This is a genomic window from Phascolarctobacterium succinatutens (assembly GCF_023497905.1).
GTDB classification, from domain to species: domain Bacteria; phylum Bacillota; class Negativicutes; order Acidaminococcales; family Acidaminococcaceae; genus Phascolarctobacterium_A; species Phascolarctobacterium_A succinatutens.
Window position 1 is genome coordinate 2,265,487 of sequence record NZ_CP097284.1, and the last position, 57,671, is coordinate 2,323,157.

A 57,671-nucleotide genomic window follows, 5' to 3' on the forward strand; every position below is an offset into this window, starting at 1 on the left:
CATTGTCGATAACGCTCAGCTCAGAGAACAGACGGATATTCTGGAATGTACGCGCCATGCCCATCTGCGTAACCTGGTAAGATTTTTTACCGCTGCTTTGCTGACCGTTAAAATATACCTTGCCTTCTGTCGGTGTATATACGCCGGTAATCATGTTGAAGGCTGTTGTCTTGCCGGCGCCGTTAGGACCGATAAGGCCAATCAGCTCTCCCTCGTCGATATGCATGGAAAGATTGGAAACGGCACGCAGGCCGCCGAAAACCATGGATACATTATCTACCTTCAGCAGTTCTGCCATTGTCCTTACCTCCTAATTTAAACATTTTCAAGCTCAATTCCTTGCTGCCGAACAGACCTTGCGGACGGTACAGCATCAGGATAATCATAGTAACAGAATAGATAATCATACGCCATTCCGGGTAATCCGACAAATAAGCGGAAATGAAGGTCAACAATGTCGCACCGGTAATAGCGCCGGTCATAGAACCAAGACCGCCCAAAACAACCATGGTCAGAATATCGAAGGAACGCATGAAGGTGAAGGACGCAGGATGCGCCAGGAAGAAGTAGTGACTGAAGAGTGCACCTGCAGTACCGGCAAAAGCAGCACCGAAGGTGAATGCCATTACTTTATATTTAGTAGTGTTGATACCCATGGTATCTGCAGCAATTTCGTTTTCACGGATTGCCAGGCAGCAACGGCCATAGGAAGAGTTTTTAAAGTTCTTGATGAAGAAGATGATTGCTATCATAATCCAGAAGGTATACGCGAAATTGGTCATACGGGGAATGCCCATCAAACCGGAAGCACCGCCGACATAATCAATGTTCAGGATGCAGATACGGATAATTTCGCCTAAGCCCAAGGTGGCGATTGCCAGATAGTCACCATCAAGACGCAGCGTCGGCAAACCAATCAAAAAGCCCAACAGGCCGGCAGCCAGGGTTGCTACAACCAGGCCTGCCTCAAAAGGCATACCCAGCTTAACCGTCATAATAGCACTGGTATAAGCACCGACTGCCATAAAGCCGGCATGACCGATAGAAAACTGACCGGTATAACCGTTAATCAAGTTCAGGCTGACTGCAAGAATAATGTTGATACAGATAAGGATAATGTTCAGCTCCCAGAAGGGACCGATGATTTCGCCAAAGAGCAGGCCTTGTACGATACCAAAAACGATAACGCAGGCAACTATGGCTTTTAAATCAAATTTTCTAATTGCATTCATACCATGTCACCTCAGACTTTCTCACGAACGTTCTTGCCTAATAAGCCGGAAGGTTTATAAAGTAAGATGATAATCAAAATACCGAATGCTGCCGCATCACGGAAGGTAGAGGAAATATAGCCGCTGACCATCGCTTCTACAACGCCCAGGATAATACCGCCGATCATAGCACCGGGGATAATACCGATACCGCCGAGAACTGCGGCAACGAAGGCTTTAAGACCGGGCATCATGCCCATCAGCGGGTCAATAGAGTTATAGTAAACACCTACCAGCACGCCGCCTGCTGCTGCCAAAGCACTGCCAAGCGCAAAGGTAGTGGAAATTACACGGTCAATGTTGATGCCCATCAGCCTTGCAGCGTCAGCATCATAGGATACAGCACGCATAGCCTTGCCGGCTTTTGTTTTATTTACAATGTAGGTAAGAACAGCCATCAGGATAATAGTGCTCAACAGGATAACCAGCTGCTGACTGTTAGCAACCAGTGGTCCAAGGTGATATACTGTAGCGCCGAATACAGCGGGGAAGGTTCTCGGCTGCGGAGAAACCAGCAGAATCATGCTGTATTCCAGGAAGAAGGATACGCCGATTGCAGTAATCAAAATTGCGATACGCGGTGCATTACGCATGGGGTGATACGCAACACGTTCGATAATAATACCTGCGATAGCAGCGCCTGCCATCGAGAAAATAATTGCCGGAATGAACGGCAAGCCTAATTGGGTAGTAGCGAAGAAGCCAAAATAGGCACCCAACATATAAATATCGCCATGAGCAAAGTTTATCAGCTTAATGATGCCGTAGATCATAGTATAACCCAAGGCGATCAATGCGTAGATACTGCCGAGAGATACACCATTTATCAGCTGCTGAAAAAACTGATGGATAAAAGTCTCCATAATTTACCTCCCTAGAGATTTCAAAGATTTGTGTAAGCGGGACACGCTTACTTAAAGGAAAAGGCTGTTGCTACGCAAAACAACAGCCTCGTTGATTAAATCAGATTAACTACTAATGTAAACTATCATGGATTAACTTTAGTTTTAAAGGTTTGTTTGCCATCTTTATGTTCGATAATTACAGCACTCTTGATCGGGTTATGATGTTCGTTAAAGGTTACTTCACCGGATACACCCTTGAAGCCTTTAATCTTAGCCATTGCTTCAGCAATTTTAGCCGGATCGGCACTGCCTGCATCTTCGATTGCTTTTGCAACCAGCAGAGCGGAATCATATGCCAATGCTGCAAATACATCCGGGTTGGTATTGTAAGCTTTTTTGTATTCGGCTACGAATTCTTTGTTCAGATCAGAGGTATCGTCCGGAGAATACAGGCTGGAGAAGAAGGTGTTTTCCAGAGCAGCTTTGCCGGCAATTTCAGGAAGCTTAGCGCTATCCCAACCGTCGCCGCCTGCCATAGGAACGTTGATCCCCATCTCACGAGCTTGTTTAACAATCAGACCAACCTCCTGATAATAACCGGGGATGTAGATGAAATCAGGTTGTGCAGCTTTGATTTTGGTCAAAGTGGATTTGAAGTCGGTATCCTTTTGCAGATATGCTTCTTCAATTACAATCTGACCGCCGTTTTTAACAAAGTTCTCTTTGAAGAACTGTGCCAGACCTTTAGCATAGTCACTTGTATTATCGATATAGATAGCAGCCTTCTTCACTTTCAGTTCATTGGAAGCAAAGCTTGCCATTACAGTACCCTGGAACGGATCAATAAAGCAGGTACGGAAGCTGTAGGGTTTAACCTGTTTAGTTTTCGGATCAATGGTAACATCCGGGTTAGTGCCCATAGGTGTAATATCTACAACCTTAGCACCGTTGTTGATTGCACCGGATGCGATTACAGCAGAGGATTGGTTAGGACCGATTACTGCTACAACCTTATCCTGAGAAATCAGCTTTTGCATACCGTTGGTTGCTTCGGAAGCTTCAGATTTGGTATCAGCAACAACTAAAGAAAGTTTTTTGCCGCCCAGCACACCTTTTTCATTTATTTTTTTCAGTGCCAGGTCGATACCGTTTTTACCGGAGATACCGAAGGATGCGCTACCGCCGGTCATTTCCAACAGGCCGCCTACCTTAATGGTATCGCCGTCAGCTCCTTTAGAGCCGCCTCCGCAACCGGTCAGCGCGCTCATAAACATAGCGCCGGCTGCTAGTACAGATAACAACTTAGTTACTCTTTTCATGGTTTATTCCCCCTCAGAAATAAATAAATAAAATATATTTTTTATAGAGGGCGCATCTAGTAGACGCGCCCGGTCTAACTTAATAAATAACCCATGGAATAGAAGTCTTGTTGTACTTTCTGATGTTTACTTGTAGAATTTTTTATGTTTATTTTTTTGTTAACAATTACAGGCTGATTTTTTCAACCAGAGTAGGAGTACCGGTTTCCAGACCGATAATCAGAGCGGGCATTACCGGGTTGTGGTTAGCATCAAAGGTGAGCTTGCCGCTTGCAACCGCCAGGTCTTTGGTTTCGGCAATTGCTTTAGCCAGCTTAGTGCCATCAGTGGTGCCTGCGCGTTTCAGAGCATCTGCCAAGATCAGGCCTGCATTGTAGCCCTGCATTGCGAAGATATCAGGATCTTTTTGATATTTCTCTTTGAATTTCTTGATGAAGTCCTGAACGGATTTGTCTTCGTCTTTAGCATTGAAGGCACTTACATAGTAGCAGCCCTTCAGAGCATCTTTACCGGCGATTTCAGCAAGTTTCGGGCTTTCCCAGCCATCGGAGCCCAGCATCGGGCAGGTAATGCCGATTTCGCGAGCTTGTTTGATAATCTTGGAAACTTCTTCATAGTAACCGGGAACGTAAATTGCTTCCGGATTGGATGCTTTGAGTTTAGTCAGAGCGGATTTGAAGTCAACGTCTTTAGCCAGAAAAGCTTCCTTAGCAACAATTTTACCGCCTTTGCCTTCCAAAGTTTTTTGGAATACCTCTGCTAAGCCTTTGGAATAGTCACTGGAGGAATCGTAGAAAATAGCTACGTTTTTAACCTTCAGAGTTTTATCGGCAAATACTGCCATTACCTGACCTTGGAACGGGTCGATAAAGCAGGCACGGAATACGAAATCCTTTACCTTGCCGTTTTCCACGGTAATGCTCGGTGCAGTAGCAGCCGGAGCAATATGAGGAACCTTATTTGCAGTAGTGATAGGAGTTGCAGCGTTTACGCAACCGCTAGTTGCAGGTCCGACAACGGCAACTACCTTATCCTGGGTAATCAGTTTTGTTACAGCGTTACCGGATTCAGCCGGCTCGGATTTGTTATCGCTTTCAACTACGCTGATTTTTTTACCGTTCACGCCGCCGTTTTTATTAAGTTCGTCTACAGCCAGCTTGAAGCCCTCGTTAATGGATTTACCATAGTTAGCAACATTACCGGTTAATTCGAATGCTGCGCCAACCTTAATAGTATCTCCTGAATCAGCTTGTTTCTTTTCTCCGCCACAGCCTGTGAGCAATGCGGCGCACATCATAGCAGCCATAGCCGCTGATGCTAATTTCTTCCATTTTTTCATTTTGCGTCCTTCTTTCCCTTTAAAAATAAAATATAAAACACAGTACCGGGAGTGTTCTCGGATTCAACCACTATCCCAGCAACTTTATGTAACCAATTATAGCCGTTGTATTACACTTTTGTCAACGATTTTTTTCATGTTCATTGTATACATGAGTATTTTACATATAAACTGATACATTTTTTATGTTTTCTATTTTCATGTTTGTTATTTCAGTATTTTTGTATTTTCCAAATAAACTTTGTAGCTTTTGTGTCTTCTTGCTGCCTTTATAGCGCTCCGCCTGCAGATAGTGTATAATATAATGCAGAAGAATTACTTGTCTTTACAAATGCAGGCAAGACAATTTATAGAATGAGAGGTATTTATGAACTTTATTGCTTTATTTTTCTTGTGTGTGCGCATGTTTCATTTTATCCATTCCCACAGAATCGCCTATCTGCTGCAGCGCTTTTCCCGAATTTTAGACGAGCGCCGTGCCAACCCCGGCCGCAAGCAGGTCATTATCATCGACGGCAGCGCCACCACCTTTATCATTTACTTCCTGCTGGATGTTTTCTTCCTGTTATATTGTATCTGGCTGATGCTGCACGACACTACCTGGACTCCCGGTTTTCTGCTGCTCGTGATTGCAGCTTTGGAATCGCTCGCTATTCACGCCCGCATCAGCGGTGCCTATGACGAGGATGATGAGGGCTTCGTATATCCCCGCACCTGGCTGCGCTACCTCTGCTTCGGTGAGAGCATGTTTATTCTGCTGAGGCTGTTCGAAGGCGCTTAACGCATAGCAATTTAACGCAAAAATCCCGGCAACATATAATATGCTGTCGGGATTTTTCTTACACTGTTTAAATTACAAGAGTCTTTGCTCTTCCTCTGCCAGCGGATAGCTGGACTTGCCGTTATCGATATCCTTAGCAAAGCAACGGCTTTCCTCTCTGCCGTAAATGCTGGTCATAATAACACCCTTATTATTCGCATCCGTAAGCAGCAGGGAATAGCTCATTTCACCGCCCATAGCGTCAAAGGCATCGTAACGCACAATCTTAATATTCTGCAGACAGTTCTGCACCTGTGCATGCAGCTTCTGATGCTCATCCTGCAAAGCTGCCAGCTCATTCTGCAGCGCATGCAGCTCCTGCAGCGTATCTGTCAGTACAACATCAATGTTGGCTTCCTTACCCTGAGTAAAGAAGTCATATTTTTTTTGCAGCTTATTCAGCTTGCCCTGCAGACTAAAGCACATGCCCAACGCAACCAACACAATAAGCAGCAGCACAATAATAATTGCTGCCGAATGTGTATTAACCAAAAGATTGGCCTGTTCCATCAATAAAAGCCCCCTCATACCAAAGCTTATCTAAATTACAACCGGCACATATACGACCGGTATTCATATCTTAGCGTAAAACTCCGAAATCACACATTCAGACGCTTAGGCTCGCCGTTAAGCGGTTTTTCCTCGTGGCGTCCCTGCTGCAGCACCTCATAAATGCGCTCCAGGTCCTCAGCGGAATAATATTCAATGTGAATAGTACCGCCCTGGCGTCCCTGCTCATCCAGTTTAGGCACAACCTTAACCTTAGTACCCAAAAACTCTACCAGACGCTGTTCAAAGTCATGGCAGAAAATATCATTCTCGGTAGGCTCACGCTTAGGTTTCTTTTCCTTATTGTCCTTATTTTTAGCTTCTTCCTCGATAAGCTCACGGACAATCTTCAGCTTCTTGCCTTCCTTCAGCTTACGCACAACCTCTTCCGTCATGCGTGAGCTCCAGCCGTTAGCAATAATCGCCTCCGTCACCTCGCACATCTGCTCCGGCTTCGGCAATCCCAAAAGCTGCTTGGCCTGGCCCATCGTCAGCACGCCGTTGATAATCTGCTTTTGCACCTGCTCCGGCAGGTTCAGAAGACGCAGGATATTAGTTACTGCGCTGCGGCTACGGCCTACCTTTTCGGCAGTCTGCTCCTGCGTCAGCTTAAATTCCTGCATCAGGCGGCGCAAGCCCTGCGCTTCTTCAATCGGATTCAGATCATGACGCTGAATATTTTCAATCAGCGCAATTTCCATCATCTTGGCATCGTCATAATCCTTAACAATAGCAGGTACCTTAGTAAGTCCGGCCAAGCCTGCGGCACGCAGACGGCGTTCGCCTGCCACCAGCTCGTAGCTTCTGCCCTTTTTGCGCACAACTACCGGCTGAACAACGCCAAATTCCTTGATGGAAGCAGCCAGCTCCTGCAGCTTTTCTTCATCAAAGTTGCAGCGCGGCTGATACGGATTCGCTGCGATATTTTTAATAAGCAGCTCCTGTGCAGCACTTGCAGGCTCCTGCACCTTTTCTACGGCAGGACTGGTATTTTCGCCGAAAATTGCGCCCAGGCCCTTGCCTAAGCCGCCCTTCTTACTCATCCTCAATCACCTCACGCGCAAAGTCCATGTACACCTGCGCACCCTTAGATTTGCTGTCATAGTCGATAACCGGCTGTCCGTGGCTTGGTGCTTCACTCAGGCGCACGTTACGCGGAATAATCGTCTGATACATTTTTGTTTTGAAGTACTTCTGTACCTCGTTCACAACATCCTGCGACAGGTTCGTTCTGCTGTCATACATAGTCATCAGCACACCCTCCAGCTTCAATGCCGGGTTCAGGTTACGCTGTACCAGCTGAATCGTGTTCATCAGCATAGTAACGCCCTCCAGCGCATAAAATTCGCACTGAATAGGAATCATTACCGAGCTGGCAGCAGTCAGGCCATTGATTGTCAGCAGGCCTAAAGACGGCGGGCAATCAATAATAACGTAATCATAATTATGCTTTACTCTTTCCAGAGAGTTCTTTAAACGTCCTTCACGGTTCATCAGCGAAACAAGCTCTATTTCCGCACCAGCAAGTTGTATAGTAGCAGGCACCAGGTCCAGTCCTTTATAGGCTGTGTGCTTAATTACATCCTGCATGGGTACGTCACTGATAATCGCATCATAAATACATTGCTTAATATCACGTTTATCAAAGCCAAAGCCGCTGGTAGCATTTCCCTGCGGATCACTGTCAATCAAAAGTACCTTGCGTTCTAGCGACGCCAGACACGCAGCCAGATTTACCGCCGTAGTAGTCTTGCCAACACCACCCTTCTGGTTGGCAATAGCAATTACCTTTACCAATTCGCTTCACCTCGTAGTCATAGTATATCTATTCTATTTTATCACACTTTACGTGCTCATGGGAAAAGAATTTTTGTTTATTTAATTTTGTACGCTGCTCCAGCGCCTCCCAACAGCAAAAAGCGCAGCACGCTTTCGCTTGCTGCGCTCAGGTTGCAATGAGCTACAACTTTTTAATCACTTCTGCAAATTCGTCTAGCGTATAAGCACCATCATGTTGGAATTCCTTTTTCTCGAAAACCATCATATAACGATAATCGCGACCGGCAGCTTCCTGCCATTTTCGGCCTAAAATCAGCTTATTTTCGCTATCATCATTCGCTAAGTGATCTCCTTTTGCTTCAATCAAAAGCACTTTGCCGTTTTTTGTCAACACAAGAAAATCCGGATAATGATTTATAAAACCATTAATACAGAACCCTTGGCGTTCTATAATCCTATGCCACCATACAATATTGCTTTGACCGATAATAACATCCAGTACCTTATGCTCGTACTCATTCATGTCATTTTTCTCTGCTTCATAAAGTGATTTAGGCAAAGCATCAGTAAAATCAAGCGGTGTTATAAAATCAGGCACTTCGTAACGCTCACAGCATTCAATTTCGCCTTCATCCAAAAGCTGCATGAATCGCTTCTGCTTATAAACAGCTGCCAGCTTATCAATTTTTTCCTGAATCTTTTTCGCATATGTTTCTTTGGCGGTAAGCATCGCCAACAAATCATCGCTATGCAAACCATCTATTACACGTTTCACATAATCTCTGATATCCGTGCTGCGATAAGCGTTTTTGCGATTGATTACGGCACAGATTGCATCTATACAGGTTGCTATCTGTCTTTCCTGCGGCAGGCTGTCCAGATATTCACGCAATTTTTTCTTATCTCTGTCTGTAACCATGCGATATTGCGGTACCGCTTCACCGCTTTGCGCAATATCAACAGAATACATTTCGCCGGAAGCTAATTTGAAATTAACATTTGCATCTTGTCCGGTTAAGCGGAAGCCTTCCAGTAAATTTTCCGGTTCAAGATAGTTAAACGCACCATCATCAAACAAACCAAAATCTGCCTTGATACAGAATTTAGGCAATCGTAAAGCTTGAGCTGATTCAATATTTTCTGTTCTGATTTTAAATCTGTGCTGCATCTGTGCTTCAGTTCCTCCCATAAAATTTTCCCCGGAAGTTTCTTCAGTATACTTCTGCGTCTGCTGCTCTGCCTGGTTTTCCATATCTGTCAAAGACTGACTTTGCTCATCAGTATTATCAATTTGTTCCTTAACTCAAACTTCGCAGGTAAAAATCCCCTGCACCCCTTGAAAGTCCAGGCTTTGTAAACAGAAAAATAGCATGAGTCTTGCCAGTTTGGTATAATTATGTTGGCTCAAAAACATACCAAGCACCGGAGGCTCATGCTATGAAAAGTATATCACAAACCACCCAGCAGATGGAATCCATCTCGAAGAAAACTTCGGCGTTCTTCCGTCGTTATCATGTCGGCCAGATTCTGCGCGCGGCCAACGCTTGCAAGCTCAAAGGATTTTCCTCCATTCTCGTTTTCCTCGTGCTCGTAAGCATCATCTTCGAGAACCGCTCGCTCTATATGCAGCGCCGACTTCACGAGGATTCGCTGCCGTTCGGCAAGGACACGGCTTACCGCTTCTTGAACTCCTGCCACACGAACTGGCGCAAGTTCACGCTGCTTCTTGCGGCGCGGATCATCAACGAAACCATCAAGCCGCTGACGGATGCCGGCCGGCGTTGTGCCATCGTCGTCGACGATTCGCTCTTCAGCCGCTCGCGTTCCAAGCGCGTGGAACTCTTGGCGAACGTCTACGACCATGTGAGCCGCCGCTATACGAAGGGCTTCCGCTTGCTCGTCCTCGGCTGGACGGACGGGAACACGTTCCTGCCACTCACGTTCTGCCTTCTTTCAACCTCGAAGGAAAAGAACCGGCTCAATGAGGCCAGCGCATCCGTCGATGCAAGAAGCAACGGCGGAAAGCAGCGCAAGCTCGCGCAGATGGAAGCGCCAGCCGTCGTCCTCAATTTGTTGCAGGAGGTCAAGGCGACAGGAATCCCCGCGCAGTACGTCCTCTTCGACACATGGTTCTGCTCGCCGTCGTCGCTGAAAGCCATCCATGACCTCGGCTATGACGTCACCGCTATGGCAAAGAAGAGCAAGAAGGTGCGCTACCCCTGCGAAGGGAAGATCTCGAACGTCAAGGCCATCTACAAGGAACACAAGAAACGCCGCGGACGCTCGCGTTACCTCCTGTCCGTCGATGCTGTCGCGACGAAACAGGGAGAATCCCTCGTGCCTGTGCGATTGGTCTTCGTGCGGAACCGCAACAAGCGGAAGGATTATCTCGTCCTCGTCACGACAGACCTCTCGCTTTCGGAGGAAGAAGTCATCCAGCTCTACGGGAAGCGCTGGGGCATCGAGGTGTTCTTCAAAGCGTGCAAGTCCTACCTGCGGCTCGGCAAGGATTGTCGTTCCGTCTCCTACGATGCGATGACGGCGCATGTCGCCGTCGTCTGCACACGATATATGCTCCTGGCTGTCGAGGAACGTGAGAACACGGATGGGCGAAGCCTCGGCGAGCTCTTCTATCTGGGGCTTGATGAGCTTCCGGACTTGAAGTACATGGAAGCGCTTCGCCTCGTGTTGCAGGAGTTTGCGGAGCAGCTTCGGGCAGAATATCCGTCAGAAGTCTTGCTGGTCGAATCGCTCTTGGAACGATTCCTGAACGATCTGCCCGCTCTTTGGATGAGTCGTCTGCGTGCACAGAAGTGTGCGTGAATGGCTTTCGACATTCAGTTCAAGCTGATTTATCAAGGCATACGGGATGTTTTCCGTGTGCGAAGTTTGAGTAATTAAGATGTGAAACAAAACATACTAAAGCGGAGGTTCATGCTATGCAAATTATACCACAAACCACCCATCAGATGGAATCCATTTCGAAGAAAACTTCGCTGTTCTTCCACCAATATCGCATCGGCCAGATTTTGCGGTCTGCCAACGCATGCAAACTCAAGGGCTTTTCCGCTATTCTGGTGTTCCTTGTGCTCGTCAGCATCATCTTCGAGAACCGCTCGCTTTACATGCAACGCCGGCTTCACGAGGAATCCCTGCCGTTTGGCAAGGACACGGCCTACCGCTTCTTGAACTCCTGTCACACGAACTGGCGCAGGTTCACGCTGCTCCTTGCGGCGCGGATCATCAACGAAACCATCAAACCGTTGACAGACGCCGGACGTCGTTGCGCTATCATCGTCGACGATTCGCTCTTCAGCCGCTCGCGCTCCAAGCGCGTGGAACTCTTGGCGAACGTCTACGACCATGTGAGCCACCGTTATACGAAGGGCTTCCGCCTGCTCGTCCTTGGCTGGACGGATGGGAACACCTTCCTGCCGCTCACGTTCTGCCTCCTTTCGACATCGAAGGGAAAGAATCGTCTCAACGAGGCCGACGCGTCCGTCGATGCCAGGAGCAACGGCGGAAAGCAGCGCAAGCTCGCGCAGATGGAAGCGCCAGCCGTCGTCCTCAATTTGTTGCAGGAGGTCAAGGCGACAGGAATCCCCGCGCAGTACGTCCTCTTCGACACATGGTTCTGCTCGCCGTCGTCGCTGAAAGCCATCCATGACCTCGGCTATGACGTCACCGCTATGGCAAAGAAGAGCAAGAAGGTGCGCTACCTCTGCGAAGGGAAGATCTCGAACGTCAAGGCCATCTACAAGGAACACAAGAAACGCCGCGGACGCTCGCGTTACCTCCTGTCCGTCGATGCTGTCGCGACGAAACAGGGAGAATCCCTCGTGCCTGTGCGATTGGTCTTCGTGCGGAACCGCAACAAGCGGAAGGATTATCTCGTCCTCGTCACGACAGACCTCTCGCTTTCGGAGGAAGAAGTCATCCAGCTCTACGGGAAGCGCTGGGGCATCGAGGTGTTCTTCAAAGCGTGCAAGTCCTACCTGCGGCTCGGCAAGGATTGTCGTTCCGTCTCCTACGATGCGATGACGGCGCATGTCGCCGTCGTCTGCACACGATATATGCTCCTGGCTGTCGAGGAACGTGAGAACACGGATGGGCGAAGCCTCGGCGAGCTCTTCTATCTGGGGCTTGATGAGCTTCCGGACTTGAAGTACATGGAAGCGCTTCGCCTCGTGTTGCAGGAGTTTGCGGAGCAGCTTCGGGCAGAATATCCGTCAGAAGTCTTGCTGGTCGAATCGCTCTTGGAACGATTCCTGAACGATCTGCCCGCTCTTTGGATGAGTCGTCTGCGTGCACAGAAGTGTGCGTGAATGGCTTTCGACATTCAGTTCAAGCTGATTTATCAAGGCATACGGGATGTTTTCCGTGTGCGAAGTTTGAGTTCCTTAATATTTTCCGGCGTAACATCCGTGAAATCATCATCATTGTTGTTCTCAACAGCATTCTCATTGTTGAACAGTTCCTCCTGCTGAGGTTGAGGCTGGGGCTGCTGCTCTTGTACAGGAACATCTTCATCCCCGCCTACACGGTAATCCTTTCGGCTGAAACCGGCACCGTTCAAACCCTTGACGATACTGTCCAAGGTATTACGGAAGTCATTGGAACAGCTCAAAACATAAGAAGAGTTCAGTAAAAAATGTTGATGCTGTCTTGTATAAGGCTGGCGCAACACACGGCCTAAAATCTGTTCTACATCAACAGCAGATGTTTTATTTGCCAGCGAAGCCAAAATATACGCAAACGGACAGTCCCAACCCTCTTTCAGAGCATTAACCGTAATAATATAGCGTACTGCACAAGCTTTGCTCAGCAAATCTACATTTTTCAAATCATTTTTCTCACCGGTTTTGATAGCTATCTCTTCTTCCGGAATGCCAATTTCCAAAAGCAGATTTTTTATTTTATCAAAGGTAGTGTTATCATCGTTGCTCCTTGACTGTGCCTGGAAAAGTACGATAGGACGTATGTAATTGCCGGTAACTGCTTCCTCTTCCAGCGCCTTTTGCTCCAGCTTGCCACGCAACTGAATAGCATCGGCAATAACACTTTCACGGCTGTTACGTTTATAAACTATAACAGGAAGCTTTACCATGTTTTCCTTTTTCAGTTCCCTTGCATCAACATACGACACAACATTACTGTTGCTTTTAGGTGTGGCAGTTAATTCTAAAATAAACGAGGGATAGATATTATTTAGCATTTCTACACTCAAGGCAGAGGTTGCATTATGGCTTTCGTCAACAATCGTCACTGGACGCAAATGACGCAACACCTGAATCAGTGCTGTTTCCGGAGTACCTTCCAGCAGAACTTCATCATTTTTATAGAAGGCAGCAAAATCAGCCAGATTGCTGTTTTCCTGATAAATTTTCCTGTCATATCTGCGTCCGGAATTTATGCGCAAGGAATCAAAGCTCAATACACAAATGGTTAAGATATGCTGCACCGAATCTGCCGAAAAGCCTTGGCCGTTAAGCAGCATAGCTTTGTTCAGCACCTGCACGCGTCCGCCAAAATCTCTGTCTAAAGCTTGCTTGTAGGGATGGTCCGGATTGGACAAATTTTTTAAAGTCTGCTCCAAAATAGGATCTGACGGCACAAGCCAAACTACAAGCTTAGGTTTTTCTGCCGGCATAAAATCAAAAATATGCTTGATAGCACTGCAGGCAAGAAAGGTTTTGCCGCCGCCGGTAGGAACCTTCATGCAGACAGCAGGCACACCCTGAATATTATCTTTATAAGCGGGGACACCGCCGTTGCCTACGGCAATATCCTTTGTCTGCCAATAATTCTTCCAGGCTTCCGCAAGATTGGCGCTCTGCTTTAATGAGTGCAGATAGTTTTGCAAATCCGCTATAACTTTTTTCTGGTAATTTTTTAATTCCATGTTTTTACCCTCACAGCCTTGCGATGTCACGCGGAATCTTTTTAAATGTAATATGGAACTGCTGCAATTTATTTTCTGAAAGAACGCAGGTATCAGCGTAAATAACATAGGCTTCCGCTTGCGTCTTGATGCTCTTCAAGAAAGCAGCATTCAGCGTAGTACTTGCGTCTTTTTCGTAGTTAAAGTAGTAGGCAGCTCCATGATACACGCCTAAAAGCATCGGTTCGTCGGCAGATGCCTCCGGCAGCGCCTGTTTTGTTTCCATATAGTAGATATATTCACGGATTTTTTCGGTGCTCACAGCATTATTAAGCTTATCATCTACAAGCAGAGGCTCGCCTAATTCGTAGTAGCTGAAGCTGCCGCCGGTGCCATCCACTGCTTTTTTCCCCTCACCATAACCATTAATCACACGCTTAACACGCTCTGCTGTAATAGTATCTGCATAATCCATCATCTCTATGCAGATAAATTTGCGGTTGCCACCATCAGCCTTGTTCATATTTAACACTGCATGCGCTGTTGTGCCGCTGCCTGCGAAACTATCGAGTACAATTTCTCCAGGACGAACTATCCAATCGATTATACGTTGTATAAGTAAAACGTTTTTTTCTGTATCAAATCCGGCAAAAGAACCTGAAAGTAAAATGTCCATCCAATTATCACTCAAAAGTTTTCCTGTCTGTGGTGGCACATAATATTGAATAACTCCATTTTCGTTTTTTCTTACAAAATCTAATTTTTCATTTGTTGCCATTAAATGCTCAATAAAAAAATCATCTAGTGATATTTTATCTGCATATTTTGATATATATATATCGTAATTTTTCATTGCCTTGCGCGTTCTATTTTCTTCCCATCTCCATTGTCCAGAAGTTGGTAATGCATCAAAAATTCTGTAACGCATAGTTGGTCTATCAGTTCCGCGCCAAAAAGTATCCCACTTACCAGCTTTTGCTAATTCTAATGGCTTTGATAATTTAGGAAGTTTAGCTTGCGTATTTTTAGAATAAAGATAAATATATTCATGTCCTAACGATAATGCTTGTACCTCTTCAAACTGCGCCTGTACATTCTTTATTCCTCTTCGCACAGCTATACAATTACGAAAATTAGCGATTCCAAAAATTTCATCCATTATGCATTTTAGATGGGCATACTCAAATACATCAATACTAATAAAAATAACGCCGTCATCCGCAAGCAAGCGCTGCAAAAGCTTGAGGCGCGGATACATCATGCACAGCCATTTATCGTGACGCGACAAATCCTCGCCCTCTTTGCCTACAACCTGATGTAGCCATCTTTGTATCTGCGGATCGTTAACATTATCATTGTACACCCAGTTTTCATTACCTGTATTGTACGGCGGATCAATATAAATACATTTAATCTTGCCTTCATACTTGGGCAGCAGCGATTTAAGCGCCAGTAAATTGTCACCATGAATAATCATGTTCTCGCTGCCGTTGTCTTCTTCATGCTTGCCTGCTTCATCAAAGCTGTACTGCCTTTCCAGCACATGAAAAGGCACTTCCAAATGGTGGTTCAGCACCTTGTCTTTTCCAATCCAGTTTAAAGTCGGCATACTTTTCCTCCCGCTCTCTATCTTAATTCGTCCACTCGACTACTGATTCGTCCACTTGCCAGTTGATGTATCCACTCATACATCAACTAAATTGATGTTTTCAGTTTATTTATCCACTTATGCATCAACTAAACTTACTCGCTCAGTTTATGCAATCATATACCTATCTTCTTCTCCTAAGCACCTGCTTCTCCCACGTTTTAACCGTCTGCGCCCGCAAAAAATCCTTCAACGGCTGCAGGTTCTGCTCTTCATCCCACGCCTCTAGCGCATCAAAATACGCCTTTCTATCCTCCTGATGGATAACAATCGGCGGATGATTATGTATAACCAGCAGATAATTCATCACCAAGCGTCCTGTACGCCCATTGCCATCGGCAAACGGATGGATATTTTCAAACTTAGCATGAAAAAAGGCTGCTGCCGTTAACGCATTCTTATCGTCAACATCGCCAATATCTTCTATAAGCTCCTGCATTTCGTCCGGCACATCCTCCAGCCAGGCACCGGTCTCATTCTTACCTGTAACATAATCGCCCTTTTTATATTCCCCGGGCCGTTCTCCTTTTTTCCAGCGCAAAGGATCATAAGTATTGAGCGTCAGGCGTTTTTGGATTTCTTTTATCAAATTTTCATCAATAGGCTTACGTTCATTAAACGCAGCAAAAAAATACTCATTAGCTAATTTCGCATTGCGAATCTCAAACAAGGTACGGATATCGCCTGTATAGCTTGTAACGCCATCATGCTCAAAAATTTCGCGTGTATCATGATAGGTTACATTAGGATTTTCAATATTACCGGAGTTATAAGCAAAAGAAATTACATGCCCGTTAAACGCTTCTTCTAAATCTGCATCCGTCTGAATATTTTTCGCCTGCCACCAAGCTACAATCTGTTCGTACATCGCCGCACCTCCAATAAACGTATTCGTATTTTTACATTATTATACCATATCCCTATACAAAAACTCCTATTCAGCCAACAGAAAATCTGTCGAAGTTTATAGAATCAATTCTACAAACTTTCTGTTTTTGCATTTTTGTAGTTTGAATTACACAAACTTTCAGCGCATGTTTTTAAGATGATATATAGCTACACAAAAAGCGCAGCACGCTTTCGCTTGCTGCGCTCAGGTTGCATATTACGCTGTAATAAATTATACGTTGAAGCGGAACTCGACAACATCGCCGTCCTGCATAACGTAATCCTTGCCCTCCAGACGAACCAGGCCTTTTTCACGTGCTGCAGCCTTGCTGCCGCAGGCTACCAGATCATCAAAGGAAACGATTTCCGCACGGATAAAGCCACGCTCAAAGTCGGTATGGATTTTGCCTGCTGCCTGCGGAGCCTTAGTGTTCAGCTTAATAGTCCAGGCACGGGATTCAATTTCGCCCGCAGTCAGGAAGGTCATCAGGCCAAGCAGCTTGAAGCCTGCTTTAATCAGGCGGTCCAGACCGGTTTCCTCCAGGCCTGCCATTTCCAGATATTCCTTAGCCTCTTCTTCCGGAAGCTCGGCAACTTCGCTTTCCATCTTTGCGGAAACAACGATAACCTCAGCATTTTCTTCTGCAGCATATTTCTTTACAGCCTGCACATGCTCGTTACCGGACGGATCAGCAACCTCGCCCTCGGCAACGTTGGTAATGTACAGTACCGGTTTCATGGTCAGCAGATGCAGCTCGCCCAGGAACTCCTGCTCTTCCTCGGTCAGGCCAAGGCGGCGTGCAGGCACACCATCAGACAGGCCGGCCATAACCTTTTCCATTACAGCCTGCTCCAGCTTAACCTTTTTATCGCCGGTTTTTGCCAGCTTCACCAGGCGCTCCTGACGCTTTTCAACAGTTTCCATATCAGCTAGGCACAGCTCGGTGTTGATGATATCAATATCACGCAGAGGATCAATGCTGCCCTCAACGTGAGTGATGTTGCCATCCTCAAAGCAGCGTACAACCTCGGCAACAGCGTCTACCTCACGGATGTGGGACAGGAACTTATTGCCCAAGCCTTCGCCCTTGCTTGCGCCCTTTACCAGACCGGCAATATCTACAAAACGCATAGCTGCTGGAACAATCTTTTTGGATTTAAACATATCGCTCAGAACATCTAAGCGTTTATCAGGCACATCAACAACGCCTACATTAGGTTCGATTGTGCAGAAGGGATAGTTTGCTGCTTCTGCGCCAGCTTTGGTAATAGCATTAAACAGGGTACTTTTGCCTACGTTAGGCAGGCCAACGATACCTACTTCTAAATTTGTACTCACGTAAATCGCTCCTCGTCATATATATTTAGTGCGTTAAAAACTCTATATCTAATATATTTTACAATAATATGCTTTGATATGCAATGTTTAGACGCAAAAAGCGCCTTTCCGCAGCATAAAAAAGAGACAGTCCGCAGACTGCCTCTGATTTTTGACTTAAGCTTAGAAATATTCCAGCTCTCTCTTGGCAAATGCACCGGTTACCGGGTTCATGTCAGCATCTACTTTATATCTTGCAGTAACGAACTCTACATCATAATGTACATTGTTGCCTTCTTTTTCGGTTTTGATAACAATATTTCTTGCATCGGGATATGCTTCCAGAACGATTTGTCTGATATCCTCAGGAGTTTTTACCATCATCGTGCTGCCGGCAATATTGCTGCCTTTAATTTCTACTTCCTTAACTTTGGTAGTTGCCAGAACAACCTCTACCTCGTATTCCAGATAATTATCATTATCGCGGAAGTTCAGAACAGCTTCGCCGTCTTCTTCCTTGTAGCCATAAAATACAGCAGCAGCAGGAACCTCGGCGCGTGCAGCATCAATAACCATCTGCTGATGGCTTTTAGCCGGTGCAGCAAAAGCTACTGCGCTCATTGCCAGCGCAGCCAGCATAGAAAGCAAAACTAATAATTTTTTAAACATTGGTATTCCCCCTTTGAAAAAATATAATCAGCTTACAGGACTTATTGTCTATCCAAAAGTCTGTTAGCGTAAGCACGCATAGAAGGATTTGCCACAGCCTTGAAATCTGCAGGCGGCAAAGCAAAGGCAGTTGCCTCATCCACGGTGTTGGAAACCTCCAGTACCTTAAAGATAGGCAGATAGCTTACTTCGTATCCCTTCCAGTCGGCGGTATCCTTTGCATAATAGAAGTGCAGGCTGTTGGTGCCTTTAGTCATCTTATCATAATCATAGCCGGTAACTGCATCATTACCACCCTGCGGACGTACATTGAACCAGCTGATCAGGGTTTCGGCAAAGGGCATGCTCATGCCCGGCAGCTCGGGAACTCTGTCATAGTTTTTATTGAGATAGTCAATAGTATACCAATAACCATTCTTCACAAAGGAAACGGTATCCTTGATTACCTTGCCGTCACCATCGGTAGTAGTGATACGCTCGGCGTTAATGCCATTGGCTTCATTGTATTCCGTACGGTTTGTGCGCTTTTGCTGTGCAGCCGGCAGCTTGGCATAGGCTTCGGCAGTCAGTACCTCACGCATATCAATGGTCTGAGTTACAACCAGATGTACAGGATGCTTATCACTGTTCAGGGTTTCACCCAACAGATGGATGGTACGCTGACCGGGATTATAGGCAAAAGCCATTGCTGTGCAAAGCATCGTAAAAACAAAGGTCAAAAATAAGGTTCTTAAAGATGTTTTCATGCAATTCACCTCGTATGTATAGTACTACTAACATTATATCATGTTAATGCCTGCGTAAATAAGTAAAATTTTTGTGATTTTTACATAAACGAAAACCCCGCAGCCTAACGGCTACGGGGTATAAGTTTCGTTTAAACCGCCGTGCGAATTATTCGCAGGTGAACGGCAGCAAAGCAACGCAGCGAGCGCGTTTGATTGCTACGGTCAATTGGCGTTGGTGCTTAGCGCAGGTACCGGAAATACGGCGCGGTAAAATCTTACCACGTTCGGTGATATAGCGTTTCAGCTTATTTGCATCCTTGTAATCGATTTCTTCAACTTTATCAACACAGAAGCTGCAAACTTTTCTTCTAGGTCTTCTGCCTCTTTCGCGTTTCATTGCATAACCTCCCTTAAATTAGAATGGAATTTCCTCATCAAAGGGAACCTGTTGTCCGAAACCACCCATACCGCCGTCTTGAGCCGGCGCAGCAGAGCGAGTCGGATTGCTATGAGCAGCAGCGGCATCGGCTTTGCGCTCAATGAACTCGAAGCGATCAGCGATTACTTCGGTTATCCAGCGTTTGTTGCCATCCTTGCCATCATAGCTACGGATTTGCAGGCGGCCTTCAACAAGCGCGCGCTGCCCTTTGGTGAGACTGTTACCGCATGTCTCAGCTTGTTTACCCCAGATTACTACCGGAATAAAATCAGCTTCTCTTTGGCCTTCCTGATTGGCAAAAGGTCTGTCTACTGCAAGAGTAAACTGACAAACAACTTTACCGGTCGGCGTATAACGCACTTCCGGATCTCTAGTAAGTCTGCCCAACAGAATAATCTTGTTCATTGATTATTCACCCTTTCTGATAATCATATGGCGCAGTACTTCATCGGTAATTTTCATAACACGATCAAGTTCCTTAACAGCAGCGGCGTCAGCCTGGAAGGTTACGAGAACATAGATACCTTCATTCAGGTCCTGGATCTCATAAGCAAGGCGTCTTTTGCCCCAACGATCGGTTTTTTCTACATTACCACCGTTTGCAGTGATGAGTTTCTCGAATTTAGCAACAACTGCTTCACAAGCCTCATCCTCAACAGGTTTAACGATGTACATGACTTCGTATGCGTTCACGAAATCACCTCCTCCTTTGGACTTTGGCCCCCGTCTCTCCGGGAGCAGAAGAAGTATATATAGTTATATACAAGCTTAATAATTATATCATTGCTTACGCTGCTTTGCAAGCTTTTTTGAAAAATTTTTCTGCTATTTCTGCTTGCGGCATTCAGGACAATAGCCATACCATTCCAGGTTATGTCCTACAATGGAAAATTCCGTTTTATCCGCCAGCTGTTCCTCGAAATCAGCAATCGGGCAATGGTCTACCTCCACAATCCGATGGCAGCGCAAGCAGATAAGGCGGTGACGGTGCCCCAATGCGTGCAGCACAAAGCCGTACTTGCGCGCATCTGCCAGAAAGCTCTTTTCCGTCAGTCCCTTTTGCGTAAAATTTTCCAGGATGCGGTAAACCGTAGAGAAATTTATCTCCGTGCCCTGCTCACACAGCTGCTGATAAATATCCTCAGCCGTCAGCACGCCCTCGCTCGCCAGCAGCAGCTGCAGAATAAGCTGTCTGTGACGGGTATTTTTTAATCCGTAGCGATGCAGATAATCGCGATAATCTGCCGCAGAACTTGTATCAGTCATCTTTCTACCCCTTCTTTATAAGACAGCACGTATTTCTTTATAAATGATAATCAGCAGCAGCAAAGCCACCGAAACCAAAGCGGTTACACCGCCCGGCGCCGCACCCAGCCAGTAGGAGGTCACAAGGCCTGTGATAATAGCGATAAAGCTCAGCACCATGGCTGCCAGCATCGTTACCTTAAAGCCCTTGCCCAACTGTAATGCCGCCGCTACCGGCAGCGCAATCAGCGAGCTGATAACCAGAATGCCTACCACGCGGATGGAAACAGCAACCATAGCTGCCACCAGCAGAGCAAAGATATAATTAATCAAGCGCGTTTTTACGCCGGCAATTTTGGTGCCGTCCTCATCAAAGGCCAGCATAACCAGCTGCGGATACAAAAAGTAAACAGCAGCCAGCGAAATTACGCACAGCACTGCTACCGCCAGCACATCGTCAGGCGTTACGGTCAGAATGCTGCCGAACAAAAAAGCTTCTACATTAGTATGTACCATACCGCTGCTGATAATTGTAATCGCAATACCGACAGACAGCGATAGAATAATCACCAGTATAAGCTCCGCATAGCGGCGGAAGCGCTGACGCAAAACCTCAATCAGCACGGCAAACACGGAGGTTACGGCAAAGGCGCTGATAATCGGGTTCACCTTCGCCAGCAGGCCAACCGCTACGCCGGCCAGCGATGCATGTGCCAGCGTATCGCCAATCATGGAATAGCGGCGCAGCACCAGGAACATACCAATCATCGGACACATTAAAGAAATCAGCACAGAAACCAGCAGTGCGTTCTGCATAAAAGCGTATTCCAGCATTATTCCGCACCTCCTACATTATCCTGCATATATTCCTGAACATATTCCTGCGGATTGCAGAAATGACCATGACCGTTCATGACATGATACATTTTATCGGCATTACGCGCCGCAAATTTCAGGTTATGCTCTACCGTGATAATGGTAATACCCTGCTCATGCAGCTCCTGCATAAATTTATACAGCTCCTGCTGGCTCTTGACATCAATGCCTGTAGAAGGCTCATCAAAAATCAGCAGCTGCGGACTGCCCAGCAGTGCTCTGGCAATGAGTACCTTCTGGCACTGGCCGCCGCTCAGCGTACCAATTAAACGGTCACGCAGGTCATAAACATGCATCTGCTCCAGACAGCGACGTACAGCCTGCTTATCCGCTACTTTTAATATCCTGCGGTAATATTCCATTACCTCATATACGGTTATCGGGAACTGGCTGTTGAGAGTTTCAAAGCGCTGCGGCACGTAGCCGATGCTGCTAAAAGTATTCTTCAATTCACCTTTTGACGGCTCCAAGAGTCCCAAGAGCAGCTTTACCAGCGTACTTTTGCCGCTGCCGTTTTCGCCGACAATAGCAATATACTCGCCGTCATTTACCTGCATATTGATATTGCGCAGCAGCTCGCTGCCGGATTCATAGGCAAATTCTATATGCTTCAGTTCTATCATAGTGGCTCCTTCATTTACTCACGGCAGCCTACGCTGCCTTTTTGTTGCAGTAAATATTATAGCCCTCGCTCGGCAAATATGCAAGTCATTTGCATTTAGCTTGACAAGAAAGTTCACGGGTGTTATGATAAAATTCGTTATAATATGCAAATCATTTGCGTTTATTTGTGCTTAAATGAGGAGGAGAGCCTATGAAAAAGCTCAGTATTATTTTTTGTATTTGCACTCTGCTGCTCTGCAATCTGCTGGCAGGCTGCGGCAGCAAGGAGCCTGCACCTGCTGCGGACCATAAGCTGCGGGTTGTTGTAACCTTTAATGCTATGAAAGAATTTACCCAGGCAGTCGGCCAAGATAAAATTCATATAACTTCCCTGATTCCCGACGGCACAGAGCCGCATGATTTTCAGCCTACTACTAAAACTATGCAGGCGCTTAGCAAGGCAGACATCCTGATTTACAACAGCACAGGCATGGAGCGCTGGGTGGAGCAGGCAACGCAGGCCGCCGCCAATCCCAAGCTCGTCATTGTAGAAGCATCCAAGGACACCGACCGCATCAGCCTTACAGAAGCCGATGAAATCAGAGCGCATGGGCAGTATGACCCCCACACATGGCTGAGCCTGAGCTGCGCGCAGACAGAGGTAAAGAATATTGCCGAAGCACTGGCAGCCGCAGACAAAACCAATGCCGATTTCTACCGTAAGAATGCCGCAGAATACAATCAAAAGCTGAAGGCACTGCTTGCTGCCTATCAGAAAAAATTCAGCAAGCTGGAACAAAAGGACTTTGTCACCGGCCATGCTGCCTTTGCTTACCTATGCCGTGACTTCGGCCTGCAGCAGCAAAGCATCGAGGATGTTTTTGCCAGCGGCGAGCCGAGCGCACAAAATCTGGCCAAGCTGACAGCCTACTGCAAGGAGCACAATGTAAAAACTATCTTTGTTGAAGAAGCGGTAAGCCCCAAAACATCGGAAACACTGGCGCGTGAGGTTGGTGCCACAACGCAGGAAATATATACCATCGAAAGCAGCAACGGCGAGAAAACCTACCTTACCTGCATGGAAGAAAACCTGGACGCTATTTACAAGAGCCTGAAAAAGTAAAAAGGCTGCCATCTTAGCAGCAAAAAAAATTATCTACGCACAGCAAAACGCCGCGGCTTACGCAGCAGGTTGATAGCCTGCCGCAGCCACGGCGTTTTTACGTACACATCGCTCCGTCGACCGAGCCGGCAAAGCTGATTCACTTTTTATTTTTGGGCAGTACATCCTCATTCTTGGCCGAATAGGGATTGATATTTTTCAGCTGCTGATTGGGACGGAAATTATCGCGCGCCGACGAGCCCCAGATAATCATCCAGGTCAGAGTAAAGCCCATCAGGAGCCACAAAACAGCCATAGCCGCCGCCGGATACCACGAAAGATTGAACCAGTAGCTAAAGCCCCAGAGCAGCACCGCAATAAACCCCCATTCCCAGTTCACTATCAGGTTGGCAATAAAGCAGATAAAAAAGCCTGAATTTATAGTCGTTCTGCGCATAATAACCTCCCTTTTACAAAAAGCGGCCGCGATAAACAATCGCAGCCGCAAAAGTTTCAGCTCATTATAATATCAGTAGCTGCCACCGCCGCCGCCATGATCATCATCAGAAGAGCTTTCGCTTACAGAACCATCATCACTGCTACCACCGCTGGATTTAGACTTCGGAACAGCAGAAATGTTGGTGTACAGATAAGTATCATTGCTGTGCGTCAGCGCAAAGGTTTGCTTATCCAGATAAGCATTTGCTTCAACAGCCTCTTGGACATTGCTCATACCACTAATAAGCAGAGCACGGCAGCCATAGGCAACAGCACCGCCGATACCGGCCGCAATTACTAAAGCAAACCAGTTGAAGCCTGCATTAGGATTCCACGGCTCGCCTTCCTTTTCGTAATACTCAAGGAGCTCGCCTGCTTTTTGAGCATAGGTAATGTAGCCTTGGGCATAATCATTTTTCTTGAACTCTGCAACCATCGGCTTGCTCATATACTCAATGCCTTCATTGCCAACGATAACCTGCTTCAGCTGTTTATCGGTAGCAATGTACCATTTACGGGTATTGGTAACCTGCAGCAATACCATATTGCCCTTTTGACCGTCATTATAAACGTCATCGAGCAGCTTATTGGCATATTCGCCGGGAACGGCATCGCCAATTGTCTTCATGGTTACAACAGCAATGCGCACATTATGCGCCTGCTCCTGCTTGTGCAGCTCTGCCAGAACCTCCTGACGCTGCTGCGGCGTAAGAACCTTGGCGTTATCCACCAGGCTGGGCGCAGCAAAGGCTGTTACACTGGCTAACATAAGGGCTGCCAGCATGGTTAAGATTGCAAATAACTTTCTCATTCCGGCACCTCCTTATAACATGAACTTCACAATGAAGTAGCTGATAATTGTTACAATAATAAAGGTCAGGGCAGTGTAATTACGCAGCTTGCCATAGTCAATCGGCAGACTGCCGACAACCTTACCCGTCTGACCGTTCATCATAAAGGTATAGGGCTTACCCTCAAAGCGTGTGGACAGAATCCATACCGGCACCATTGCATAATGCACGGCATTTTCATCCTTGATAACTGCGCAGTCACCGTTGCTGGTTACACGGGTATAGCCTGTAACGGTATCTGCCAGGCAACCCTCGGCACTTTTGACAACGCGTGCGTCCGCGCGTGTTACAGCAGCCTCGGCATCCACATCATACTTATCTGCCAAAAAGCCTGTCAGATAAGCGGTGCTGAAGGGAACCATCTCTTTGTAATCGAATGGCTCGATGCTTTCCATAAAGGTATCGTCCATCTTCTCGCTGCCATCTACAGGGATGCGCTCAAAGGACATGGTGCCTTCACGCTCGCAGTTATAGACAACGGTAGTAGTGATAACCTCATCATCGGTTTCATAAACACTGTCGCTGGCACCTTGATAGCTGCCGCTGGCGCTAACCTTGGAGTCAAACAGCCAGAACGGTACATACATCGCCTGGATATCCTCCACACGATTGTTGGCCGTAAAGGAGTTAGGCAGCAGGGTTCTTCCCTTATAGAATTCCTTGAGGGCAGCAACAGCCTGCTCTTTGGTTTTCTTGAAGGGGATGATGAAGTCCGGCTTCAGCATACCTTCGAAACGGCTCGGCAGCATGGTCGGGCTGCCGCAATAGCAGCATTCTGTTGCCATGGTGTTGCCATCGCTCACAATCTGCGCACCGCAGCTGGAGCAGGTAAACGCCTTCATCTGCTCTGCTTCGTCAGCTTCCCATTCACTGCCGGCAGCAGAGGTATCCCACTTTGCCTCCTTGGCAGCCTGCGCTTTGGCAGCAGCGACTTCCTTGGCGGCATACATTTCTTCTATAGTCTTAACTTCCAGTTCGGTACCGCAGTATTCGCAGGTCACCTTATCATGACCGGGCAAAAACGTCAGCGGCGCGCTGCAGTTAGGGCACTTATAGCCTACAGAGGTTTCAGCCATAATATCACCTCGTTAAAATATAGTTATGCAATTTTGATTGCTCCCGCTCCCCCTTTAGTCGCCTATTTCGACATCTTGCCTTCCACTCATGAAAGGTGGTTGTACATCGCAATTAAATATCGTTCCAGTCAGAAGCAATTTTCCCGTGCCTGAGGGCACAACGCAAATTTCGTGTGGAACCAGGACGAAGCTTCGGTAAAATTTGTCAGATAGTAACAATATGTTACGTCCCCTCGCTTAGCGGTTCGTGTCAAACCAATCAGCTGCGCTCTTTGAGCTTGCTTCTTGGGACACTATCGCATGGCGCACATGAGCCAATAAGCATCGTCCTGTGGACTCGCTTCTTGGATGCGCACGCATATGGTTCCGGACACTTATTTGCTAAAATTGCTATTCCTTGCACGATATGTTAATTGCTCTCTAAGGCTTTCGATTCACCCATTGTTTTTTTGCTAACCGTCTTGCCTTCCCCTCGGGGAAGGTGCCGAACGCAGTGAGGCGAAAGGGGGCAGCATAGGAGCATACATCATGCTTACATTCGCATCTGACGCAAGCTATTAATATATGAGGTTATTGTTTGTCGTTATCGTCGAAAATATCGCCGCACTCAGGGCAGAACTTAGGCGGATGGTGCGGATCTGGCGGCTCCCAGCCACACTTATCGCACTTGAACAGCGGTGCTCCCTCAGGCTTCTTGCTGCCGCATTCAGCGCAGAACTTGCCTTTGTTTACAGCGCCGCAGCTGCAGGTCCAGCCATCCTCTGCCGGTTTGTCTTCCGGCTTCTTGCTGCCGCAGTTAGCGCAGAACTTACCGGTATTGTTAGTGCCACAGCTGCAGGTCCAGCTTCCCTCTGCCGGTTTCGGCTCAGGCTTCTTGCCGCCGCAGTTAGCGCAGAACTTACCGGTGTTGGTAGTGCCACAGCTGCAGGTCCAGGAATCTGCTGCCGGTGCTGCTGCCGCAGGGGCGGCAGGGGCGGCCGGCGGCGGAGTAGGAGGTTGCGGCTGTTGCGGATAAGGCGGTTGTCCGTAAGGAGGCTGTTGGCCGTAAGGATTCTGCTGAGCATACATCTGCTGCTGTTGTCCTTGGGCAAACAAGCCAGCCACATTTGCGCCACCGGCCATTCCGGCCATATTCATGCCAACAAAGCCGCCCATTGCACCCATGCCGCCTTCATTGCCAGCTGCAATACGCATAGCGTCTGCAGTAGCACCAGCCATAGCTGCTGCTGCACGGTTCGGATTGCTGAGCATCTGGATATCTTTCAGACGTTGAGCATCTTCCTCAGACATGGTTACGCTTGCCAGTGCGAAGGAATAAACCTCTACACCGCGGCGGTCACGCCATTGGTCGCTCAAATCTTCGTTCAAAGCGTTAGCGATTTCTTTGCCATGACGCGGCAGTGCGCTGTAACGCATACCGTTTTCTGTGAGCGTACCGAGGGCAACGCCCAGGCTCATCATGAGCTCGCTCTTCATCTGGCTGTCAATCTGGTCACGACGATATTCGTCAGTGATATTGGAGCATACATTGGTGTAGAACAGCAATGGATTGGTAATCTTGTAGCTGTATTCACCGAAGCAACGGATGCCAACTTCCCAATCAATGCCTAAGTTGTTATCAATCAGGCGTACAGGAATCGGCTGAGCGGTGCCAAACTTGTTGCCGTAAATTTCCTTCATATTGAAGTAATATACGCGCTGATCCTTGCCGGGGTCACCGCCGAAGGTGAAACGTTTACCGATCTGACCGAAAATTGCCTTTACATTATCCTTCAAATCGCCGGTAAAGATAGACGGTTCAGTAGAAGTATCATATACATATTCGCCGGGCTCGTTGCACATATCTACAACCTTGCCTTGCTCAACGATAATCATGCACTGACCTTCGTTGACAGCAACAACGCTGCCATTACTGATGATGTTGTCTTCTGCAGAAGTGTTGGAGCTGCGTCCTTGGCTGGACGTACGCTTCATGCCCTTGGTTACCAGAACCTCGGGAGGCATGCTTTCGCAATAGAAAAACTCTTTCCATTGGTCGCCCAGTACGCCGCCTACAGCGCCCATTGCCGCTTTAATTAAACCCATAATACAACCTCCTTTTGTATCACTAAAAAATTAACAATTATATTTTATCAAAACCCGCTTAATATTAACAGGTCTTTGAATAAAACAGCTGTAAACTTATCAGCCAAGAAATTGTAAAATATTTATCTTATCCTTATCTGTAGTAAAAAACTATTCACTAATACTTTGATTTGTGATAAACTAACTCAAACTTCGCACACGGAAAACATCCCGTATGCCTTGATAAATCAGCTTGAACTGAATGTCGAAAGCCATTCACGCACACTTCTGTGCACGCAGACGACTCATCCAAAGAGCGGGCAGATCGTTCAGGAATCGTTCCAAGAGCGATTCGACCAGCAAGACTTCTGACGGATATTCTGCCCGAAGCTGCTCCGCAAACTCCTGCAACACGAGGCGAAGCGCTTCCATGTACTTCAAGTCCGGAAGCTCATCAAGCCCCAGATAGAAGAGCTCGCCGAGGCTTCGCCCATCCGTGTTCTCACGTTCCTCGACAGCCAGGAGCATATATCGTGTGCAGACGACGGCGACATGCGCCGTCATCGCATCGTAGGAGACGGAACGACAATCCTTGCCGAGCCGCAGGTAGGACTTGCACGCTTTGAAGAACACCTCGATGCCCCAGCGCTTCCCGTAGAGCTGGATGACTTCTTCCTCCGAAAGCGAGAGGTCTGTCGTGACGAGGACGAGATAATCCTTCCGCTTGTTGCGGTTCCGCACGAAGACCAATCGCACAGGCACGAGGGATTCTCCCTGTTTCGTCGCGACAGCATCGACGGACAGGAGGTAACGCGAGCGTCCGCGGCGTTTCTTGTGTTCCTTGTAGATGGCCTTGACGTTCGAGATCTTCCCTTCGCAGGGGTAGCGCACCTTCTTGCTCTTCTTTGCCATAGCGGTGACGTCATAGCCGAGGTCATGGATGGCTTTCAGCGACGACGGCGAGCAGAACCATGTGTCGAAGAGGACGTACTGCGCGGGGATTCCTGTCGCCTTGACCTCCTGCAACAAATTGAGGACGACGGCTGGCGCTTCCATCTGCGCGAGCTTGCGCTGCTTTCCGCCGTTGCTTCTTGCATCGACGGATGCGCTGGCCTCATTGAGCCGGTTCTTTTCCTTCGAGGTTGAAAGAAGGCAGAACGTGAGTGGCAGGAACGTGTTCCCGTCCGTCCAGCCGAGGACGAGCAGGCGGAAGCCCTTCGTATAGCGGCGGCTCACATGGTCGTAGACGTTCGCCAAGAGTTCCACGCGCTTGGAACGCGAGCGGCTGAAGAGCGAATCGTCGACGACGATGGCACAACGCCGGCCGGCATCCGTCAGCGGCTTGATGGTTTCGTTGATGATCCGCGCCGCAAGAAGCAGCGTGAACTTGCGCCAGTTCGTGTGGCAGGAGTTCAAGAAGCGGTAAGCCGTGTCCTTGCCGAACGGCAGCGAATCCTCGTGAAGTCGGCGCTGCATATAGAGCGAGCGGTTCTCGAAGATGATGCTTACGAGCACGAGGAAAACGAGAATGGAGGAAAATCCTTTGAGCTTGCAAGCGTTGGCCGCGCGCAGAATCTGGCCGACATGATAACGACGGAAGAACGCCGAAGTTTTCTTCGAGATGGATTCCATCTGCTGGGTGGTTTGTGATATACTTTTCATAGCATGAGCCTCCGGTGCTTGGTATGTTTTTGAGCCAACATAATTATACCAAACTGGCAAGACTCATGCTATTTTTCTGTTTACAAAGCCTGGACTTTCAAGGGGTGCAGGGGATTTTTACCTGCGAAGTTTGAGAAACTAATTGTTAGACAATCTTTGTAAATTATCTGTGCAGGTAAGCTGTTTTCCGCTTCCTTGCCTTAAGTTTAATATAAAAATTGCATTTCGTCACTACACTAAATGGCGATTTCGGGTAGGATAAGGGTAAATTTTCCTTATTTTTACCTTTTTTCTCTAAAAATACTCTTTCAGGAGGTTTTTTCATGTCCGTTGTATCAAAAAAATTTTCTGCTTCCTTATACAGTATGTTGGTGCTGTTACTGCTCTGTCTTGTTACCGCTTTCAGCAGTGGCTGCGGCAGTAAGGCATCACTCGACCCAGCCAAGCCGGTAACGCTCACCATCTGGCACGTTTACGGCAACCAGACCAATTCCCCATTTAATGATACAATCGAAAAATTTAATGCCTCTGAGGGTAAGGCCAAGGGCGTCATTGTCAAGGTTGCTTCCGTGAGCAGCTCCAATGTTATCGACAAAGCTTTATTCGCCTCTGCCAAACAGGATCCCGGCGCTGTGCCGCTGCCCGACCTTTTTACCGCCTATCCGCGTGTTATCCCCGCAATGCACGATAAGCTGCTGCATTGGGACAAATATCTTGATAAAGAAGATTTAGCTGTTTACCAGCCGGAATTTTTAGCCGAAGGCTATCAGGATAAGGAGCTTCTGATGCTGCCGGTAGCAAAATCCACCGAGCTGCTTTTTGTAAACCAGACATATTTTGACCGCTTTGCAGCGGCAACAGGTGCCAGCACCGAGGATTTTGCCGATTATGACAAGCTTTTTGAGCTCTGCCGCAAGTATTATACCTGGACCGGCGGCAAAAACATGTGCCAGCTGGACGATTTCTATAACTATTACCTGACGAGCATGGCTTCCTTAGGCGACCCGTTAATCAAGGACGGCAAGCCGGACCTTGCCAGCCCCAACTTCAAGCGCATCTTCCGTGCCGCAGCCGAGCCTGCTATCGCCGGTGGTCTGGGCATTGAAAAGGGTTATGCGGCCGATGCCTGGAAAACAGCCGATTTAATCAGCAACGTCGGCTCCACCGCCGCTATTCTTTATATGCGTGATTACGTCACCAATCCTGACAACACGCGTGAAACTATCGTTACCAACTATTATCCCTGCCCTGTTTTCAGCGGTGGTAAGGTAACACTGCTGCAGCGCGGTGTAGGATTATTAGCCATCAAAAGCACAGACGAACGCAAAAACCTTGGTGCCGTTGTTTTTGCAAAATGGCTGGCGCAGGAAAACAGCAATTTGAATTTTGCAATGCAAGCGGGCTACCTGCCAACCAATAAGGAAGCACTGCCCAAACTGCTTAATAATCCGCAAGATGTGCATAACTTCAACTATCGCAAGCTGTATACCTGCATGCAGCAGGTATACAAAAAAGGCACCTGGCTGCATCTGCCGCACAAGGCCGCCAAAATTCAGCAGAATCTGGAATACGGCAGCAAAAACATTCTGCGCGCTGCCCATCAGCAATATTTACAGGAAATTGCCGGTGGTGCCAACCCACAGCAAACGCTTGATAAATTAGTAGAAGAAAGCTATCAGAAGCTGCTGAATTACAAGCAATAAGCCAAAAAATCCTACCAAGGAGGCTCTTAATGCTCAATAAGCTCACCAAAATAAAAAGATTGCTGCTTATAGGCAAGGAAATATGGCATAACAAACGCTCTATGCGCGGCCGTTTCATTATTTACCTGCTGTCACTGGTGCTGCTGGCAGGTTCTGCTATGCTGATCCTGTTAAACGTTATCGGCATAGTACAGCCGCCTAGCCATGATATCGACCGCTTTCTTGAATATGAGCTTAACACCCGTACCAACGATATCAAACGCCAGATGAACGCGCTGGCTGCGCACAATATCGATTTGTCGCAACAGCTGCAGAATGATATCGACCGCGTTATGCTGGAGCAGGGCATTTACAATAATTATGATGCCTTGAACAACAATCCCGAGGCTTTGACAGCGATTCAGCAAGCAACCTACCAGACTCTTGCTGCCAAGATGCAGCAGGCTCCGGCCAGCGGTGCCTTGTATCTGATTAACGCTAGCGTCAACACGAATCTGTTGGAACCAACCTATAACGGTCTTTTTCTCAAATTTACCAATATCTATTCCGAAAACACTCTTTTCAATGAAACATGTATGTTCCGCGGCAACCCTCAGGTTGCCCGCAATAACAACATCAGCCTTTACAGCACCTGGCAGCTGGAGCTTAATGTCCACGCTTATCCGCAGGCCGATAAGCTTTTGCATGCCAAGGAAAATAATATTTCCCAACAATATATCCTGACAGACGTTGCCCACCTCAAAGAAAGCTGGGAGCAGTCTCGCCTTTTCCTAATGCCTATTAACAGTAATAACGGCAGGATTATCGGTATCTGCGGCTTTGAAATCAGCAGCGTTTACTTCCAACAGCGCACCAAGCAGGCCAATTACAAGGGGTATCCGCTGATTACCGCTATTCTCGATAAAAAGGCGGACAACGAATACCAGGGACAGCTTTCCAATCCGGCCTCCTTCGTCAATGCTAATATAAAAATGAGCTCCGACGGAGAGCACGAATTCTTTACCGCAGGTCAGGAAAGCTTCATCGGCTACACCGCACCCCTGAAAGTCGGTGCCTCTGAGCACAAGGTAGCAGTCATGCTGCCTGCCGACAGCTATTATCATCTGCAGCAGCAGGCTAAAATGCGTCTGCTGATAATGCTGGGTATTATTCTGCTGCTTTCATTGCTGTCTGCCGGTTATTTCAGCAAAAGATATGTAGACCCGCTGGTAGCGGATTTGCAGCAGCTGCAGCAAAACCCCGACGCTCCTCCGCAAGCCAATGTGCTGGAGCTTAACCAGTTCTTTGAATTTCTGCAGAGTCATTCCGAGCAGCAGGCCGAAAAGCTGCGCCAGCTGCAAAGCGAAAATAATCAGGTACAAAAGCAGTACGGACTGGCTGCCATGCGTCTGCAGGAGGCACAGGAAAAGCAAAAGCAGACCGCCAACCAATATATTCATCTGGAGGAACAGCTTGCCGCCCTGCAGAATGAAATTCAACAGGTACGCCTGCAAATGGAGCAGACGCAGCAAGAAAAGCTGCAGGCTCAGCAGGAACGCGAACAAGCGCAGCAGCAGTTTAACTTTGCCCAAGCTGCTTTGGAAAAAGCCATTGAAAAGAAGCTGGAATCCGTCGATCCCGACAGTTATCAGATGTTTATCGATAATCTTACTACGCTGACACCTAAGGAGGAGGACATCTTTAACCTTTATGTACAAGGCTGCTCTACCAAAGATATTATCAGCCAGCTTGGTATTACCGAAAACACCTTAAAATATCATAATAAAAATATCTACAGCAAGCTGGGTGTAAAAACCCGTAAGGAGCTGCTGCAGTATATCGAACTGATGCGCAACGCAGAGCATTGACGCACCAAAGCAAGCAAAAAGCCTCCGGCGAGTTTACTCGTCGAAGGCTTTTGTTATGGTTTAGTGGTTAGCTTCTGTCATAGAAGTATTCTTTAGATAATATTTCTTGCTTCTATTTTTACCATCTGACACAATGATATCCATTTTAGAAAATTTAGCTAAATATCGCCTTGTTGTTGCCTCAGGCATTCCAGCTGCTTCGGCAACAACTTTAGTAGTAACAAAATCATGCTGTTTTGCAAGCGTCATCAAGACATTAAAAAAGCATTTCTCTTTTTCATTTAATTTATCGCTCACTTTAGTGGTTCCATAATTTACATTCTTCAAAATAACTCTAAAACTACTTCCATCTGAATAAAATATAGGCTTTAAAGACTCATTGTAACCTGGAAGTTTTTCTATTTCACTGATAATCTTTTTCAGACCACTACCTCTACGTTCCATAAATTTCATTCTATGAAACAAATCTGCTATAACCGGATTACGTCTCATAGAGCCAATATCAGCTATAGTATGTTCCTGTACTGCTTTACCGTCGAACATCCCGCCAGGTGAGCTAATTTCTAATCTATCATCATACATATCAATATGTACTTCACTACCTAATACAATATAATCTCTATGAATCAGAGCATTTACCAAAGCCTCCGTCACAGCACGTTCAGTATAATCAGGCTTATCAACCCTATATTCTACATCTTTATAAAAACGTACTTTAGAATTATTTTTTATAAAATCAGAGGCACTTCTAAATAAGTATATCAGATTTCCTTCAAACTCTTTATCATCCAAAGCATCATCAAAAACAGATCCCTTTTCCAAACCATTCCATCTTGTACAAAAAACACGTGAATTATAAACTATATACTAGTCTGCAAACAACCTTCCCGCATTAGTAAGATAACCCTTTTTATTTACAAGGCAAAAAGAAAAATAATCCTTAGGCTCCATTTTCAATAAAGTCCGTTCATAATACGTTGCTTCAAGCAGAGTAAAACTATAATCTTCCTTTTTTACATCACTTGTTAAAGCATCAAATGACTGATTTTTACCTTTCAAAATCAGTTCATTAAGAATGTAATCTGGAGCAACAATGCTTTCGTTACCTATTCTAACATAAGCCTCCCTAATCCCATCAGCTTTGTAATAATACGGAGCTGCTCTCCCTGCTTCAATAGTAAGAATCAGAACGCTCTTTTCCTGTTCTTTTTCTAATGTAAGAATAAATTGCGGAGTAGGTGTAATACGCGTCTTAATCAAATCACTTATAGCTTCCGCACTTTTTTGCGCATCAATTATACCAACAATTTCACCGCTATCATCAATACCAAAAATCAGCTTTCTACCAATACCATTAGCAAAAGCACTGACACTTTTCAACCAACTTTTTGGCTTTTTAGTCTCCAATTCTCTCTTGAAATCACATTCCGTAGTTTCAGCAAGCGGATACAGCATTCTTCCAACATCCTCCGAAATTAATTTGATTTCATTATATCATATTACCATCTAACAAACACCTGTTAAATCCAAGCTAGAGTCATTTCTATAATCCCCCTAAATCTACCTTTATGGGGTTCCAATATAAACCTAAAACAGGACGCTGATATATAAGCTCAATTAAGCAATACATATTAGCTAAACATAACAATCAATATATATGCTTTTTTGAGGCTGGGTTTTGTCCCAGCCTCTTTTGACGTATGAGAGAATTTTTTAACGCTTGCTTGTTTTACGCTTACTTTTATCCTGATATTTCTCCTTTAAAACTTTCAAATACTTATCATAAGCAGTAGGCATATCCTCAATAGACATAAGATAAATATCTTTAAACATATCCGGTTCTTTATCTATTAATAAAGCTCCACTATAACCACCATCTTTAGGAAACTGCGCAATATCACGATCATTGGTCAAGTTGTTATATGCAAACGCTTTGCCTTCAGCTTTTCTTTTTTTAGCATAGCATAATGCAAAATATTCAGCTATAGACTCTTGAGTCCATCCTTGTTTCAAAAATGCTTTTCTACTATAAAACCAGCGTCCACTCTTTGTCATAGTATCAGCATAATGCCACGCATGTTGCATTTCATGTGCTATAACGTTTATTAGCAACTCCATTCTAGCTTCAGCATTAGTGCATTCGTTGCTTATTTTATCATAACTCAAACTTCGCAGGTAAAAATCCCCTGCACCCCTTGAAAGTCCAGGCTTTGTAAACAGAAAAATAGCATGAGTCTTGCCAGTTTGGTATAATTATGTTGGCTCAAAAACATACCAAGCACCGGAGGCTCATGCTATGAAAAGTATATCACAAACCACCCAGCAGATGGAATCCATCTCGAAGAAAACTTCGGCGTTCTTCCGTCGTTATCATGTCGGCCAGATTCTGCGCGCGGCCAACGCTTGCAAGCTCAAAGGATTTTCCTCCATTCTCGTTTTCCTCGTGCTCGTAAGCATCATCTTCGAGAACCGCTCGCTCTATATGCAGCGCCGACTTCACGAGGATTCGCTGCCGTTCGGCAAGGACACGGCTTACCGCTTCTTGAACTCCTGCCACACGAACTGGCGCAAGTTCACGCTGCTTCTTGCGGCGCGGATCATCAACGAAACCATCAAGCCGCTGACGGATGCCGGCCGGCGTTGTGCCATCGTCGTCGACGATTCGCTCTTCAGCCGCTCGCGTTCCAAGCGCGTGGAACTCTTGGCGAACGTCTACGACCATGTGAGCCGCCGCTATACGAAGGGCTTCCGCTTGCTCGTCCTCGGCTGGACGGACGGGAACACGTTCCTGCCACTCACGTTCTGCCTTCTTTCAACCTCGAAGGAAAAGAACCGGCTCAATGAGGCCAGCGCATCCGTCGATGCAAGAAGCAACGGCGGAAAGCAGCGCAAGCTCGCGCAGATGGAAGCGCCAGCCGTCGTCCTCAATTTGTTGCAGGAGGTCAAGGCGACAGGAATCCCCGCGCAGTACGTCCTCTTCGACACATGGTTCTGCTCGCCGTCGTCGCTGAAAGCCATCCATGACCTCGGCTATGACGTCACCGCTATGGCAAAGAAGAGCAAGAAGGTGCGCTACCCCTGCGAAGGGAAGATCTCGAACGTCAAGGCCATCTACAAGGAACACAAGAAACGCCGCGGACGCTCGCGTTACCTCCTGTCCGTCGATGCTGTCGCGACGAAACAGGGAGAATCCCTCGTGCCTGTGCGATTGGTCTTCGTGCGGAACCGCAACAAGCGGAAGGATTATCTCGTCCTCGTCACGACAGACCTCTCGCTTTCGGAGGAAGAAGTCATCCAGCTCTACGGGAAGCGCTGGGGCATCGAGGTGTTCTTCAAAGCGTGCAAGTCCTACCTGCGGCTCGGCAAGGATTGTCGTTCCGTCTCCTACGATGCGATGACGGCGCATGTCGCCGTCGTCTGCACACGATATATGCTCCTGGCTGTCGAGGAACGTGAGAACACGGATGGGCGAAGCCTCGGCGAGCTCTTCTATCTGGGGCTTGATGAGCTTCCGGACTTGAAGTACATGGAAGCGCTTCGCCTCGTGTTGCAGGAGTTTGCGGAGCAGCTTCGGGCAGAATATCCGTCAGAAGTCTTGCTGGTCGAATCGCTCTTGGAACGATTCCTGAACGATCTGCCCGCTCTTTGGATGAGTCGTCTGCGTGCACAGAAGTGTGCGTGAATGGCTTTCGACATTCAGTTCAAGCTGATTTATCAAGGCATACGGGATGTTTTCCGTGTGCGAAGTTTGAGTCATAATATATGCGTATTTCACAAACACCACTGCCTTTAGGTTCAAAATACCCAAGCGTTATAAACGAGTTGCGAAGCACATCCAATGCTTCATCAACATATTTACATATTTCAGCAACAGCTCTGTTTTTGTAACCCTTTAATTCCTCTAATATTTTATCATGAAGATAATCCACTTCTTCTGAAAAATCATTATTTAACAGTAAAGAATAGAATCGGTCAATATTTTTGATTTTATCAGTACTGATAGAAGTTTGCCTTATTGCTTCCATTGTCTTTTCTTTTAACTGTTTAATCTGCTTCAGTAAACTATCTTCACCAGGTTTTTCAGATCCATTATCTATATAAACTTTACATTCCAACCCTTCTCTTTGGGGAACAATATTCCCTAACTCACGAAACTTAAATTTTTCGTCCCTAAATTTCATGATTTTATTAATTGCAGCTTCTATTTTCTTTATTTCATTAACTTTAGCTCTACTATTATTAATTACCGGGAAGCCAGTAAATTTAATAGCTTTCTTGCTGGCACTAAAAACATTTTCCCTAACTACTGAATTCGCATTAGTCTCTGCGTAAATTCCTATATTCATATCAGACGGAGTATAATACACAGGCCACCAAAATGCATTTTTCCATACAGGATTGCACTGTTCAGTCAACACCAATACAGGATATCTGTCTCTAAGATTTTTAGCCAAAAGACCTTCATTATTACCATCATCAGGTGCATCTTGGTATGTATCTGTATTACCTCTTTTCTTTTTCATGCCAATTTGACGATTTCTTCTAACAATCAAAGCCACTTTATCGCATTGACTAGTAGAAAATAAAAATGGGCTTTCAATATCAGCAAAAACACTGCATTTTGTTTCTAGTTGATCTGGCTCTATCATATCGTAGCAATAACGCAATAATTCTAAAGCTTTATCTTTATCAATAAGCAAATACATACTATCGTCTATATCTAGTCCTTTTTTATAATCTGTTTGCTTACTGCAGTGCAGTTCTTCTACAATCTCATCTATTTTGTTCTTTAATCTTGTAGTTCTTTTTACAGTAAAGCCAACCGGCAAATAACGTTTTTCCGGTAAAATAGTCTTAATATCCGAAGCTGCAATTTTAACTTTTGAACAAGCAATTATCTTATTTCCAGATTCCAGGTAAACCACACTGCCACCTTTTTGTCTTTGCATGCGTTCACGCAAAATACAGTCTCGTTCCATAATATCAGTCATATTATTTAACAGTCTTGCTGTAGTATAAAATCTGGTAACAGAAAGAAGGTTTTCACTACGATAGCCAAACATTCGACAATGTTGCATAACTGTATCCTGTTGCATCTGTTTAGGATCGCGACCATAGAAAAAGCTAATTAATGAAGGTATAGTTATTCCTCTATCTAATACTTGTCCTCCTACAAAAATCGTCAAGGAATTTTCCAATTTCAGCTCACCCGTATTTGCATCAAGAAGTTTTTCTATATCTTTATCACTATTAACTTCTTTAATGTCAACCTCTGTGATAATTCCTTCCAAATCTCCGTCTTCATCTTTATAGGCTATTACTCTTGCAACTTCATTCATCGATGGTAAGTTTATAACATTATATGCTTTAACAGACTGTGCCAAATCAGCATAAGATATTTGGAGATATTCTTTTATTAAGGAGCTATCTATATCGCGTTCAAGTTCTCTACGAATAATATCAAAGCCATTTTCTATAAAATCCTTTTCATGTTTATGTAATTTTTTATTGATGGAAGCATGCATAACCGCTGAAACATAATAATCTCTGCAACCCTCTTGTAACTGTATAATTGCAGTACCTACCAAAACGTCAAAAATCCATTTTCTTAGCGTTGGCAACGCATATTTAGCTCCGTTCAGTTCCAAAAAATTTTCTGGTTTTACTACACGCTTATCTGTTAACGCAATATTTTTGCCACTATTTTTCTTGGTGCCATTAAGTAAATCCATTTCTTCCTGTGGAACTATGTACGGCAAATACATAGCCTTATGATAATTATCTGAGTACTCATCTTGCGAATCCATGAAGTAATACTTTCCACCAATATATCCCTGGCCAGTAGGTAATACAACTGTGCGCTCCGGTTTTATAGGCATTATATCTTCATTGCTAAAAGCATCAGGCTGCAAATATAAAGCATAAGGAGTTGCTGTAACCTGCATCAACACATGACGAACTTCACTGTTCACACAATTCTTACGAGCAGTGTTTACAGCGCCAGATACTCTTCTTAATGTCAAATCATCTGCTTTTCCTTCATATCCTATAGAGGTAATATCAGCTTCATCATCAACAATCAGTATTCTTTTATATTTATTAGAAGCAACAATTTCATTTATCAAGCGAATCATTCTATCTACATTATCAGCTTGTTTTTTTACAACTATTATTCTTTTCTTCTCCGGATAGCGCTTCAAAAACTGTCTTACAATCTTTTGCTTACCGGCTTCTGTAGTCTCACTGCCAAAGTCTATATCAAGAATATTTTGAGCTACAACATCACCAATATTACTTTTACCTGACTTTACTTCAGCAAATTCAGCCATCATCCTGCTAACAGTCTGTTGAACCAATGCTTTACTGCATTTAGTTAAAATAATGGTCATATCAAAGTCGTTATCAAAGCACAAAGCCATTAATCCAATAAAAGCCCTCGTCTTACCAGATTGAATACTACCAAGCATCATAATAGGATGATAGTCATCCTGATTAAGGTTATTCAAACACAAAGAACCTAATTCCTCAATTCTCTCTTTCAGCTCATCTGTATACTTATCAGGTTTAGATACAACTATTGTTTTATAAATTCTGCCATCTGTGTTCATAAACATTCTCCTTGTATTTACGATGAATTATCTTTGCTCATTTTGCCAAGTATTTTGCAATAAATATTTCTATAGCAAATTACCATATACATTTATTTTATAACTTTACTTACTAAAAATCAACCTTGTCATAAATAAGCGTTCTATGACCAGCATACTACAATTTTACCTGAAAATAAAAAATTGTAATCTGTTCATTTAACTACTAACTGCATAAAAAATACGCAACAGCCCTTAGTATCTGTTGCGTATAAAAATTTTATTTTTTATTTCTTAAATTTTACAGCTTCTGTAATGCCTTCTACCCTACATTACAGCTGCAGGATGAAGAATTCATCTTTAATATTTTTTCTGTCATTGCTGAGGGCAACCAGGACTCTGTTATCAGGCATATTTGCCAGGTTTACACATGCACCGATGCTGGTTTCCTTATTATCGGTCAAATCCTTATAACTTACGGTACCAACCAGAGTGCCGGTGTTCTTTCTGTAAATCTGCAGCTGCTGCTTGTCTACAGAGGAATCGCTGACTACCAGATATTCATCAGTCAAAGCTATATCGGTTAAGGAATTGATGGCATTGCTATCTTCACGTTTTTCCTTGCCGATGACGCGTTTTTGCTTGCCATTAAAGTCATAAACGCTTACCAAGCCTACATCCTGGGTGCCGATACGCGCATTGCCGCCAACATAGAAATCACCGTTTCTGTCTGCAACAACGCTCTGCGGAATATTGATTTTATCCTTGTCGGCAGCATCACGGCTTCTGGATTCCTTACGTACTGTGCCCAAATCCTTGCCTACTCTGTAGCCATTGCGAAGATCAACCTTTCTCATTTCGCCCTGGTTCATCCAGATCAAAGCCTTGTCAGCATTGCCCTTAGGAATTACAACAAGGTTATTGAAGCGTCCTTGTGCCTCTTCAATACGTTTGGTTTCACTATCGAAATAGTTGAGTCTCATCCTCTTATTGGTATAGAAAATGCCTCTGGTTCCGTCGGAAGAAATCTTAGCATTACCGGACATAGAATCAACATTATTGTCCAACATGCGCAGACCATCTTTATCCCACCGCATCTGAACGAGTCTGTCCTTAATATTGGCATAAATCATATCTCTGCCGACAACAGCCACCCTCATACCCTTGCTATAAGTATTTTGCAAATGCAGATTAGAATTATTCTTCAGAGTAAAGAGCTTAAAGGTTTTAATACCGACCTTAACATCCTTATTCGGCAGATCTTTCAAATCAGCAGCAATCGGTTTCGGTTTAGGGGGCTCGCTGGTGCCTTTGTCGCCCCCGCCGCAGCCGGCAATAAAGCTGCAGGCCAGCAGTCCGGCCAAAATTCCCATCGCAATACGTTTCTTCAACATAACAATCATCTCCTCATTTTACTATGGAAAAGCTTTTTATTTGATTACAATACGGCCATCGCCGTAAGGATTAGCATATTGCTCGCCAACCTTGCCATTCAGATGATTCTGCAGATATTCCATAATCGTATCTGCGTCGCTCATCATTTCGTCCTGCACCAGATGCGCTCCCTTGAACATCGTCATGCCGTCACCGCCGGATTTCAGCATATAGGAGGTGCCGCCAACGGTGTATTTTTTCTTAACGTCTAACGGTTTGCCGTCAATTTTAACATCGCTTACGCGACGGGCACCGGCAACACGCACGAAGTTGCCCTTGGCATCAAGCTCGATAGAGGAAGGAACAGCGCTGTCAATCGTGTAGCTCAGTCCGGATACCTGCATAAAGCCGCCGCTTTCTTCAGGATAGCTGATAGCGCCCATCTCCAGAGCATCCAGAATCTGTTGGCCGTTTACCTCTAAAACTACGCACATGTTACCGAAGGGGAAGGCCTCCAGCAAATCGTTGTAGCTGATTACGCCGGTTTTGATTTCGTTGCGGATGCTGCCGCCGTTTACCAGAACTACGTCGCAATCAAGCACTGCTCGATAGGCATCGGCAACAAAGTCACCCAAGCTGCATTCACGGTTGCGCACGATGCGCCCACCGGTTGCAGGATCATTGCTGCGCAGCTGTACCAAGGCTTCGCCCACAGGCTGCTTCAGCAAAGGCTCATAGGTCTTTATTTCCTGGGCAATAACTCTTGCAATATTGGCGTCCTTGTCGTTGGATTCGGTAATCAGCTGACTCTTCAGCTTGCCGTTGGGAGTAATTACCAGCTCGCCTACAGTTTTCAACTTAGTACCGGTCTGTGCCAGCAGCACGTCCTTACCTACCTTATTTTTAACCATACGGGTGAAACGCTCGTGAGAGTGTCCGTCGATAACAGCGTCTACGCCCTGAGTGTTTTTAGCAACGCTTTCGCTGCTCCACTGCGGAGTAGTGCCGTCCATGCCCAAATGACCTACGATAAATACATAGTCCGCGCCGTCCTTGCGTGCCTTGTCGACATTCTTCTGCAGCTGCTTGTACAGTTTATTACCGGTTTTATCCTCGCAGAAGCTGTAAATATACTTGCCCTTCTCATTTTGGAAGAAGGTAGGCGTGGAGGTTGTCAGGCTTTCCGGTGTGCTCGCACCCACAAAGGCTACCTTGGTATCCTCATACTGCATAATTTTGTAGCCCGGCAGAACCTGCTTGTTGTTGCCTGCATAAACAAAATTTGCGCAATAATAGCCTGCACGCTGCAGCGGCACCAGCTCCAGGAAGCGGTCCATGCCGTAGTCAAATTCATGATTACCGGGAATACAGAAGTCATAGCCCAGATAATTCATAATATCGACAACTGCCAGACCACGGGACAGCTTGCCGATAGGTGCGCCCTGAATAGCATCGCCTGCATCCACCAGCGCTACGTTCGGCGTTCTTGCCAGGGCATCCTTTTTAATCTGCGCCAGACCGGCAAAGCCGATATTATCATTAATACCGCAATGGATATCATTAGTATGCAGAATAACAATGTCGTGCTCCAGCGCCCACGCCATCAGCGGAGCGGAAACAGTCATTGCTGCAGTCACCAAAAACAGCGATGTTTTTTTCCAGAACTTTTTCATATACACCACTTCCTTCCATCTTTTGTAATTATATTATAAGCAAGAAGCAGCAAAAGCGCCCCACCCCAAAGGCTGATTTCGGGTAGGGTGAGGCAAAAAAACAGGCTTTTCAGCGTATTTTCCGATTATTTCGGCCTTAGCATACAAAAACGCAGCCTACCGGAAGCACCGGAAGGCTGCTGGTTTTATTATGCTATTGTTTTTTCAGCTGAATTATTCTCAGGCCCACGGATCATCTGCTGCCGGAGTCTGGATACCGCTAAGCAGTCCCTTGTAATCCCACAGGAACCATTCGCCGGTAGAAGCCTTTTGGCGCACAGTCATCGGGCGCGAGCTGTCGGCACCGCCGCAGGAAATCAGGAAGCGTGCATAGCCTTCCTCCTGATAGGTATAGGCATTGGTTTTAATCTCTACGGTATACGGCATATCCGGCTGATAGTTATTCGCCGGAGTTGCACCCATAAAGTAGGAGCGCATCAGATACTGTCTGCCGCGGAAGCGGTCTGCGAGGAACTGTTCATCTCTTTTAGGTACCGGTCTTGGTCCCAGCAGCTTGTTGAGCATAGCAATAGCCTCTGCCGGATTGGTTTCGTAGCGAGCCAATGCTGCCACGGTATAAGCCGCTACCTGCTGAGCATCTGTTTCCGGTCCGATTTCAGCTGCCGATTGCGGCAGATTCTGGAAAATGACACGTCTGGTTTTTTCCTGTTTCTCCACTTTATTCACCGCCCTGTTAATAGTATTATCAATGGTTCTGTCGATCATTCTGTCTACGCCGATTCTTCTGTTCCAGTCAAGAGCTTCTGCAGATTGCAATTGTCCCGCCAAAAGCATTACGCAGCAAGCTAATACAATACCTTTCTTCATTTGTTGCACCTCCTCAGAATCATCCTACGCTGTTAGATACGCAGGCATGTTTCCTTACAAGCTCATTGTACAACGGAATGTGCTAAAGCACCCCACCCAAACTGCCGATTTCGGGTAGGATGAGTAAAATTTTTCTGTTTTTCAAGGAAATTTCTGCCTAAAGCAGCAGTTCAGCATTGTCATACACAGCAATCTCAGTAACCGCATAAGCGCCACCATCATTGCCAAAATCGTGCGCAAGCATCTGCGGCTTACTCATCAGCCAAATCGTAAATTTTCCTTACCGTGCCGTCATCGGCAACATTATAAATCAGCCTGCCGCTTTTCTCTACCAGATAGCGCGCATCCTTAAATTGCACCGGATTAGGAGCATCTGGATCTCCCGCCTTAGTCATAGTATGATAGCTGTAACGCTTGTCAACATCCGGATACAAAGCCTTTTCTTGTTCCCACTGATAATCCCAGAAGCTGAAATGGCAATTGTTTCTGTCCAGCAAATTAACATTCGGCTCCAACACCAGCTGCAAGAACAGCATCGCTACGTTCCAGGGCATTTCCGTTTCACCCTGCACAAAGCGAGTACCTCTTTTGTTGCTTCTTTCATAGGTACCGGCCAGGGACGGCAGCACCCGATTATTACCCTCAGGCTCACCCAAAATCCAGGCACCGTACAGCTTGCTCTGCGCCTGATATCCCTGCGGATTACTCAAAGCATACTTTTCATAAAGCGGCATACTATATCTGTACCGAGAAGGATAACCCATACCATTTTCATAGCTTGCAAGATTCGGCACATGCAGATAACCGATAAAACGCTCACCGTCATGCGCAAAACGCACCACACCGCTCGCCTCGGTCTCAAAGCGGTAATGGTCATCCTGCCATTCAACGCTGTGCACCTTCAAATCCATTAAAACGCCGCGCGTAGTTTCATACTCCATAGCACCACCCTCAACATGAGTAGCAGGATTATACATCTCATAATAATCAGCCCGCGCAACCGACATCCACCCGCACAACAGCAGCGCACCGCACGCCAAAGCACATAAAAGCTTCTTCATAAGCTCACCTCCAAACAACAAGCAAGCACCCGCAAGAAAGGTAATACACTACACTAACGCACACAACCCCCTTCCGCCTCACTACGTTCGGCACCTTCCCCGAGGGGGCAGGCAAGAAGGTTAGCAGAACACCAGCACGAGCAATTAACATATCGTGTAAGGAATAGCAATTTTAGCAAATGAGTGCTTGGAACCATAGAAGCAAGGGTACGTAACATTCTTTTACCGTCTGACAAATTGTACCGATGCTTCGTCCTGGTTCCGCACGAAATTTGCGTTATGCCCTAAGGCATAGGAAAATTGCTACTGACTGAAACGATATTTAATTGCGACGCACAAGCAACCCATTTTTCAACATCAAAAAGACCCCTGCTCCGCAATATTAACTTACGTTGCAAGGACCTCAAACTCAACTCACAGCCTCAACCCATAGCATCATTGCTGCACAACATCTTAATCTCACCATCAACCGTCACACGATACGCATCCCACAAATTCGGATGCACATAATAAGTCATAACCAGCTCATCATTCTTATTATAAACATAAACCCCAAAATAATCGCCGGCATCCTGCGGCAGATACGAATTAAAAACGCTGTTCGGATCCTCGGCAAAACGACTGCCATAGCCAAACCAATAATCCTTACTGCTCAAATCCAAACCGGTATTCTTCACATTCAGCTTACGCAGAAAATACATCGCCATAGTATAATCCTCTTCCGCCTGCATTCCCTCAAACCTATAAGTACCGCCGATATCAGGCTCACTCACCTTAGTAATACCCATCTCGCGTGCATCAATCGTCGGCAGCAGCACAACCTGCTTACCATCTTGCACTCTGGCCTCGCAAACAAGCGGCTGAGAGCCATAACCAAAATAACGTGTATCCTCACCATGACGGCCCACATCAAAAGAATAATCCTCTAATACCAGCGAACCGTTCTCCAGCATACCCACGCCCTTAAACATCGGCGCATTACCGTCCTGCAAATCATAAGTAACAACAGAAGCAAAAATGCCGGACTGCGTATAAATCAGATGCAAAGAAGCATTATCCCTGCCATTCGCACCATAACGCATATACGGATATGCACCATAAGATGCTGCCATCGCTGTTGCGCTGACAAGCAGCAGCAGGCAGAACATCAGCAAGCTAAATAATCTCTTCATCGCCGCACCTCTATCTCTCAACCTCACTTAGCAGCAGGCTTCCGTCCTCACCACTGATAGCAATACCGAAAACACGCTCCCTGCCCAAAGAATCGCGCACCGCAATACCGTTGCGCGGGAAGGACTCGGAATCACGCATCACAATAATAATCGGCTCCGTCGCACGCAGGAAATCCTTATAATAAATAGACTGCACGTTAAAAACAGGATAGCCCTCAGCGCTCACCTCACGCAAATCCAGCGCCACAACCTGAAAATCAGGGAAATCCACCGAACTCGTCACTACAGCCTTCGCCGGCTCAAAAGCATCCGGCATTCTCACAACCTCGCAGGCCGCAGGATTAACATGAGCATCCTTCAGCCAGCACACATGCAGCATGCTTTGAGTAGACTCCGGCGCACTGTTGGCCTGAGCACTGCCCCAACCGCCAAACAAACCAATCCCAAGCGCCAATAACATTGCACCTAAAAATCTTTTACACATAAAAAACACCTCCAAAGTTTTTTACATCAAATATTAAATTCCTTCAGGAAATACACCTTACTCAATCTCCTGCAGATAAATACTGCCGTCCTTACCGCTTTGCAGAATCGCAAACCTGCGCTCCCTGCCTGCATCATCCTTAAAGCTGATACCGTTCTTGGGAATAGTTTCCAGGCTCTCCAGATGCAGCACCAGCTTTTCATCAGCCATCAGCAAATCCTTGCTGTAAACGCTCTTGCCGGAAGCAAGCTCCAGCAGGCGGAACTCTTCCAGATTTCTCGTACTGCGGAAAATTACATCCGCACCCTTAAATGGATTAGGCACGGAAACCTGCTCGTACTTGGAAAGATCAAACTTTGCATCCTGCAGCTCGTGTACGCCCATGCATTCCAGATACTGCATCGCCAGGCCCTTAAAGCCTCTCTGCTTGCATTCCTTCAACGGCAACAGCTCAAGCTTCACGCTGTCACCGGCCATCTCTGCGCCCATATCAAAGAAATCATCCGCAGTCATATTCGTCTTTTGCGAAGCAGCCACATCATCTCTGCCCACATCGTTACGGTAGACATCAAGGCCGTTGACAGCCGCATTACCGTTCTTTGAACGGGTAAAATACATATCAACGCATCTTTTATTACCGTTCGGCAGCAAATCCTCCAGCACCAGCACATAGTCTGTATTACTGCTGTTGCCACGCATCAGCAGCATATTGTTCGGCAACAGCTGCAGATTGCTGCGTGCCCAGCCCTCATCAACAAATTTTATCTTACCGTCAACAAAGGTATAGACAGCATAGATATCCTTGCCATAATAGCCCTTGCCCTGCTTTTCGTTATCCAAGATAGCAAAAATCAGCTCCGGCACCTTGTCATTATTGATATCCTGCAGCGTATAGCCAAGCATGTTCAACGCATCAACGTAACCCATACGATCCCGCAGCTCATAAATTCCGGTCATGCCCTGCTGCGGCACTTTACCCATATCGCCATCATTCACAAAATTATAGATCCCCTCCACCAGCTTGCCGTATTCGCGCTCATAGGCAGGCACCTTCGCCACAGCTGTTGCAGCTTCCTCCACCTTCGTGGCCTTGGGCTGCGTTGCTGCAGCCTGCTTATCCGAACCGCAGCCATTCAGCAGCATTGCCAATGAAGCCAGCAGCATTGCTCCAACTAAAACATTTTTACAGCTTTTCTTCAACATCTCCATCCCTCCGCTTCCCACTTTGCAGCTAATCTTTTATACCTATATTGTACTCTAAAAAAAACTAAAGCGCCCTACCCGAAAGTACAAATTCGGGTAGGGCGCGAGCTTTAAATCACAAAATTATTGCTTACAGCTTGTTGAATACATCCTCAACCATCTTCCAAATTTTAGCGCGGTCTACAGCGTAAACAATCTTCGCATTCTGAGCACCCTCAGGAGCAGCGCCACGGAAGCCCATAGTCTGACCGTAGCCATAGCCGTATTGGTCATCAACATCAATCGGCAGAGTTTCGGATTCCAGAATTACGGACGGATCAATAGCAACTGCTGCTGCCAGAACGTCCCAAATGTAGTTTTTGAAGGACGGATCCTTGCGGAACATCGGGGTAGCATAATGGCTTTCCCACATAGCCTTGAAGCGGTCGCTCTTAATGCGGCTTTCCAGATCCTTAAAATCATTGTGGCTCATCAGTTCCTTGCTGCAAACATCCAGCGGCAGGAAGATTTGCTCCTTCCAAGGAGCGCGGTAAGCCTTTTTAGCGGTTTCCGGATCAATCCAAACGTTGAATTCGGAGGTCGGCATTACGTTGCCTTCGCAGAAGAAAGCGCCTGCCATATAAACAACGCGTTTAGCCAGCGGAGCGATTTCCGGAGCCTTGTCCAGAGCAGCTGCCAGATTAGCACCGCTGCCGATAGCAACGATGGTTACTTCGCCCGGATGCTTTTTGATAGTATCAATGATGAAATCAGCAGCATGTTCCTTTTGCGGGTTCATAACAGGCTCATCATTATAATTCTTGCGGTATTCAGCCTGCCAGGATACCGGCTGAGGATAGCCTGCAGCGCCCAGATGGGAGTCATGGCCACGGCCGTAAATGCGTTTTTCTTCCTTCATGTTAGCGAAACGGTCCTTGCGGACGGTTTCATTAACGCCCATATATACAGGGATATCGGTGCGGCCGATGCCCTCCAGCTGACGGATAGCGGAAGCGGTACCGGTTTCAACCCAGGTATTGCCTATAACGATGGTAACACCCTTCAGGTCCATTTTGGGAGATTCGGCAAGCATCATCATAGCGATGCCGTCATCAAACAAATCTACCATATCTGCGTCCAGAATAACCTTTTCGCGTGCTGCAGCCTCAGCAGACAGCGGAGCAGTCATAGCGCCAACGCCCATGCACATGGAAAGCAGCAGGCAACCACATAAGCTGGTTAATTTTTTCATTTTCATTTTCATTACCTCCTAAAATCTCTAATTCTATAAATTTCCGCACAGAATGCAGATTTTACCTTAATCAATCTCCTCCAGATAAACACTGCCGTCCATAACCTTCGCCCGAATCGCAAACTTGCGCAGGCTGCCGGTGTCGTCCCTGAAGCAGATACCGTTCTTGATAACAGTTTCATAGTCAAGCTCAGGATCAGTTTCAAAGCTTTCCAGATGCAGCACCAGCTTTTCTTCCGGTTTCAGCAGTCCTTTGCTGTAGATAACTCTGCTGCTGTCACCCTGCAAATCCAGCACTTCAAAGCTCGCCAGAGAAGTATTACTGCTAAACAACACTTCTGCTCCCTGGGAGGGATTATCCACATAAACATGCTCATATGCGGAAAGATCTACCCTATTATCCTGCAGCTCATGCAAGCCCATACAGTTAAGATGCTGCATTACCAGTCCCTTAAAGCCACGGCTGCTGTATTCCGCAAGCGGTAAAAGCTCGAGCTTTTGGGCACCAAGGTCAATATTCATCATATCGTCAAAGTGCATGGAGGTTTTTTGGGTAACAAAGGTATCATTTAAATCTAAATATTTTCGGTAAACATTACATCTGCCATCCTCAACTTTTGTATAGAAGGTTTGTCCCTGACGCAAACTGCCGTCCCGCAGCAAATCCTTCATTTCCAGCATCCATTCCATATCGTTATCGTCGATACAGGTGCGCTTGCTCAGCATATCTTGAGGAAGCAGACGCAGTCGGCTGCGCGACCAGCCCTCGTCAACAAATTTTATCTTACCATCAACAAAGGTATAGACAGCATATATATCCCGGCCATAATAGCCCTTGCCCTCAGGATAATCAATCAGACCCAAAATCAGCTCCGGCACCTTATCATTATTGATATCCTGCAGCGTATAGCCGACACTGCTTACGCCCTGACCAGGATCATTATGACCCTCCAGCTCCTCAAAGCCTATCAATCCCTGCGCCGGCAGTCCGGCAGTATTACCCGTGGTCAAATAATCGCAGACACCCTCCACAATTTTCATATATTCCTGCTCGTAGGCAGGCATAGCAGCGGCTTCTGCCTTAGGCATAGCGAGCAGCGAGTCTGCTTTTTTGTCAGAGCTGTCACTGCCCAGGAGCATGGTCAACCCGGTAAGCAGTAATGCACCCAGCAAAATCTTTTTCCAGCTTTCTTTCAGCATATCAATCCCTCCGCTTCCTGTTGCCTGCTTTGCAGCTGATTGTTTACACCTATAGTCTAGCCTAAAAAAAGCAAAAGCGCCCCACCCGAAAGGGTGATTTCGGGTAGGAGAAGGGGGGGATTTTGAGGATTTTGAGGGAGTTTTTTGAGATTTTAGGTTATATTTCCGCTAAACTGAAGTGGTAAACTTATTTTAGACACAGAGGGGGTATTTTTTGTACAGATAATATATAATGGAATACACCAATATATATATCACTGAACAAGGAATACTTCAGTCTAAACAGGAGGTTTACCATGAAATACACTAAACAAGAAAAATTAGACATTGGTCGACGAATATATGACAGTGAGATTACTCGCTATCAAGCTGCAGAGTTATATAAAATTTGCGAAGGTACAGCACGCACTTATATGCGTATGTACAGAGATGCAAATAACCTGCCTGCAAAAAATTGTAAACAACAAAAATGTAATATAATACGTCCCGATTCCCCAGCACTTTCTGCAAATACGGATGACTTTCAATCCATGACCAAGGAAGAATTAATTCGTGAATTGCTTAAAGCAAGAATTGCAGAAGCCAGATTAAAAAAAGGCTATGCGGTGAAAGGGGATGGTACAGTAATTCTATACGGCAAGAAGAATACCAAGTAGTATTAGAGCTTTCCGGAGAATTTCCAGTAAAACTTATATGCGAAACCATGAATATCCAGCGCAGTAGTTTCTATGCTTGGAAAAAGAAGCTTGCGCATCCTTCTACAAGAATGAAGAGCCTGCTTAGCAATATTTTACTTTTTAAAGAGTACCATGCTAAGTTTCCTTCTCATGGGTATCGTTGGCTTAACGCTAAGATTCGTTTGGATACTGGTCTTGTACTTTCAGATGCATATGCACATAAGTGCTGTAAAATCACTGGCATTAAGAGTCAAGCCAAGCATTATAAATACAAAAAGCCAGGAGATTCATACCGTGTTTTTCCTAATCTGCTTATGACAGAAATACAGATTGACGGACCACTGCAATGTATTGTAAGCGATATGACTGCTTTTTATGTAAAAGGGATCTATTATGAGCTAACATTGTATATGGATCTTTGGAATAATGAAATTGTAAGCCATTCTCTATCTTCCAAACGTGGTGACCGTATGACATATATTAGCGGTCTGGAGGATTTAATTGCTTTAAAGAAGCAGTATCCGGAATATGAAATGATCTTGCATTCAGACCAAGGATCTGTTTACACATCTAAGGCATTTAACGACTTGTTGCCAATGTATAGCATTACTCATTCCATGTCTCGTGCCGGAACACCTACCGACAATGCAGCAATGGAAGCGATTAATGGTTGGATAAAGGCAGAAATGTTTACCGATTTTCATGTAACAGGCGAAAGGCCTGTTGTAGATGAAGTAAAAGAATATATTCACTTCTTTAATGAACAGCGTCCAGCTTATTCGTTAAACTATCTGACGCCAACTCAATATCGCAAGTTGCATTACGAACGGATATCTGACTAACAGATAATTTTTTGTTGTATATTTTTTTATGATTTGTGTCTAAAATTTGTTGACTAGTGCAAACTTCCGACGTGCTTGCGCAAAAAATACGAAAACCCCGTATTTCACCGGGTTCGGTAAATCACGAGGTTTGATTTTAATTATTCTCTTTCGTATCAGACTTGTTCTGCCTTTAATTCTTCTATTTTCTCTATTGGCAATGTAGTAGCCTTGGCGATATCCTGCACAGAAAGGCCCATACTTATAAGACGCTTGGCAGTAGCAATGTTTGCTTTTGCTTCGCCCTCACGCCTTTCATCTAATAGACGTGCTTCCATTAGCATATATTCTCGCCTCACTTTCGTATCAAGCTTCAGATAGCTGATTTCATCGTCAATCTGCTTGGTGAAATCGCTATTTACAATGTGGTTGTTTACATAATCATAAAAGCTTTTGATATCCTTGGAAATATCGCCATGCGTACCCTTAGTATTCAACAGCATGGTGGTTGCTTCATCTTGAAGCTCCAGCTCCAGATTTTCAAGGCAACGCTTTTTAAAGGTGTAGACATAATTACCCTTTGCAAAGAAATCAAACACACAGATAAAAATCACATAGGTCGGTGGCAGCAAATCATATTCCTGTCCCTGCTGCAACAAATCAATATCAAGCAGCGCCTGATAATAGCGTGAACGCTTGGGCAGGACAAAGGCTTTGGTGTGGGGATTTTTATTATTCTTTACCTGCATTTCCAAATTGTAATGCGTGTTTTTGTCATCCTCCACTATTATATCCAGACGGATGCCACGGCTTGTGTAGTCGGGTTCAAGCGATTTTTCGGCTTCAAGGTAGTTGATATCGGCAATCTTAATCTGCAGTAATTCCTCCAACAGATGGATGCAGATGCGCTTGCGCGACATTACCTTCTTGAAGATGAAGTCGCTTTGGATTGTCAGATTCTCAAATTTTTTTGCCAGGTCTTGCATAAGATCTCTCTTTTCATTTTAGCACAGATGCAATAAAAAATACATAAGCAGTTATCAAGGCGCTAAAAAACAAAAAAAGAGCAGTACGCTGACGATTAGAAATCGTCAGTATGTACTACTCTTAGAATGTACCATGTAAATGGCCTTGCTTAAGCTTCTGCAGATAAGGTGTATCTGCAGGATATACTGCTTATTTAATTGTCCGCAGGTAAATCAGCCCGAAGCGAAATTTAGTTACAGTTTTCAAGAACTTAATTTAAGTTTACTTGAATTTGAGGTGGATGTCAAGAGAGAACACGGCTTGTGCCTGCCCCTCAGGTAAGGTGCCGAACGTAGTGAGGCGGAAAGGAGCTACGAGCAGACGGAAGGGTTGTGTAAGCTATGACTTTGGGAAGAAAGGTAATCCTCTCCTTGGGGAAAGGTGGCATCGCGTAGCGATGACGAAGAGGGGTCCATCATACATATGCTATTAGTAAGTTTATAAACAACAATCCCCTCTCAGTCGCCCCACCACCCAAACGCAAAAGAACCGCCTTGCGGCGGTTCTCTGCCGACAGCGCCGGAGCGCTGCCGATTTTAGGAAGTTTTTGTATGAAGGTTTATCAGAAAGTGAAGGTTACGTCAGTCCAGAAGCGATGGTCTTTGGTACGATCAAGATCAGCAGCAATACCAGGAAGCTCTTTCATCAGCTTAGATTCGGTGTTGTAGTATGCAACGTTAGCTACGATGTTTTTAGCGATGGTGTAGTTAGCGCCTACGCCGAAGCCCTTGAAGCCGGTCATACCAAAGGTGTTAGCATCGGTGGTGTGTGCAACATAGGTTTGTGCGCCTTGGTCATAGTATTTAGCCCATGCGCCCCAGCTGCCTGCATCCTCAGCCTTTGCACCCTTATAAGCCAAGCCGATAACAAAGCCGTCATCATCCAGGTATTTATCAATAGCTTTGTTAATGTTGCCATCACTACGATCATTAAGTTTGTCAGCAGACAAATCACCCTTCAGATACATAGCGGACAGATTGAAATGACCAATATCATAGCTCAGGCCTGCATGCCAGATGCCGTTGTCAATATCAGTTTTACCATAGAAAAAGTCAGGGATCTCACCAGAGGGAGCACCGAGGGATTCTACAAAGCCAGTGCCCATATCTTTAAATTTAGTATAACCGGCAGTAGCCTTCAAGCCCTTAGCCAGCTCGCCTTCAAGAGCTAAGCCCCAATACTTGCCGCCGTTAGTAACATCACCAGTGAACACTTTGTCGGTGCCGCCATAATCAGTAATCGTAACAGGAACTACAGTAATATCATCAGTTGCCTTGCCTGCAAAGCCTTTTAATTTAAGCTTATTGCCATAAGACAGCTCCAGACCATCAGCACGGGTATCATAGATATTGCCGTCAGCAATTACCAGGTTATAACGGCCTGCACGTACTGCCATGCCGCCCAGCTTGCCGTCTACATAAGCGCGTTGGAAGCTTGTATTTTCATCACCGGCATTATTATTCAGGTTCTGAACATTCTGCAGCATGCCGGTGTAGGTCCAGTCATCATTAATCATACCGTTAATCCAGATGCGGGAACGGATATCTGCTACATGGTTGGATTTATTGCCCAAAACTACGGAATCCAAGTTATCATTTTCACCCTTAAATCTTGCCATTGCACCGTCTTGGTTAACATAACGGAAGCGAACTTCACCGGTTACTTTAACGTTGTCAGCCTTTTTCTCCAGGTTAGCTACGCGCACGCCCAAATTGTCCAGCTCGTTAGCAAATTCTGCTGCCAGCTTGTCAACGTTAGCGCCTTTTGCCATTGCTTTAGCAACGATTTGCGCCATTTCATAGCGAGTCATCAGCTTGTCACCGCCGAAGGTGCCGTCACCATAGCCATCAATTACACCTGCAGCTGCCAGCTTGCTGATGCTGTCATATGCCCAGTGGCCGGCAGGAACGTCGCTGAACGGATTAGCAGCGTAAGCGGAAGCGGTTACACCAAGAGCCATTGCCATTGCGAGTACTAAAGACTTTTTCATGATAAATTCCTCCTCTTTAAGTAAAGTATTCTTTTACCTTGCGGAGGCTTGCGCTGCCTGTTGCCAAAATTTGCCTTGTTTCATTTTGGGTTTTGCATTGCTCGCTCCGTTCGGTAAAGCCGGAAAAGCAAGAAGGATTGGTTGTTTTTCCTTTGCTTCTGGCTGTAGTATATCGAATTTTTAGTAACTTGTCCCTACCCGAAATGGCAAATTCGGGTAGGATGAGGAGAAATTTTGGGGATTTTTTGGGGGAATCTTAGAAAAAATTTTAGTTTTAGTGCTTATTTTAACTTAAGTGAGCATATGAAACTTTGGGAAGAAAAACGAGGCTCTCCTCGGGGAGAGCTGGCGCCCGCTAGGGCGACTGAGAGGGGACTGCAGTTTGTAGGCTTACGTTTGAATTTAGATTAAAGAAAATTCGCACACAGAGATTATTTGCTTGCAACCGTTATGCTTACGAATAGCATTATTTTCAGCATATCCCCTCTCCGCCTCGACAAGCTCGGCACCTCTCCCCAAGGAGAGGCTTTTCAGTACTGCTTTTCATCTGTAAGGTGCCAAACGTAGTGAGGCGGAATGGAGACGCAACCAGATGAGACTTTAATAAAGAAAGATGAGGCTCTCCTTGGGGAGAGCTGGCGCCCGCCAGGGCGACTGAGAGGGGGACTGCAGTTTGTAGGCTTACGTTTGAATTTAGATTGAAGAAAATTCGCACACAGAGATTATTTGCTTGCAACCGTTATGCTTACAAATAGCATTATTTTCAGCATATCCCCTCTCCGCCTCGACAAGCTCGGCACCTCTCCCCAAGGAGAGGCTCTTTAGTACTGCTTTCCATCTGTAAGGTGCCGAACATAGTGAGGCGGAAGGGCTCTCTCCCCCACTTTTTGTAATTTCTGTGAAATCGTCAGAAATTAGCACTCAATGCTTGACAGTGCTAACAAATAGTGGTATAACATAATCAACAAAGGAAATGAGCTACAGGAGCTGCAAGGGCAGCACCCGCAAAGCACAAATCCCGCGTTGGCAAATCAAATCAATACTTGCTGCATCAACATTAAAATGACTACAACAAGCGCAATAAAATTGGAGGAATGACTTATGATGATGCCTAGTGTATTTGGTGAAAGCTTATTTGATGATTTAATGGATTTCCCGTTTGAGAAAGAGTTCTTCGGTCATCGCAATCCGTTGTACGGCAAACATGCCCAGAACGTTATGAAAACCGATATCAAGGAATCGGATACCGCTTATGAAATGGATATCGACCTGCCGGGCTTCAAAAAAGAGGACGTCAGCGCCAAACTGGAAAACGGTTATCTGACCATTACCGCCGCTAAAGGCCTCGACAAGGACGAAAAGAACGATAAAGGCGTTTATATCCGCCGTGAACGTTACAGCGGTCAATGTGCAAGAACCTTCTATGTCGGTGAAGCAGTTACCCAGGAGGATATCAAGGCTAAATTCGAAGACGGTATCCTGAAGGTTACTATTCCTAAGGTTGAGCCTAAAAAAGTCGAAGACAAAAAATATATTGCCATTGAAGGCTAATACATAAAAACCACATCATCCTTTCAAAATGAAACAGCCGCCGGAGCACAAGCTTCGGCGGCCGTTTTGTTGTTATGTTAAATTAAATGTTGTTTCTCGGAACCAGGTCTTCGGACTTCAGAGTGCCTTCCTTCGCGCGCTCTGCAAATTCGGCAGTTGCGGTAAAGAGAACGTCACTGGAGCTATTGAGCGCAGTTTCGCAAGCATCCTCCAGTACGGAGATGATAAAGCCAACACCAACAACCTGCATAGCGATATCATTGCTGATGCCGAAGGAAGCGCAGGCAACCGGAATCAGCAGCAGAGAGCCGCCGGCAACACCGGAAGCACCGCAGGCACCAACGGTAGAAACGATGCACAGCAAGAGAGCTGTCGGCATATCAACATGAATACCCAGAGTATTGGCAGCAGCAAGTGCCAGTACGGAAATGGTGATGGAAGCACCGGCCATGTTGATGGTTGCGCCTAACGGAATGGAAATTGCGTAGGTATCAGGATTCAGGCCCAAACGTTTGCACAGAGCCATGTTAACCGGAATGTTAGCAGCGGAGCTGCGGGTAAAGAAAGCATACACGCCGGATTCGCGGATGGTTGCCCAAACCAGCGGATACGGATTGCGGCGGATGTTGAAGTAAACAATCAACGGGTTCATAACCAGCGCTACCAGGAAGTAGGAGCTGATGAGCACTGCCAGCAGATGTATATAGCTGGAAATTGCGGACAGACCGCTGTCGCTGATGGAGGTTGCCACCAGGCCCATAATGCCCAGAGGAGCGAAATGGATAACCCATTTAACAACCAGGGTGATTGCCTTTGCAACATCATCCAGAGCATTTTTAGTAGTTTCGTTGGCAGCCATATTCATAGCAATACCGAATACTACAGCCCATGCCAGAATGCCGATGTAGTTGGCATGCAGCAAAGCAGCAATCGGGTTATCTACAACACTCAGAATCAGGTTATGCAGAACCTCAACAATGCCGCTGGGCGGGTTGAGCTTAGCATCCGCAACCTGCAGGTGCAGAGTGGTAGGTGCCAGGAAGGACAGGCTTACACCAACTAAAGATGCAAAGAAGGTGCCGATAACATATAAGCCGATAATAGGCTTCATATTTGCTTCGCCGCCGCTTTTCTTTTTGGCCATAGCGTTCATAACCAAGAAGAAAACCAGCACCGGAGCAACGCCCTTTAATGCTTTTACAAACAGGTCACCGAAGATAGTAACAACAGGTACCACTTTCGGTACATAAAGTGCCAGCAGAATGCCGATGACAAGACCAACGGCAATTTGCTTGATGAGTGCTACTTCATTGATAATCGCAGCAAATTTTCTAAACATAATGAATTCCCCCTAATTTATACTCCCGTATACAACGATGTTCATAGTATATAACATAAGTTAAACAATGTCAAGTCTACAATGAGTATTGTGTTTGCAGAGTAGACATCGAATTTATCCGTACTCATAATAGGGACTATTACCCTTAAAATATAAGTAAGTGTTAAGCTTGTTACAAAAGTACGCAGGCCGAAAAAAATTTTTGCGTACTATTGTGTAATGAGAGAATATCTTTACCGGCAGTTGACATGCATATGATTATAAACTATGCTATAAATATAAAAATTTTACTCTGTTTCTGCTTTTTGACAGCAGAATTTAATAGAAAGGAGCTGCTTACATGTCGGTAAGAGCTGATTTACATATACATACTACGGCCTCGGACGGCACCTGGA

General features: G+C 45.9%; 51 protein-coding genes and 1 pseudogene (2 of these 52 only partly in view). 11 read left to right on the top strand and 41 right to left on the bottom strand.

The window, feature by feature from the left end:
- From M5E81_RS10925 to M5E81_RS10945, 5 genes are all read right to left on the bottom strand, one after another.
- On the bottom strand, positions 1 to 298 hold the beginning of the coding sequence (locus M5E81_RS10925; RefSeq protein ID WP_009145531.1) for an ABC transporter ATP-binding protein. It extends 476 nt beyond the left edge of the window; only the first 298 of its 774 coding nucleotides appear in the window; its start codon is at positions 296 to 298; its stop codon lies off the left edge, out of view.
- Positions 273 to 1,232, bottom strand: a complete 960-nt coding sequence (locus M5E81_RS10930) for a branched-chain amino acid ABC transporter permease (protein WP_009145530.1) — start codon at positions 1,230 to 1,232, stop codon at positions 273 to 275. Before M5E81_RS10930 ends, M5E81_RS10925 begins: the two co-directional genes overlap by 26 nt.
- A gap of 11 nt (positions 1,233 to 1,243) precedes the next feature.
- Positions 1,244 to 2,134, bottom strand: coding sequence for a branched-chain amino acid ABC transporter permease (locus M5E81_RS10935; RefSeq protein WP_249747510.1), 891 nt, complete (start codon positions 2,132 to 2,134; stop codon positions 1,244 to 1,246).
- Between the two features lie 125 nt (positions 2,135 to 2,259).
- Complete coding sequence (locus M5E81_RS10940; RefSeq protein WP_249747511.1) at positions 2,260 to 3,435, bottom strand: ABC transporter substrate-binding protein; 1,176 nt, start codon at positions 3,433 to 3,435, stop codon at positions 2,260 to 2,262.
- A gap of 166 nt (positions 3,436 to 3,601) precedes the next feature.
- A complete protein-coding gene (locus M5E81_RS10945) occupies positions 3,602 to 4,774 on the bottom strand; it encodes an ABC transporter substrate-binding protein (RefSeq protein WP_009145527.1) in 1,173 nt (390 codons plus the stop codon).
- A gap of 367 nt (positions 4,775 to 5,141) precedes the next feature.
- Here M5E81_RS10945 and M5E81_RS10950 point away from each other — a divergent pair, with 367 nt between their 5' ends.
- Entirely contained in the window at positions 5,142 to 5,555 is a 414-nt protein-coding gene (locus M5E81_RS10950; RefSeq protein ID WP_249747512.1) for a hypothetical protein, read from the top strand.
- A gap of 72 nt (positions 5,556 to 5,627) precedes the next feature.
- Here M5E81_RS10950 and M5E81_RS10955 read toward each other — a convergent pair whose 3' ends face one another.
- From M5E81_RS10955 to M5E81_RS10970, 4 genes are all read right to left on the bottom strand, one after another.
- The gene (locus tag M5E81_RS10955; protein WP_040565083.1) at positions 5,628 to 6,104 is read right to left on the bottom strand and encodes a DUF4446 family protein; all 477 of its coding nucleotides are present in this window, start codon (positions 6,102 to 6,104) and stop codon (positions 5,628 to 5,630) included.
- Positions 6,105 to 6,193: 89 nt separating this feature from the next.
- On the bottom strand, positions 6,194 to 7,186 hold the full coding sequence (locus tag M5E81_RS10960; protein ID WP_249747513.1) for a ParB/RepB/Spo0J family partition protein: 993 nt from the start codon (positions 7,184 to 7,186) through the stop codon (positions 6,194 to 6,196).
- The gene (locus tag M5E81_RS10965) at positions 7,179 to 7,940 is read right to left on the bottom strand and encodes a ParA family protein (RefSeq protein WP_009145523.1); all 762 of its coding nucleotides are present in this window, start codon (positions 7,938 to 7,940) and stop codon (positions 7,179 to 7,181) included. The genes M5E81_RS10960 and M5E81_RS10965 overlap by 8 nt, the downstream gene beginning before the upstream one ends.
- A gap of 163 nt (positions 7,941 to 8,103) precedes the next feature.
- Positions 8,104 to 9,183, bottom strand: coding sequence for a hypothetical protein (locus M5E81_RS10970; RefSeq protein ID WP_249747514.1), 1,080 nt, complete (start codon positions 9,181 to 9,183; stop codon positions 8,104 to 8,106).
- Positions 9,184 to 9,359: 176 nt separating this feature from the next.
- Between M5E81_RS10970 and M5E81_RS10975 the strand changes: the two genes are divergently transcribed.
- Both M5E81_RS10975 and M5E81_RS10980 read left to right on the top strand, forming a co-directional pair.
- Positions 9,360 to 10,745 carry an IS4 family transposase gene (locus M5E81_RS10975; RefSeq protein WP_249747014.1) on the top strand — a complete coding sequence of 462 codons (1,386 nt, stop codon included), beginning with the start codon at positions 9,360 to 9,362 and terminating at the stop codon, positions 10,743 to 10,745.
- A gap of 116 nt (positions 10,746 to 10,861) precedes the next feature.
- Entirely contained in the window at positions 10,862 to 12,247 is a 1,386-nt protein-coding gene (locus tag M5E81_RS10980; RefSeq protein ID WP_249747153.1) for an IS4 family transposase, read from the top strand.
- A 32-nt stretch (positions 12,248 to 12,279) separates the two neighbouring features.
- On the opposite strand, the gene M5E81_RS10985 is transcribed toward M5E81_RS10980, so the two are convergent.
- The 12 genes from M5E81_RS10985 to M5E81_RS11040 all read right to left on the bottom strand — a co-directional run bounded on the left by M5E81_RS10985 (position 12,280) and on the right by M5E81_RS11040 (position 22,237).
- Positions 12,280 to 13,824: a DEAD/DEAH box helicase gene (locus tag M5E81_RS10985; protein WP_249747515.1), complete on the bottom strand. Its 1,545-nt coding sequence runs from the start codon at positions 13,822 to 13,824 to the stop codon at positions 12,280 to 12,282.
- Between the two features lie 10 nt (positions 13,825 to 13,834).
- On the bottom strand, positions 13,835 to 15,412 hold the full coding sequence (locus M5E81_RS10990) for a site-specific DNA-methyltransferase (RefSeq protein ID WP_249747516.1): 1,578 nt from the start codon (positions 15,410 to 15,412) through the stop codon (positions 13,835 to 13,837).
- 163 nt (positions 15,413 to 15,575) lie between these two features.
- Positions 15,576 to 16,319 (bottom strand): Fic family protein, encoded by a 744-nt coding sequence (locus M5E81_RS10995; protein WP_249747517.1) that lies wholly within the window; start codon positions 16,317 to 16,319, stop codon positions 15,576 to 15,578.
- A 252-nt stretch (positions 16,320 to 16,571) separates the two neighbouring features.
- A complete protein-coding gene (gene ychF / locus M5E81_RS11000; RefSeq protein ID WP_249747518.1) occupies positions 16,572 to 17,678 on the bottom strand; it encodes a redox-regulated ATPase YchF in 1,107 nt (368 codons plus the stop codon).
- A gap of 162 nt (positions 17,679 to 17,840) precedes the next feature.
- Entirely contained in the window at positions 17,841 to 18,326 is a 486-nt protein-coding gene (locus M5E81_RS11005) for a PepSY domain-containing protein (RefSeq protein WP_009145518.1), read from the bottom strand.
- Between the two features lie 41 nt (positions 18,327 to 18,367).
- Entirely contained in the window at positions 18,368 to 19,072 is a 705-nt protein-coding gene (locus tag M5E81_RS11010; RefSeq protein WP_249747519.1) for a hypothetical protein, read from the bottom strand.
- A gap of 148 nt (positions 19,073 to 19,220) precedes the next feature.
- Positions 19,221 to 19,451: a 30S ribosomal protein S18 gene (gene rpsR, locus M5E81_RS11015; RefSeq protein WP_009145516.1), complete on the bottom strand. Its 231-nt coding sequence runs from the start codon at positions 19,449 to 19,451 to the stop codon at positions 19,221 to 19,223.
- Positions 19,452 to 19,469: 18 nt separating this feature from the next.
- Positions 19,470 to 19,898, bottom strand: coding sequence for a single-stranded DNA-binding protein (locus M5E81_RS11020; RefSeq protein WP_009145515.1), 429 nt, complete (start codon positions 19,896 to 19,898; stop codon positions 19,470 to 19,472).
- A 3-nt stretch (positions 19,899 to 19,901) separates the two neighbouring features.
- Positions 19,902 to 20,186: a 30S ribosomal protein S6 gene (gene rpsF / locus M5E81_RS11025; protein ID WP_009145514.1), complete on the bottom strand. Its 285-nt coding sequence runs from the start codon at positions 20,184 to 20,186 to the stop codon at positions 19,902 to 19,904.
- Between the two features lie 132 nt (positions 20,187 to 20,318).
- Positions 20,319 to 20,759: a Fur family transcriptional regulator gene (locus M5E81_RS11030; RefSeq protein WP_249747520.1), complete on the bottom strand. Its 441-nt coding sequence runs from the start codon at positions 20,757 to 20,759 to the stop codon at positions 20,319 to 20,321.
- A gap of 15 nt (positions 20,760 to 20,774) precedes the next feature.
- Positions 20,775 to 21,572, bottom strand: a complete 798-nt coding sequence (locus M5E81_RS11035; RefSeq protein WP_009145511.1) for a metal ABC transporter permease — start codon at positions 21,570 to 21,572, stop codon at positions 20,775 to 20,777.
- Positions 21,572 to 22,237, bottom strand: coding sequence for a metal ABC transporter ATP-binding protein (locus M5E81_RS11040; protein WP_249747521.1), 666 nt, complete (start codon positions 22,235 to 22,237; stop codon positions 21,572 to 21,574). The genes M5E81_RS11035 and M5E81_RS11040 overlap by 1 nt, the downstream gene beginning before the upstream one ends.
- A gap of 191 nt (positions 22,238 to 22,428) precedes the next feature.
- Here M5E81_RS11040 and M5E81_RS11045 point away from each other — a divergent pair, with 191 nt between their 5' ends.
- Positions 22,429 to 23,340 carry a metal ABC transporter substrate-binding protein gene (locus M5E81_RS11045; RefSeq protein ID WP_249747522.1) on the top strand — a complete coding sequence of 304 codons (912 nt, stop codon included), beginning with the start codon at positions 22,429 to 22,431 and terminating at the stop codon, positions 23,338 to 23,340.
- Positions 23,341 to 23,479: 139 nt separating this feature from the next.
- Here M5E81_RS11045 and M5E81_RS11050 read toward each other — a convergent pair whose 3' ends face one another.
- From M5E81_RS11050 to M5E81_RS11070, 5 genes are all read right to left on the bottom strand, one after another.
- Positions 23,480 to 23,776: a hypothetical protein gene (locus M5E81_RS11050; RefSeq protein ID WP_040565080.1), complete on the bottom strand. Its 297-nt coding sequence runs from the start codon at positions 23,774 to 23,776 to the stop codon at positions 23,480 to 23,482.
- Between the two features lie 72 nt (positions 23,777 to 23,848).
- Entirely contained in the window at positions 23,849 to 24,628 is a 780-nt protein-coding gene (locus tag M5E81_RS11055) for a TPM domain-containing protein (protein WP_249747523.1), read from the bottom strand.
- Between the two features lie 12 nt (positions 24,629 to 24,640).
- A complete protein-coding gene (locus tag M5E81_RS11060; RefSeq protein ID WP_009145506.1) occupies positions 24,641 to 25,744 on the bottom strand; it encodes a TFIIB-type zinc ribbon-containing protein in 1,104 nt (367 codons plus the stop codon).
- Between the two features lie 570 nt (positions 25,745 to 26,314).
- Positions 26,315 to 27,829, bottom strand: coding sequence for an SPFH domain-containing protein (locus M5E81_RS11065; protein WP_009145505.1), 1,515 nt, complete (start codon positions 27,827 to 27,829; stop codon positions 26,315 to 26,317).
- A gap of 255 nt (positions 27,830 to 28,084) precedes the next feature.
- On the bottom strand, positions 28,085 to 29,470 hold the full coding sequence (locus tag M5E81_RS11070; protein WP_249747014.1) for an IS4 family transposase: 1,386 nt from the start codon (positions 29,468 to 29,470) through the stop codon (positions 28,085 to 28,087).
- Between the two features lie 323 nt (positions 29,471 to 29,793).
- On the opposite strand from M5E81_RS11070, the gene M5E81_RS11075 reads away from it, so the two are divergent.
- Positions 29,794 to 31,173, top strand: a complete 1,380-nt coding sequence (locus M5E81_RS11075; protein ID WP_050787110.1) for an ABC transporter substrate-binding protein — start codon at positions 29,794 to 29,796, stop codon at positions 31,171 to 31,173.
- 29 nt (positions 31,174 to 31,202) lie between these two features.
- Positions 31,203 to 33,020, top strand: coding sequence for a response regulator transcription factor (locus M5E81_RS11080; protein ID WP_249747524.1), 1,818 nt, complete (start codon positions 31,203 to 31,205; stop codon positions 33,018 to 33,020).
- Between the two features lie 60 nt (positions 33,021 to 33,080).
- On the opposite strand, the pseudogene M5E81_RS11465 reads toward M5E81_RS11080, so the two are convergent.
- Both M5E81_RS11465 and M5E81_RS11095 read right to left on the bottom strand, forming a co-directional pair.
- Positions 33,081 to 34,475: pseudogene (locus tag M5E81_RS11465) on the bottom strand (ATP-binding protein).
- 258 nt (positions 34,476 to 34,733) lie between these two features.
- The gene (locus tag M5E81_RS11095; protein WP_249747527.1) at positions 34,734 to 35,186 is read right to left on the bottom strand and encodes a hypothetical protein; all 453 of its coding nucleotides are present in this window, start codon (positions 35,184 to 35,186) and stop codon (positions 34,734 to 34,736) included.
- A gap of 130 nt (positions 35,187 to 35,316) precedes the next feature.
- Between M5E81_RS11095 and M5E81_RS11100 the strand changes: the two genes are divergently transcribed.
- On the top strand, positions 35,317 to 36,702 hold the full coding sequence (locus M5E81_RS11100; protein WP_249747014.1) for an IS4 family transposase: 1,386 nt from the start codon (positions 35,317 to 35,319) through the stop codon (positions 36,700 to 36,702).
- A gap of 19 nt (positions 36,703 to 36,721) precedes the next feature.
- Here M5E81_RS11100 and M5E81_RS11105 read toward each other — a convergent pair whose 3' ends face one another.
- The 10 genes from M5E81_RS11105 to M5E81_RS11150 all read right to left on the bottom strand — a co-directional run bounded on the left by M5E81_RS11105 (position 36,722) and on the right by M5E81_RS11150 (position 49,872).
- On the bottom strand, positions 36,722 to 39,628 hold the full coding sequence (locus tag M5E81_RS11105) for a Z1 domain-containing protein (protein ID WP_249747528.1): 2,907 nt from the start codon (positions 39,626 to 39,628) through the stop codon (positions 36,722 to 36,724).
- A 311-nt stretch (positions 39,629 to 39,939) separates the two neighbouring features.
- Complete coding sequence (locus M5E81_RS11110; protein ID WP_249747529.1) at positions 39,940 to 41,001, bottom strand: NHL repeat-containing protein; 1,062 nt, start codon at positions 40,999 to 41,001, stop codon at positions 39,940 to 39,942.
- Between the two features lie 36 nt (positions 41,002 to 41,037).
- On the bottom strand, positions 41,038 to 42,654 hold the full coding sequence (locus tag M5E81_RS11115) for a bifunctional metallophosphatase/5'-nucleotidase (RefSeq protein ID WP_009145500.1): 1,617 nt from the start codon (positions 42,652 to 42,654) through the stop codon (positions 41,038 to 41,040).
- A 219-nt stretch (positions 42,655 to 42,873) separates the two neighbouring features.
- Positions 42,874 to 43,521, bottom strand: a complete 648-nt coding sequence (locus M5E81_RS11120; RefSeq protein WP_249747530.1) for a DUF6935 domain-containing protein — start codon at positions 43,519 to 43,521, stop codon at positions 42,874 to 42,876.
- 251 nt (positions 43,522 to 43,772) lie between these two features.
- Complete coding sequence (locus M5E81_RS11125) at positions 43,773 to 44,582, bottom strand: hypothetical protein (protein WP_249747531.1); 810 nt, start codon at positions 44,580 to 44,582, stop codon at positions 43,773 to 43,775.
- A 422-nt stretch (positions 44,583 to 45,004) separates the two neighbouring features.
- The gene (locus M5E81_RS11130; protein ID WP_009145497.1) at positions 45,005 to 45,754 is read right to left on the bottom strand and encodes a hypothetical protein; all 750 of its coding nucleotides are present in this window, start codon (positions 45,752 to 45,754) and stop codon (positions 45,005 to 45,007) included.
- 10 nt (positions 45,755 to 45,764) lie between these two features.
- Entirely contained in the window at positions 45,765 to 46,238 is a 474-nt protein-coding gene (locus M5E81_RS11135; RefSeq protein ID WP_009145496.1) for a hypothetical protein, read from the bottom strand.
- A 57-nt stretch (positions 46,239 to 46,295) separates the two neighbouring features.
- Positions 46,296 to 47,441, bottom strand: a complete 1,146-nt coding sequence (locus M5E81_RS11140) for a hypothetical protein (RefSeq protein WP_249747532.1) — start codon at positions 47,439 to 47,441, stop codon at positions 46,296 to 46,298.
- Between the two features lie 130 nt (positions 47,442 to 47,571).
- Complete coding sequence (locus tag M5E81_RS11145; RefSeq protein WP_249747533.1) at positions 47,572 to 48,678, bottom strand: nucleoside hydrolase; 1,107 nt, start codon at positions 48,676 to 48,678, stop codon at positions 47,572 to 47,574.
- A 60-nt stretch (positions 48,679 to 48,738) separates the two neighbouring features.
- On the bottom strand, positions 48,739 to 49,872 hold the full coding sequence (locus tag M5E81_RS11150) for a hypothetical protein (protein WP_249747534.1): 1,134 nt from the start codon (positions 49,870 to 49,872) through the stop codon (positions 48,739 to 48,741).
- A gap of 296 nt (positions 49,873 to 50,168) precedes the next feature.
- Here M5E81_RS11150 and M5E81_RS11155 point away from each other — a divergent pair, with 296 nt between their 5' ends.
- Positions 50,169 to 50,528: a hypothetical protein gene (locus tag M5E81_RS11155; protein WP_009145279.1), complete on the top strand. Its 360-nt coding sequence runs from the start codon at positions 50,169 to 50,171 to the stop codon at positions 50,526 to 50,528.
- Positions 50,504 to 51,391, top strand: a complete 888-nt coding sequence (locus M5E81_RS11160) for an IS3 family transposase (protein WP_040565032.1) — start codon at positions 50,504 to 50,506, stop codon at positions 51,389 to 51,391. Before M5E81_RS11155 ends, M5E81_RS11160 begins: the two co-directional genes overlap by 25 nt.
- A gap of 155 nt (positions 51,392 to 51,546) precedes the next feature.
- On the opposite strand, the gene M5E81_RS11165 is transcribed toward M5E81_RS11160, so the two are convergent.
- The gene (locus M5E81_RS11165) at positions 51,547 to 52,356 is read right to left on the bottom strand and encodes an Rpn family recombination-promoting nuclease/putative transposase (protein ID WP_249747535.1); all 810 of its coding nucleotides are present in this window, start codon (positions 52,354 to 52,356) and stop codon (positions 51,547 to 51,549) included.
- A gap of 602 nt (positions 52,357 to 52,958) precedes the next feature.
- Entirely contained in the window at positions 52,959 to 54,386 is a 1,428-nt protein-coding gene (locus M5E81_RS11170) for an S-layer homology domain-containing protein (RefSeq protein WP_249747536.1), read from the bottom strand.
- A gap of 1,101 nt (positions 54,387 to 55,487) precedes the next feature.
- Between M5E81_RS11170 and M5E81_RS11175 the strand changes: the two genes are divergently transcribed.
- On the top strand, positions 55,488 to 55,937 hold the full coding sequence (locus M5E81_RS11175; RefSeq protein WP_009145490.1) for an Hsp20/alpha crystallin family protein: 450 nt from the start codon (positions 55,488 to 55,490) through the stop codon (positions 55,935 to 55,937).
- A gap of 82 nt (positions 55,938 to 56,019) precedes the next feature.
- Here M5E81_RS11175 and sstT read toward each other — a convergent pair whose 3' ends face one another.
- Positions 56,020 to 57,276: a serine/threonine transporter SstT gene (gene sstT, locus M5E81_RS11180; RefSeq protein WP_009145489.1), complete on the bottom strand. Its 1,257-nt coding sequence runs from the start codon at positions 57,274 to 57,276 to the stop codon at positions 56,020 to 56,022.
- Positions 57,277 to 57,616: 340 nt separating this feature from the next.
- Between sstT and M5E81_RS11185 the strand changes: the two genes are divergently transcribed.
- Positions 57,617 to 57,671, top strand: the 5' portion of a protein-coding gene (locus M5E81_RS11185; RefSeq protein WP_249747537.1) for a PHP domain-containing protein. It continues 782 nt past the right edge of the window; only the first 55 of its 837 coding nucleotides appear in the window; the start codon lies at positions 57,617 to 57,619; its stop codon lies off the right edge, out of view.

What these genes read in the sequence shown, in the direction of transcription:
- M5E81_RS11080 (WP_249747524.1), top strand. Translation starts at nt 31,203, where the DNA reads ATGCTCAATAAGCTCACCAAAATAAAAAGATTGCTGCTTATAGGCAAG.
- M5E81_RS11155 (WP_009145279.1), top strand. Translation starts at nt 50,169, where the DNA reads ATGAAATACACTAAACAAGAAAAATTAGACATTGGTCGACGAATATAT.
- M5E81_RS10955 (WP_040565083.1), bottom strand. Translation starts at nt 6,104, where the DNA reads ATGGAACAGGCCAATCTTTTGGTTAATACACATTCGGCAGCAATTATT.
- M5E81_RS11050 (WP_040565080.1), bottom strand. Translation starts at nt 23,776, where the DNA reads ATGCGCAGAACGACTATAAATTCAGGCTTTTTTATCTGCTTTATTGCC.
- M5E81_RS10990 (WP_249747516.1), bottom strand. Translation starts at nt 15,412, where the DNA reads ATGCCGACTTTAAACTGGATTGGAAAAGACAAGGTGCTGAACCACCAT.
- M5E81_RS11030 (WP_249747520.1), bottom strand. Translation starts at nt 20,759, where the DNA reads ATGACTGATACAAGTTCTGCGGCAGATTATCGCGATTATCTGCATCGC.
- M5E81_RS11065 (WP_009145505.1), bottom strand. Translation starts at nt 27,829, where the DNA reads ATGGGTTTAATTAAAGCGGCAATGGGCGCTGTAGGCGGCGTACTGGGC.
- M5E81_RS11115 (WP_009145500.1), bottom strand. Translation starts at nt 42,654, where the DNA reads ATGAAAAAGTTCTGGAAAAAAACATCGCTGTTTTTGGTGACTGCAGCA.
- M5E81_RS10950 (WP_249747512.1), top strand. Translation starts at nt 5,142, where the DNA reads ATGAACTTTATTGCTTTATTTTTCTTGTGTGTGCGCATGTTTCATTTT.
- M5E81_RS11075 (WP_050787110.1), top strand. Translation starts at nt 29,794, where the DNA reads ATGTCCGTTGTATCAAAAAAATTTTCTGCTTCCTTATACAGTATGTTG.
- M5E81_RS10975 (WP_249747014.1), top strand. Translation starts at nt 9,360, where the DNA reads ATGAAAAGTATATCACAAACCACCCAGCAGATGGAATCCATCTCGAAG.
- M5E81_RS10960 (WP_249747513.1), bottom strand. Translation starts at nt 7,186, where the DNA reads ATGAGTAAGAAGGGCGGCTTAGGCAAGGGCCTGGGCGCAATTTTCGGC.
- M5E81_RS11150 (WP_249747534.1), bottom strand. Translation starts at nt 49,872, where the DNA reads ATGCTGAAAGAAAGCTGGAAAAAGATTTTGCTGGGTGCATTACTGCTT.
- M5E81_RS11145 (WP_249747533.1), bottom strand. Translation starts at nt 48,678, where the DNA reads ATGAAAATGAAAAAATTAACCAGCTTATGTGGTTGCCTGCTGCTTTCC.
- M5E81_RS11045 (WP_249747522.1), top strand. Translation starts at nt 22,429, where the DNA reads ATGAAAAAGCTCAGTATTATTTTTTGTATTTGCACTCTGCTGCTCTGC.
- M5E81_RS11130 (WP_009145497.1), bottom strand. Translation starts at nt 45,754, where the DNA reads ATGAAGAGATTATTTAGCTTGCTGATGTTCTGCCTGCTGCTGCTTGTC.
- M5E81_RS11070 (WP_249747014.1), bottom strand. Translation starts at nt 29,470, where the DNA reads ATGAAAAGTATATCACAAACCACCCAGCAGATGGAATCCATCTCGAAG.
- M5E81_RS11105 (WP_249747528.1), bottom strand. Translation starts at nt 39,628, where the DNA reads ATGAACACAGATGGCAGAATTTATAAAACAATAGTTGTATCTAAACCT.
- M5E81_RS10940 (WP_249747511.1), bottom strand. Translation starts at nt 3,435, where the DNA reads ATGAAAAGAGTAACTAAGTTGTTATCTGTACTAGCAGCCGGCGCTATG.
- sstT (WP_009145489.1), bottom strand. Translation starts at nt 57,276, where the DNA reads ATGTTTAGAAAATTTGCTGCGATTATCAATGAAGTAGCACTCATCAAG.
- M5E81_RS11140 (WP_249747532.1), bottom strand. Translation starts at nt 47,441, where the DNA reads ATGTTGAAGAAAAGCTGTAAAAATGTTTTAGTTGGAGCAATGCTGCTG.
- M5E81_RS11005 (WP_009145518.1), bottom strand. Translation starts at nt 18,326, where the DNA reads ATGTTTAAAAAATTATTAGTTTTGCTTTCTATGCTGGCTGCGCTGGCA.
- M5E81_RS11135 (WP_009145496.1), bottom strand. Translation starts at nt 46,238, where the DNA reads ATGTGTAAAAGATTTTTAGGTGCAATGTTATTGGCGCTTGGGATTGGT.
- rpsR (WP_009145516.1), bottom strand. Translation starts at nt 19,451, where the DNA reads ATGAAACGCGAAAGAGGCAGAAGACCTAGAAGAAAAGTTTGCAGCTTC.
- M5E81_RS11035 (WP_009145511.1), bottom strand. Translation starts at nt 21,572, where the DNA reads ATGCTGGAATACGCTTTTATGCAGAACGCACTGCTGGTTTCTGTGCTG.
- M5E81_RS10995 (WP_249747517.1), bottom strand. Translation starts at nt 16,319, where the DNA reads ATGTACGAACAGATTGTAGCTTGGTGGCAGGCGAAAAATATTCAGACG.
- M5E81_RS11010 (WP_249747519.1), bottom strand. Translation starts at nt 19,072, where the DNA reads ATGAAAACATCTTTAAGAACCTTATTTTTGACCTTTGTTTTTACGATG.
- M5E81_RS11110 (WP_249747529.1), bottom strand. Translation starts at nt 41,001, where the DNA reads ATGTTGAAGAAACGTATTGCGATGGGAATTTTGGCCGGACTGCTGGCC.
- M5E81_RS11060 (WP_009145506.1), bottom strand. Translation starts at nt 25,744, where the DNA reads ATGGCTGAAACCTCTGTAGGCTATAAGTGCCCTAACTGCAGCGCGCCG.
- M5E81_RS11170 (WP_249747536.1), bottom strand. Translation starts at nt 54,386, where the DNA reads ATGAAAAAGTCTTTAGTACTCGCAATGGCAATGGCTCTTGGTGTAACC.
- M5E81_RS10945 (WP_009145527.1), bottom strand. Translation starts at nt 4,774, where the DNA reads ATGAAAAAATGGAAGAAATTAGCATCAGCGGCTATGGCTGCTATGATG.
- M5E81_RS11100 (WP_249747014.1), top strand. Translation starts at nt 35,317, where the DNA reads ATGAAAAGTATATCACAAACCACCCAGCAGATGGAATCCATCTCGAAG.
- M5E81_RS11040 (WP_249747521.1), bottom strand. Translation starts at nt 22,237, where the DNA reads ATGATAGAACTGAAGCATATAGAATTTGCCTATGAATCCGGCAGCGAG.
- M5E81_RS10980 (WP_249747153.1), top strand. Translation starts at nt 10,862, where the DNA reads ATGCAAATTATACCACAAACCACCCATCAGATGGAATCCATTTCGAAG.
- M5E81_RS10930 (WP_009145530.1), bottom strand. Translation starts at nt 1,232, where the DNA reads ATGAATGCAATTAGAAAATTTGATTTAAAAGCCATAGTTGCCTGCGTT.
- M5E81_RS11120 (WP_249747530.1), bottom strand. Translation starts at nt 43,521, where the DNA reads ATGAAGAAAGGTATTGTATTAGCTTGCTGCGTAATGCTTTTGGCGGGA.
- M5E81_RS11165 (WP_249747535.1), bottom strand. Translation starts at nt 52,356, where the DNA reads ATGCAAGACCTGGCAAAAAAATTTGAGAATCTGACAATCCAAAGCGAC.
- M5E81_RS10935 (WP_249747510.1), bottom strand. Translation starts at nt 2,134, where the DNA reads ATGGAGACTTTTATCCATCAGTTTTTTCAGCAGCTGATAAATGGTGTA.
- M5E81_RS11055 (WP_249747523.1), bottom strand. Translation starts at nt 24,628, where the DNA reads ATGAGAAAGTTATTTGCAATCTTAACCATGCTGGCAGCCCTTATGTTA.
- M5E81_RS11125 (WP_249747531.1), bottom strand. Translation starts at nt 44,582, where the DNA reads ATGAAGAAGCTTTTATGTGCTTTGGCGTGCGGTGCGCTGCTGTTGTGC.
- M5E81_RS11020 (WP_009145515.1), bottom strand. Translation starts at nt 19,898, where the DNA reads ATGAACAAGATTATTCTGTTGGGCAGACTTACTAGAGATCCGGAAGTG.
- M5E81_RS11175 (WP_009145490.1), top strand. Translation starts at nt 55,488, where the DNA reads ATGATGATGCCTAGTGTATTTGGTGAAAGCTTATTTGATGATTTAATG.
- M5E81_RS10985 (WP_249747515.1), bottom strand. Translation starts at nt 13,824, where the DNA reads ATGGAATTAAAAAATTACCAGAAAAAAGTTATAGCGGATTTGCAAAAC.